Raw genomic sequence first — 57,671 nt, 5'->3', positions numbered from 1 at the left:
TGTTAAAAGCACAACTCCAGTGACGTTATCATACGCACTAATACCTGCTCCGCAAGACTGCGATTTTCTCTTTTTTTACGCTACAATCCTATAAATTTACCTGGTCAAAAGCGGGTAAGCAGCACTTACCATTCGCCATTGCAAGTTTGTTTTTTAAGCAATTGATTTCAATAATGAATAATTCCCAAGGTTTGATTTAATGGGGTATATCGTCGCATTAACAGGTGGCATAGGCAGTGGAAAAAGCACTGTTGCTGACGCCTTCTCTCGTCTGGGTATCACCATTGTTGATGCCGATGTCATTGCCCGTCAGGTGGTGGAGCCGAATACACCCGCGCTAAAGGCTATTGAAGCGCATTTCGGGAACGACATCATCAACGCCGATGGAACGCTGAACCGACGTCGACTACGTCAATGCATATTCACTACGCCAACTGAAAAAACCTGGCTTAACGCCCTTCTGCACCCCATTATCCACCAGCAAACTCAGCGTCAGATCGCGGATGCCACGTCGCCCTATGTATTGTGGGTGGTGCCGTTGCTCGTGGAGAACCAGCTTCAGCACAAGGCAAATCGGGTGCTGGTGGTCGATGTCTCACCCGACACACAGCTCCAGCGAACCATGTTGCGCGATAACGTCTCGCGTCAACACGCTGAACAAATTCTTGCCGCTCAGGCCACGCGTGAAGCACGCCTTGCCGTAGCGGATGATGTTATTGATAATGACGGCGCTCCAGATGCTATTGCATCGGATGTTGCCCGCCTGCACGCGCAATATCTCATATACGCCTCGCAGGCCGTAGCACAGGAAAAATCATGATGAATACCCAGATCCTTTTTGAGCATCCGCTCAATGAAAAAATGCGCACCTGGCTGCGTATTGAATTTCTCATTCAGCAGTGTTCACACCATCTGCCGGTTTGCGATCATGCGACCGCCCTGCCTTTACTAAGAAACCTGGGCGATCTGCTGGATGTCATTGAACGCGGCGAAGTTCGCACCGATTTGCTTAAAGAACTGGAACGTCAGCAGCGAAAATTACAAGGATGGGCCGAAGTTCCCGGTGTAGATCAAAGCCGAATTGATTCAATTCGCCAACAGCTAAAACAGAGCAGCAGCATTTTGATGGCGGCACCGCGCATCGGGCAGTTTCTGCGGGAAGATCGTTTGATTGGACTGGTTCGCCAAAGGCTGAGCATCCCTGGCGGTTGTTGTAGTTTTGACCTGCCAACATTGCACGTCTGGCTGCATCTGCCGCAGGAACAGCGGGATGCGCAGGTGAAGAGCTGGCTTGAAAGCCTTGAGCCAATGAATCAGGCCCTGTCCCTGATTTTGGATCTCATTCGTAACTCAGCGCAGTTCCGTAAGCAAACCAGTCTGAACGGCTTTTATCAGGATAACGGCGACGACGCCGACCTGCTGCGCCTTCATCTTTCCCTTGCTGTTCAGCTTTACCCACAAATATCGGGCTATAAAAGCCGCTTTGCCATTCGGTTTATGCCGCTGGATAGCGAAAATGGAACGGTGCCTGAACGCCTCGATTTTGAACTGGCTTGCTGCTAAGGAGTGCCAATGTCTGAAGTTATTACCGTCAATTGCCCAACGTGCGGCAAAGCTGTTATTTGGGGCGAAATCAGCCCATTTCGTCCTTTCTGCTCCAAGCGCTGCCAGATAATCGATCTGGGTGAATGGGCTGCTGAAGAGAAGCGTATTCCAAGCGAAGGCGATCTCTCCGATAGCGATGGCTGGAGCGAAGAGGAGAAATAATTCAGTGGCTGTGAGCCTGCTGGCGTTTCGCTTAGCAGGCCTTCAGTTTGGTAATAATCGGTTCATTCGCTGGCGGGAATTTATCCGCATCTAACGCCTCTCGTTCTACCCAGCTTCCTGGTTGCCCTTCTTTGCCCCACGGTTCGCCTTCCCAACTTTCGACCAACCAGAACCACAGAGTGATGTGGCGATCGGGAAATTGATACTCAAGCTTATCAAACAACGTGGCACCGAGCGGCGTGATCCCAACCTCTTCCTGAAGTTCGCGAACGAGTGCTTGCTCTGGTGTTTCATCTGATTCGATTTTGCCCCCAGGAAACTCCCATTTATTGGCCATATGGGCATCAGCCGCGCGTTGCGTTATGAAGATTTGTTGTTGCGGGTTGCGAATAATCCCGACTGAAATTTGTAGCATTTTCATACTATTACTCCCATAAAAAAGGCGCAGATATCTGCGCCTTTTCGATTCAGTACGTGCTTAGTTAAGACGGCCGTGGCACGCCTTATATTTCTTACCGGAACCGCATGGGCAAGGATCGTTACGACCAACTTTACGATCGCCAGTCTCTGCAGCAATCGCAGCGGCCGCCACACCTTCATCATCCTGGTGACTCAGCTGCTGCATTTGCGCCAGACGCTCGGCTTCTTCACGACGCTGTTGCTCCATCGCTTCAACTTCTTCCGGCATGCGAACCTGTACTTTACTCAGCGTGCTGATCACTTCGTATTTCAGTGACTCCAGCATAGACGCGAACATCGCAAAGGATTCACGCTTGTATTCCTGCTTCGGATCTTTCTGCGCGTAACCACGCAGGTGAATACCCTGACGCAGATAGTCCATTGCGGCCAGGTGTTCTTTCCACAGGGAATCCAGAGTTTGCAACATCACGCCTTTTTCGAAGTGACGCATCATCTCAATGCCAACCACTTCTTCTTTACGCTTGTAGACTTCCATAGCATTTTCAAGGATACGTTCGCGCAACGTCTCTTCGTGCAGCTCTGGCTCTTTATCCAGCCATTCTTTGATTGGCAGTTCCAGGTCGAAGTCATTTTTCAGACGTTCCTGAAGACCCTCGATGTCCCACATTTCTTCCAGCGACTGCGGTGGAATATGCGCATCGATAGTCACTTTGAACACATCTTCACGAATGCTGTTGATGGTTTCACTAACGTCGGATACGTCCAGCAGTTCGTTACGCTGAGTGTAGATCGCACGACGCTGGTCGTTAGCAACGTCATCGTATTCCAGCAGTTGCTTACGAATATCGAAGTTGCGGCTTTCTACTTTACGCTGCGCGTTAGCAATTGCCTTGGTGACCCACGGGTGCTCGATTGCTTCACCCGGCTTCATACCCAGTTTACGCATCATGCCTGAAACACGGTCAGATGCGAAAATACGCATCAGCGCATCTTCCATAGACAGGTAGAAGCGGGACGAACCTGCATCACCCTGACGACCCGCACGGCCACGCAGCTGGTTATCTATACGACGAGATTCATGGCGCTCGGTACCGATGATATGCAGACCACCGGAGGCCAGCACCGCGTCGTGACGCACCTGCCAGTCAGCTTTGATCTGTGCAATCTGTTCCGGGGTTGGATCTTCAAGCTCGGCCACTTCAGACTGCCAGCTACCGCCCAATACGATATCGGTACCACGACCCGCCATGTTGGTGGCAATGGTCACCGCAGAGGGATAGCCCGCCTGCGCAACGATATCCGCTTCTTTGGCGTGGAACTTAGCGTTCAGTACGTTGTGTACGATACCCGCTTTGGTCAGTTCATGTGAAACCACTTCGGATTTTTCAATGGAGATAGTCCCCACCAAAATCGGCTGACCCGCGGCGCTACGCTCACGGATATCTTCGATGATCGCCTGAATTTTTTCCGCTTCGGTCATGTAGACCAGATCCGGCATATCTTTACGGATCATTGGGCGGTTGGTTGGGACCACCACCGTATCCAGTTTGTAAATGGAGCTGAATTCAAAAGCTTCGGTATCAGCAGTACCGGTCATCCCAGCCAGTTTCTCGTACAGACGGAAATAGTTCTGGAAGGTAATGGATGCCAGCGTCTGGTTTTCGTTCTGAATATCAACGCCTTCTTTGGCTTCAACGGCCTGGTGCAAACCATCAGACCAGCGACGCCCCTGCATGGTACGACCGGTATGTTCATCAACGATGATCACTTCGCCATCTTTCACGATGTAATCCACATCGCGGGTAAACAGCACGTGGGCACGCAGCGCAGCGGTAACGTGATGCATCAGCATAATGTTGGTTGGGGAGTACAGAGACTCGCCTTCTTCCATAATGCCTTGCTCAACCAGCAGCTCTTCGATCTGAATCAGGCCACGTTCGGTCAGGTTAACCTGACGCGCTTTTTCGTCCACGGAGAAGTGACCTTCGCCCTGGAACGTATCGGAGTCTTCTTTATCCTGACGAATCAGGTGAGGGATAATTTTATCGACTTTGCGATACATCTCGGAGCTGTCTTCAGCCGGACCGGAGATGATCAGCGGCGTACGCGCTTCATCGATCAGGATTGAGTCAACTTCATCCACCAGCGCATAGTGCAGTTTACGCTGAACGCGCTCTTCCGGGCTGAATGCCATATTGTCGCGCAGGTAGTCAAAGCCGTATTCGTTGTTTGTTCCGTAGGTAATGTCCGCGCCGTAGGCTTCGCGTTTTGCAGGAGAAGGCAGACCCGACATGTTGATACCTACGCTCATGCCGAGGAACTCAAACAGTGGACGGTTGTTTTCGGCGTCACGCTGCGCCAGATAATCGTTGACGGTGACGACGTGTACGCCTTTTCCAGACAGTGCATTCAGATACGCTGGCAGAGTTGCCGTCAGCGTTTTACCTTCACCCGTACGCATTTCCGCGATGCAACGTTCGTTTAACACCATACCGCCGAGCAGCTGTACGTCAAAGTGACGCATGCCAAATACACGTTTACTCGCTTCGCGAACCACTGCGAAAGCTTCTGGAATCAGACTTTCTACCGTTGCGCCTTTTTCCAGACGCTCACGGAATTCGCCAGTTTTGGCTTTCAGTTCGTCGTCGGAGAGTTTTTCCATCTCCGGTTCCATGGCATTGATCACAGTGACCGCTTTGCGCATACGGCGCAGAGTACGATCGTTACGACTACCGAAAACTTTGGTCAATAATTTGATTAGCATAATAAATTCTCAAACGCCCCATAATGGGATTATAAATTAAGGTATTGAAAAACAATTAATTTAACTGAGGCGTTGGGGTCCGGCGCGGATACCCTGTACCTGGCTTACCCAGGCAAGTACCGAAAAGGCAGCAGGAGGAACAGAAGCGGTTGCCGTCATCTGACGAACAATAACCGGCGGCTTGCTTTCCTGCGTCAGCAGGGCATTAAGCGTATCGAGCAGGGCAAGATGGTGAGCCTGAACCGGTAGTGACTCTTCCACTGCAGGGATCGCCTGCGGAGCCATGGCAAAGGAGAGATGACGAATGACGGTACGTAGTGCGTGCTGATGCCAGTAATCGACCGTGAAGTTTGGTCGACGATTGGCTTCCAACAGCGCCAGATTCGAGAAATTTACCCGCGTAGTGATATCGTGTTTGGTGGTAGCCGTTCTTGCGGGGGATGCCGCTTCAGCGATGTTGCTAAGCGCAGGCAAGCCGAAGCTCGCCGCGACCATCCCCAAAAGGAGATGCGGCCAGAAGTAACGTCTGCCAAATTGTCGCCAGCGCGTTAGAATTCCGCTCACTTAATCCACCATCACAAGGTAAGCCCGAAAAGGCTTACATCAATTATTCTTTTTAGCGCCCAGATATTACCACTAAAGCTAAAGCACATCAGCAGGAATGACGAAATACAGCAGGTAAAAACGCTCAAGAATGCAGCAAACGCGCGCACATTCTGTGCTTTGACAGGATAAACTTCAGGCGGGAAACAGATTGCATAAGTGCAAAAACAAAAACGACTGGTTTCCCTGGCCGGAGAGAGTACCAGGTTAACCAGTCGATTTTACGAAACGGCTTTAACCGTTACGCCAGGACCGTGCTCGGTGCTTTGAATGCCAGTGGCAATTCAGCTTCGTCTTCGAAGGTCACATATTCCCAAGCTTCCTGTTTTGCCAGGACTGCCTGTAACAGTTTATTGTTCAATGCATGACCGGATTTAAACGCGGTAAATGCACCGATAATATTGTGACCACACATGAACAGGTCGCCAATCGCATCCAGCATCTTGTGACGAACGAATTCATCTTCAAAACGCAGGCCGTCTTCGTTCAATACGCGATAATCGTCAACAACGATGGCACAATCGAAGCTGCCGCCCAGGCACAAGCCACGGGACTGCAGATATTCAATATCACGCATAAAACCGAAAGTACGTGCACGACTGATCTGACGCATAAACGCATCAGCAGAGAAGTTCATCGCATAGCGCTGGGTGCTTGCATCAATCGCCGGATGGTTAAAGTCGATGGTAAAGTCCAACGAAAAACCATTAAACGGTTTGAATTCAGCCCACTTGTCGCCATCCTGGACGCGAACCGTCTCTTTGATGCGAACAAATTTTTTCGCACAGTTCAGTTCTTCGATGCCGGCATCCAGCAACAAATAAACGAACGGAGCAGCACTACCATCCATAATCGGGATTTCTGGCGCATCAACTTCAATAACGATGTTGTCGATACCCAGACCCGCGAGGGCGGCGTTAAGGTGCTCTACGGTAGAAATCCGCACGTCATGCTCGTTGACCAGGCAAGTACAGAGCATTGTATCACGCACAGATTTGGCATCGGCCGGGAAATCTACCGGTGGATTCAAGTCGGTGCGACGATAGATGACCCCGGTATTGGCCGACGCAGGGCGCAACGTCAGTGTGACCTTTTTGCCGGTATGTAAACCGACGCCAGTCGCCTGAACGATACGTTTAAGTGTCCTTTGTTTGATCATCGTATAATCTCGCCAAATTACTTATCCAACCGAAAGTGTATATCACTAACGGACGGCCAGTTTAGCACAAAGAGCGAAAATCCCCAAATTCCAGCCAATTCTTAGTCAGCTTGCTTGCGCAGGAACGCTGGGATGTCCAGATAATCCGGTTCTTTCGCCGTTTGCGGTGTATTGTCGTTAACCACTTTTGCAGCAGGTTTCTGCTCTTGGGTCAGCGGCGCCATACCGTGTTGCTGGTAACGATCCATAACCGGCTGCTGAGTCTGCTTGTTGGTCACCAGGGTAATCTCTGGACGTTTGTCCATGCCAATACCGGTTGCAACAACAGTCACACGCAGTTCATCGTTCATTTCCGGATCAAGGGAAGTCCCGATAACTACGGTTGCGTTATCAGAAGCGAATGCACGAATGGTGTTACCCACGGTTTCGAATTCATCCAGACGCAGGTCGAAGCCAGCCGTGATGTTGACCAGAACGCCACGTGCGCCAGACAGATCGATATCTTCCAGCAGCGGAGAAGAGATAGCCATTTCAGCGGCTTCTTCTGCACGGTCTTCACCGCTCGCGACACCAGAGCCCATCATCGCATAGCCCATTTCGGACATTACGGTGCGAACGTCTGCAAAGTCAACGTTCATCAGACCCGGACGAGTAATCAACTCTGCGATACCCTGTACGGCGCCTTTCAGCACGTCGTTCGCTGCGCCAAAAGCGTCCAGCAAGGAAATACCACGACCCAGAACTTTCAACAATTTGTCGTTCGGGATGGTGATGAGGGAGTCCACGTGTTTGGACAGCTCAGTAATACCCTGTTCCGCGAATGCCATACGCTTCTTGCCTTCAAAGTTGAAAGGCTTAGTCACGACAGCAACGGTCAGAATACCCAAATCTTTAGCGACTTCTGCAACAACTGGCGCTGCACCGGTTCCGGTACCACCACCCATACCTGCAGCGATAAACACCATGTCTGCACCATCGAGCGCAGCACGCAGTGCTTCACGGTCTTCTTCAGCAGCATTGCGGCCTACTTCTGGGTTAGCCCCAGCGCCCAGACCTTTGGTGATACCGCCACCAATTTGAATTGTCTGGCCTACAGCCGTTTTACGCAGTGCCTGAGCATCGGTGTTGACCGCAAAGAATTCAACGCCTTCGATACGTTCGCGCACCATATGCTCTACGGCGTTACCGCCGCCGCCACCGACGCCGATGACTTTAATCACCGCGTCGTTGGTTAATTCCATTGGTTCAAACATGGTTTCTCTCCGTTTTGTGCCTGTCGCCTGAGACCGCTAATTTTCCGGTCTCTTTAAAAAATCAGAATTCTTTTCGCAGCCAGGAATTGAGTCGTTTGACCCATGAACTGACCGATGTACGCTTTTCCACTTCCGCTTCACCACTCAAATGGGATTCTTTCCCGTAGTGAAGCAGGCCCACAGCCGTTGAATAATACGGCTCTTGGGCGTAATCCGTTAAACCGGTAATATTTAGCGGGGCACCAATACGAACCTGCGTATGGAACACGCGCTGTGCACAGGCAGCAAGACCTTCAATTTGCGCCGCTCCGCCGGTTAATACAATCCCCGCCGCCAGATGATGTTTCACACCCTGCTGGCGAAGCTGTTCCTGTAATTGCAAAATCTCTTCGTTGACCAAATTGAGCAGCTCGGTATAACGCGGCTCAATGACTTCAGCCAGCGTCTGGCGTTGCAGGCTACGCGGTGGACGACCACCTACGCTTGGCACTTCAACGCTCTCATCTTTGCCGACGATAGATCCTAATGCACAACCGTGGCGCACTTTAATCGCCTCTGCATCACTTGGGGGCGTACCAAAGGCGTAAGCAATGTCACTGGTCACTACATTCCCGGCATACGGGATCACTTTGGTGTGACGTAATGCACCACCGGTGTACACGGCGATATCCATTGTACCACCACCAATATCCACCACACAGACGCCCAGTTCACGTTCGTCTTCGGTCAGCACGGAATAACTTGCCGCCAGTCCTGCAAAGATAAGTTGGTCAACTTTCAAACCACAACGTTCAACGGCTTTAACGATGTTTTTCGCCATATCGTTGTGACAGGTAATCAAGTGCACTTTCGCCTGCATACGCACGCCGGACAGACCAACGGGGTTTTTAATCCCCTCCTGGTAGTCGATCGCGTATTCCTGCGGGATCACATGCAGCACGCGATGCTCATCGCGAACACGCACGGATTTCGCCGTATGCACCACGTTCTCAACGTCTTCTTGCGTCACTTCCTCTTCGGAAATCGGCACCATCCCGATTTCGTTCTGGCAGCTGATATGCTTACCAGAAAGCGCAAGATAGACGGAGGAGATCTGGCAATCTGCCATCAACTCAGCCTGATCGATGGCGCGCTGTACGCATTTCACCACCGATTCAAGATCGTTTACCCCACCTTTATCCATACCACGGGAAGGGCAACTGCCCACGCCAATGATATTGACCATACCGTCGGGCAGAACTTCCCCTACTAAAGCGGCGACCTTCGCGGTGCCAATCTCCAGTCCAACTACCAGTTTTCTGTCCGTCGCCTTGATCATTGTTGTTCTGCCTGTACCTGTGCCTGATTCTGTTGCTGATTAGGTTCCTCAACCGGAGCCGGCACCCAACCGACTGCTGCGCCTGAGTCATAGCGCAAATCAACGTAGCTTATCCGTTTGCCTTCGGTCTGCGCCTGCTGCTGTAAAACCGGGTAAAGTTCTACAAAACGCGCCAGACGCTTCATCGTATCGCCACGGCCAAGGTTGAGCTTAATCCCATTCGTCAACGTCAATTGCCATGAACGGCGAGCCGTCATTGCTGCATCTTTTAACGTAAACCGGTCCTTAGCCAGCACCTGCCCCATTTCCCGGAAAGCTTGTAATACTTCGTTTTCACTGCCTTCGGGGCCGGACAACATAGGTAAATCTTGCTTGCTGACACGATCGGCCGGGACGCTGAAGGAATTTCCGTCTACGTCTACCATGTGCTGATCATTCCAACGCGCAATGGGCACATATTCAACCAGATGAATCTTCAATTCATCAGGCCATTGCTTTCTGACGCTCGCCTGTTTGATCCAGGGCAGGCGTTCAATCTGACTCTGGATAATGTTGACGTCCTGAGTCATAAACGTACCAGGCGAACCCAGCGCCAGGATTGACTGGCGAATGTCATCGTTTCGCGTGTAATGACGCTCACCCGTAACCACCAGTTTGGACAGGGGTAAACGTTGCGCATCTTCCATCCAGCCCAACACCATCCAGCCGCTGATAAACACGGTACACAGCACACCCAGCAGGAAAATAATCCCTGCAAGACGCGTTCCATTACTCCGCCGTGAGGAATATTCTTCAACTTCCTCTTCGCGGTTGCGCGTGTTCAGTGCAGCCTGCGACATATCAGCCCGCCTGGTCCAGAATACGTACAACTAACTGAGAAAAGCTCATACCTGCCTGACGTGCTGCCATGGGTACCAGACTATGGCTGGTCATACCCGGCGAAGTGTTCGCTTCCAACAGATAAAATTCTCCATCGCGGTCCTGCATCACATCAATGCGTCCCCAGCCACGGCAACCCAGAACAGTCCAGGCTTTCAGCACCAGTTCCTGTAAATCGACTTCACGTTGTGCTTCCAGACCACTTGGGCAGAAATATTGCGTCTCATCAGAGAGATACTTCGCTTCATAATCATAGAAGGTTCCGGCTGGTTGTATGCGAATTGACGGTAAAATATCTTCACCGAGCATGGCGACGGTAAATTCCGGACCGCTGAGCCATTTTTCAATCAGTACTTCTTCATCGTGTTGAAATGCCAACGCTAATGCCGATGCTAAATTATCAGCTTCCTCGACTTTAGACATACCAACACTTGAGCCTTCGCGGCTGGGCTTTACAATAACCGGTAAACCCAGTTCCGCAATGCGCGTATTAACGCTGTCATCAAGCCCTATTTCAAACTCGCGGCGCGTTAATGCAACCCACGGGGCGACGGGTAAACCCGCGCCTTGCCACAACAATTTGCTGCGCAATTTATCCATGGAAATGGCGGATGCCATCACACCGCTTCCGGTATAGGGCATGCCAATCAAATCCAGCAGTCCCTGCAACGTTCCGTCTTCGCCACCGCGACCATGCAATGCGATAAAGACTTTATCGAAGCCCATCGCTTTCAAACGTGTGACATCAACCTCTTTCGGGTCGACCGGATGGGCATTCACTCCGCCTTCACGAAGGCCTGCCAACACGGCAGCGCCGGAGTTTAGCGAAACGTCACGCTCAGCAGATGTACCGCCAAAAAGGACCGCAATCTTATCAGCCATGACGCTCTTCCCCTGAGGTTTGCGGCTTCAGTTTGATTTCAGATAAGTTACGCGCAATTTTGCCGATATTTCCCGCGCCCTGAATCAGAATCAGGTCGTTGCCCGTCAAGACTTGAGCCAGCATTTCTGCGGCATGAGCGGGATCGGAGACCAAAATAGGATCAATTTTACCGCGCCCACGAATAGTGCGACACAAAGAACGGCTATCCGCTCCCGGAATCGGACTTTCGCCCGCTGGATAAACATCCAGCATCAGTAATGCATCGACCTGACACAGCACGTTGGCGAAATCATCATACAGATCGCGCGTACGGGTATAACGGTGTGGCTGGAACAGCATGACCAGATTTTTATCCGGCCAGCCAGCACGTGCAGCTTTAATCGTGGCGTCAACTTCGGTCGGATGATGACCGTAATCGTCGACCAACATGGCGGTCCCCGGTTTACCGTTAACGGGCTCAAGCGGATATTCGCCAAGGAAATCAAAGCGGCGGCCCGTTCCCTGGAAGCTCTCCAGCGCGCGTAAAATAGCGTCGTCTTCGATGCCTTCTTCGGTGGCGACAGCCACCGCCGCCGCCGCGTTCAGGGCGTTGTGACGACCTGGCGCATTAAGCGTGACGTGCAGCAATTCTTTGTCCTGACGTGCAAGGGTGAAATGCCCTTGCGCGCCCGTCTGGCTGTAACTTTCTACGCGAACGTCAGCATCTTCGCTAAAGCCATAGGTTGTTACCTGACGACCAACGCGCGGCAGCAGCTCGCGAATCACCGGATCGTCTACACACATCACCGCACGGCCATAAAACGGCAAATTGTGCAGGAAGTTAATAAATGTCTGTTTTAAGTTCTCGAAGTCGCCCTGGTAGGTGTCCATGTGGTCAGCTTCGATATTGGTGACGATTGACACCATAGGTTGCAGGTGCAAGAACGACGCGTCGCTCTCGTCCGCTTCTGCAATCAGATAGCGGCTGTGCCCCAAACGCGCATGCACGCCCGCGGCTTTCACCAGGCCACCGTTCACGAAGGTCGGATCAAGACCGGCCTCTGCGTAAATACTGGAAACCATCGCGGTCGTGGTTGTTTTACCGTGGGTACCTGCTACGGCGATACCGTGGCGAAAACGCATCAGCTCGGCCAGCATTTCCGCACGACGGATAACCGGGATACGTGCTTCGTGCGCCGCAACAATCTCTGGGTTATCCGCAGAGATCGCGCTGGATACCACCACCACACTGGCATCACGGACGTTTTCTGGACGATGGTTAAAATAAATCGTCGCCCCAAGCGACGCCAACTGTTGCGTAACAGGGTTCGGTGCCAAATCGGAACCGCTAATCTGATAACCTTCGTTCGCCAGTACCTCAGCAATACCCCCCATGCCAGCACCACCGATGCCAACAAAGTGGATGTGCCGGACGCGTCGCATCTCGGGCACTATTGAACGCAGTTTCGCCAGTTGTTGTGTATTCATTCTCTAAACGCCATCGACTACTTCAAAAAAATCGTGCAGCGCAACACGCGCTGCGAGGGTTAAGCCTTAGCGGCCAGGCTCACTTCTTTTGCCACCCGCTCAGTTGCATCTGGAATAGCGGTCGCACGTGCGCGTTCGGCCATCCCCAGTAATGTCTCTCTGTTCCAGCCTGCCAGGGTGGTGGCGACCGCATCAGCGGTAAATTGTGGCTGTTCAAAAATTTTGGCAGCACCGGCCTTCTCAAGCGGCAGGGCATTCCAGTACTGCTGTCTGTCTTTATGCTGGAAAGGTACAAACACAGCCGGTAGCCCCGCAGCGGCGATTTCGCTTACCGTCAGCGCGCCTGAGCGACATACCACAACGTCTGCCCAGGAATAGGCAGCGGCCATGTCGTCAATAAACTCGGTCACTTTGTGCTGCGGCTGTCCGGCTTCGGCATAGGCCTGCTCAACCGTCTGCTGAGCGCCCTTTCCGCTTTGATGCCAGATAGTCACAGCATCACCCAGTTTTGCGGCAACCTGCGGCAACGTTTGGTTCAAAATTCTTGCGCCCTGAGACCCGCCGACGACCAACACACGAACCGGACCTTCGCGCCCGATAAGGCGATCCTGCGGCAGCGGTAACGCCAGTACGTCTACCCGTACTGGATTTCCCACCACGTCTGCTTTCGGGAACGCGCCAGGAAATGCCTGCATCACTTTGGTCGCAATCTTCGAAAGCCATTTGTTCGTCAGCCCGGCAATACCGTTCTGCTCATGCAGGATGACAGGAATGCCCAACGACCATGCCGCCAGCCCACCAGGACCCGAAACATAGCCACCCATTCCCAGAACCGCATCAGGCTTGAAGCGTTTCATGATGGCGCGCGCCTGACGCCACGCATTAAAAATACGGACAGGGGCCAACAGTTGCGCCTTAATGCCTTTCCCGCGTAAGCCGGAAATACGAATAAAGTCGATCTCGATACCGTGTTTCGGCACTAAATCGGCTTCCATGCGGTCGGCGGTTCCCAGCCAGCGTATTTGCCAGCCTTGCTCCATTAAATGGTGCGCGACCGCGAGTCCCGGGAAGACATGCCCGCCGGTACCGCCCGCCATCACCATTAACCGCTTCGGTTGATTCATCGTGAACCTCGTGTAAACGCCTGGGCTTTTTCCAGACGCGTTTCATAATCTATGCGCAGCAAAAACATAATGGCGGTCGACATAATCAGTAAACTTGACCCGCCGTAACTGATTAACGGCAGCGTCAGGCCCTTGGTCGGCAGCATACCTGCTGCGGCCCCTACGTTGACTAATGCCTGGAAACTAAACCAAATACCGATTGAGCAGGCCAGAAAACCTGAGAAACGGTGGTCGATTTCCAGCGCTTTTCGGCCAATCGACATGGCGCGGAAAGCGACGAAGAATACCATTAAAAGTGCCAGTACCACACCGATATAACCCAGTTCTTCCCCAATAATGGAGAAGATGAAGTCGGTATGTGCTTCGGGTAAATACTCGAGTTTTTGGACTGAATTACCCAGTCCCTGCCCCCAGATCTCTCCACGGCCAAACGCCATCAGCGACTGAGTCAGCTGATAACCGCTACCAAAGGGATCTTCCCAAGGGTTCCAGAAAGAGGTTACACGGCGGATACGATATGGTTCGGCGAGGATCAGCAGGACAACCGCCGAAATCCCCATCCCAATGATGGCAATGAACTGCCAGAGCTTCGCCCCCGCCAGGAACAGCATGGCCAGCGTGGTGACAAACAACACCACCACGGTACCGAGGTCTGGCTGAGCCAGCAGTAACACGGCCAGCACCAGAATCACGCCCATCGGTTTTAAGAAGCCACGCAGGTTATTGCGCACTTCATCGACCTTACGCACCAGGTAGTTGGCGAGATAGCAGAACAGCGACAGCTTGGTGAATTCAGCAGGCTGAATACGCAGCGGACCAAATGCAATCCAGCGCGATGCCCCGTTAACCGAGCTCCCCACCACCAGCACGATCAACAGCATGATGATCGAGGCGATCAGCATCGCGGTACTGTGACGTTGCCAAAACTCCATCGGCAGACGAAGCGTGATCATCGCCAGGCACAATGCGAGAATAATGTACAAACCATCGCGCTTGGCAAACAGGAAAGGATCGTTCGCCAGACGTTGTCCGACCGGCATCGAAGCCGATGTCACCATAATAAACCCGATCGCCGCCAGACCCATGGTCAGCCAGAGCAGCATGCGGTCGTACATGACCAGGCTGTCGGAATCTTTATCCCGAGACGCCATGACCCAGCCTTTCAACGCCGCAAACAGCCATGCCAGGATCCCAAATCCAGGCAAGCGCGGCATTCTCAGGCGAGGGAAAGAAAAACGCATCAGCCTAACTCCTTCGCCAGGCGGGTGAAAAGATCGCCCCGCTGTTCGAAATTCTTAAACTGATCGAGGCTGGCACAGGCCGGAGACAGCAGCACCAAATCGCCAGGCTTCACCACGGGAGCGATAAGGCGTATGGCCTGCTCCATGGTGTCGGTTTGTTGAGCCACTTCAGGACGCAGCGCCGCCAGCTCAGCACCATCGCGGCCAAAGCAGTACAAGCGCACGTTATCGCCCATCAGATGCGGCGTGAGAGAGGAAAAATCAGCCGACTTACCATCGCCCCCCAGCAGAAGATGCAAAGTGCCATCAACATGTAAACCGTTTAAAGCGGCTTCAGTGCTGCCCACATTGGTCGCTTTTGAATCGTTGATCCAACGCACGCCGTTATGTTCCAGCGCCAGCTCAAAGCGATGCGCCAGACCGGTAAAGGTTGTCAGTGCTTTAAGGCTCGTCGCACGCGGTAATCCCGCAGCGTCAGCCAGTGCCAGCGCAGCCAGCGCATTCGTGTAATTGTGTTGACCGGAAAGCGTCATTTCCTTCACGTTCAACACCTTTTCACCCTTCACGCGCAGCCAGGTTTCACCCTGCTGACGATTCAGATGATAGTCACCCATGTTCACACCAAAGCTGACGCAGCGCTCATCTGCCCCGCGTACCGGCATGGTCAGCGCATCGTCTGCATTCACCACGCACACCTTAGCATTTTCATAGACCCGCAGTTTTGCGGCGCGATATTGTTGTAAACCAAATGGATAGCGATCCATATGATCTTCGGTCACGTTAAGGATCGTCGCAGCAACCGCCCGCAGACTGAGGGTGGTCTCAAGCTGGAAGCTGGAGAGTTCCAGCACATACAGCTCGCGTTCCTGATCCAACAGCATCAACGCCGGTAAGCCGATATTGCCGCCCACGCCCACGTTAACGCCTGCGGCTTTCGCCATTTCACCCACCAGCGTCGTAACGGTGCTTTTACCGTTGGAGCCGGTGATAGCAATAACCGGCGCTTGCGCTTCGCGACAGAACAGCTCGATATCGCCAACAATTTCAATACCTGCCTCTGCCGCAGCGCTCAGAGAAGGATGTGCGAGGGCCATGCCCGGGCTTGCAATAATCAGATCGGCAGCCAACAGCCAGTCGTTATTCAGACCACCAAGATGGCGCTCAACCTGTTCAGGGAGTTTGTCCAAGCCCGGCGGAGAAACCCGCGTATCCATCACACGCGGCGTCACACCTCGCCCGAGGAAAAAGTCCACGCAGGACAGGCCCGTGAGGCCTAACCCGATGATGACGACTTTTTTACCCTGGTAATCTGCCATGATTAACGTACCTTCAGCGTTGCGAGGCCAATCAGCACAAGCATCAGCGAAATAATCCAGAAGCGAACGATAACGCGCGGTTCTGGCCAGCCTTTCAGTTCATAGTGATGGTGAATCGGTGCCATCCGGAAGATGCGCTGACCGCGCAGCTTGAAGGAACCGACCTGCAAAATCACCGACAGCGTTTCAACGACGAACACACCGCCCATAATCACCAGCAGGAATTCCTGACGCAGCAGCACGGCGATAATGCCCAGCGCGCCGCCCAGGGCCAGCGAACCAACGTCGCCCATAAAGACCTGCGCCGGGTAGGTGTTGAACCACAGGAAACCAAGCCCTGCTCCAACAATGGCGGTACAGACAATCACCAGCTCGCCCGCGTGTCGCAGGTAAGGGATATGCAGGTAATTTGCAAAGTTCATGTTACCGGTTGCCCACGCCACCAGCGCGAAGCCACCTGCAACAAAGACGGTTGGCATAATTGCCAGACCATCAAGACCATCGGTCAGGTTAACAGCGTTACCGGTACCGACAATCACGAAGTACGCCAGCACGATGTAGAACAGACCCAGCTGCGGCATGACGTCTTTGAAGAAAGGCACCACCAGTTCAGTCGCCGGAGTGTCTTTGCCTGCCAGATACAGCGCAAACGCGACGCCCAGCGCAATCACCGACATCCAGAAGTATTTCCAGCGCGCAATCAGTCCCTTAGTGTCTTTACGTACCACTTTGCGGTAGTCGTCGACGAAACCAATAATGCCGTAGCCAATCAGAACCGTGAGTACGCACCAGACGTAAGGGTTAGACGGGTAGGCCCACAGCAAAACGGAGACGACAATGGCGGTGAGGATCATGATCCCGCCCATCGTTGGGGTACCACGCTTGCTAAAGTGTGATTCCGGGCCGTCGTTACGAACAACCTGACCAAAAGAGAGTTTTTGCAGGCGGGCAATCATGCGCGGGCCCATCCACAAAGAGATGAACAGCGCAGTCAGCAGGCTGACAATGGCGCGAAACGTCAGATAGGAAAAGACGTTAAAGCCTGAATAATATTTGACCAAATGTTCGGCCAGCCAAACTAACATGTTCCGTTCTCCTGTAATGCGTGCACAACCTCTTCCATGGCGGCACTACGTGAACCTTTCACTAAAACCGTCACAATTTGGTGTTCTTCAATCAATGTTTTAAGGCGCGAGATAAGCGCAGCTTTGGCGGCAAAATGCTCACCGGCACCACTCGACTGGCTTATCACCTGGCTAAGATGACCGACGCTTAACACACAGTCGATTCCAGAGGCTTTCGCCGCCTCGCCAACCTGGGCGTGGCATACTTCGCTTTCATCTCCAAGCTCAGCCATGTCGCCGACTACAAAAATGCGATAGCCTGGCATCTCAGACAAGACCTGAACAGCCGCCGTCATGGAGCCAACGTTCGCGTTATAGGAGTCATCGAGCAGCAGTTTATTTTCCGCCAGTTGGACAGGGAAAAGACGGCCCGGCACGGCTTCAAGATCGTTAAGCCCGGCTTTGATGGCCTCGTGCGTCGCACCCACCGCCATCGACAGTGCCGCTGCCGCCAGGGCATTTGCAATGTTATGGCGACCAGGCAAAGGCAACAGCACATCAACGCTTCCCGTTGGGGTTTGCAGCGTAAATTCAGTACCGTGTGAGGTCACATGGATATTGGTTGCCGTAAAGTCGCTGTTAGCGGCATTTGGCGAGAAGCGCCAGGTTTTACGATCCCCAATGATGCTTTGCCAGTTGAGCCAGTCGTTATTATCGGCATTCATAATGGCAATGCCGTCAGCAGGCAGGCCCTGATAAATCTCGCCTTTCGCTTTGGCCACACCTTCCAGCGAACCGAAGCCTTCAAGGTGCGCCGCCGCAAGATTATTCACTAACGCCGCTTCCGGACGCGTCAGGTCAACGGTCCAGGCAATTTCGCCCTGGTGATTGGCGCCAAGTTCAATAACGGCGTAGTCGTGTTCTTTGCTTAAACGCAGCAGCGTCATCGGTACGCCGATGTCGTTATTCAGATTGCCTGCGGTATACAGCGTATTGCCGCACTGACTCAGGATCGCAGCGGTCATCTCTTTGACAGAGGTTTTGCCAGAAGACCCGGTCAACGCCACCACGCGTGCAGGAACCTGCTGGCGAACCCAGGCCGCTAGTTCACCAAACGCCAGACGCGTGTCTTTAACAATCAGTTGCGGCAGGTCGATATCCAGCCTGCGGCTGACCAGCAGAGCACCCGCCCCCGCCGCTTTTGCCTGTTCAGCAAAGTCATGCGCGTCGAAACGCTCGCCTTTTAGCGCCACAAACAGGCAACCTGCCGTGATTTTACGGGTATCGGTTGTCACCGCATCGATAGTCAGATCTTGCCCCAACAATTCGCCGCTCAGGACGGTGGCAGCCTGGCCTAGCGTAATGCTAATCATGCCACCACTCCCAACAGGCGTGCTGCGGTTACGCGATCGGAATAATCCAGACGACGTGCACCGACAATTTGGTAATCTTCATGACCTTTACCTGCCAGCAGTACCACGTCATTTTCTTTGGCTTGCATTATAGCGTTGGTCACGGCTTCGGCGCGGCCTTCCACCACGCGAGCGCGGCCCGCATCCATCATTCCGGCGAGAATATCGTTGATAATCGCGCGCGGTTCTTCTGTACGAGGGTTGTCATCGGTGACAACCGGAACATCCGCGAACTGCTCAGCAATGGCCCCCATCAGTGGGCGCTTGCCTTTATCGCGATCGCCGCCGCAACCAAAGACGCACCACAGCTTGCCGGTACAGTGCAGACGCGCGGCTTGCAGTGCTTTTTCCAGCGCATCCGGCGTGTGAGCGTAATCGACAACGACAGTCGGTTTGCCCGGAGCGCTAAACACTTCCATACGCCCACAAACGGGTTGCAACCGCGCAGCGGTTTTCATCAGTTCATCCAGCGGATAACCTAGCGCCAGCAGCGTTGCCAACGCTAACAGCAGGTTGCTGACGTTAAATGCGCCCATCAGACGGCTTTCCATTTCGCCTTCACCCCACGTAGAGGCAAAGCGGATGGTCGCGCCGCTGTCGTGATAATTCACATCCAACGCCTTTAGCCAGCGGCCGTGGCAGTTTGGATTGATATGATCTTCCATCGATACTGCGACAGCGTCCGGCAGCTTAGCCAGCCAGCGACGGCCCACTTCGTCATCGGCATTGATAACCGCCTGTCCGCAGTGGTGTGTGGAATAGAGCAGCCATTTCGCGGCTTCATAATTTTCCATGTCACCGTGGTAATCGAGATGATCGCGACTCAGATTGGTAAACACCGATGCCGCGAACTTCAGCGCAGAGACACGATGCTGCACCAGTCCATGAGAAGACACTTCCATGGCGGCAAAGGTCGCGCCCTGTCCGGCCAGGCCTGCAAGTACATGCTGTACGTCCACAGCCGAACCGGTGGTATTTTCCGTCGGGTTAATTTTATCCAGCAGACCGTTACCCACGGTACCCATCACCGCGCTGGTTTCGCCCAGCAACTGTGCCCACTGAGCCATCAGCTGTGTGGTGGTGGTTTTACCGTTGGTGCCCGTCACGCCAACCAAACGCATTTGGTCGGAAGGTTCATCATAAAAACGCCCCGCCAACGCGGAGAGACGTTCATTTAACTGGCTGAGATAGATGACCGGCACGCCGTGCATTTCACGGATTTCACCATCGGTTGCGTCATCTTTTGCCTCAGCAATAATGGCAGCTACACCTTGCGCAATCGCCTGCGGGATATACCGACGCCCGTCCGCCTGATGACCGACTACCGCAACGAAAAGATCGCCCGACGCAGCCACACGGCTGTCGAGTACCATCTCTCGCAGTGCTCGCGCAGGTACGTTTTGTACCCACGGAGCAAGAAGGTCGCGCAAATTACGATCTGCCACCTGTTCCCTCGCCTTGATTAGTTACAAATTCACTTTTTTCGCCCGTCGACAACGCATCTGGTTCGATATTCATGGTACGCAGAACGCCGCCCATGATGGCACCAAACACCGGCGCGGAGACGGCGCCACCGTAGTATTTACCCGCTTGTGGATCGTTGATGACCACCACCAGCGCAAAACGCGGATTACTGGCAGGCGCGACGCCTGCGGTATAAGCAATGTATTTGTTGATATAGCGGCCATCTGGCCCCACTTTTTTCGCCGTACCGGTCTTGATCGCGATGCGATAGCCTTTGATGGCGGCTTTCACGCCACCGCCGCCCGGCAGGGCGACGCTTTCCATCATGTGAACAACGGTACGAACGGTCGATTCCGGGAAGATACGCTCGCCCGGAACCGGTGGATCAACCTTGGTAATGGAAAGCGGGCGATAGACGCCATAGCTGCCAATCGTTGCGTAGACTCGCGCTAACTGTAACGGCGTTACCATTAGCCCATAGCCGAAAGAGAAGGTGGCCCTCTCTATGTCAGACCACCGTTGTTTTTGAGGATATAAGCCACTGCGTTCTCCGACCAACCCCAAATTGGTCGCCTTTCCAAGCCCAAAACGTGAGTAAGTCTCTACTAACGCTGAGGACGGCATCGCTAACGCCAGCTTGGAAACACCGACGTTACTCGACTTCTGCAAAACCCCGGTCAGGGTCAATTCGCTGTAACGCGCCACGTCTTTGATTTCGTGACCGTTAATTCGGTAAGGGATGGTATTCAGAACGGTATTTTCGTTGACGATGCCGCGCTGGAGCGCCGTCATCACCACCATGGGTTTAACGGTTGAACCCGGCTCAAACACGTCGGTAATGGTGCGGTTACGCATGATATCTTTCTGCGTCCCCGCCAGGTTGTTTGGGTTGTAGGATGGGCTATTTGCCATCGCCAGCACTTCGCCGGTGCTGACGTCGACCAGCACGGCGCTACCTGATTCGGCTTTGTTAAAGGCCACGGCGTTATTCAGCTCGCGATAGACCAGCGCCTGGAGGCGTTCGTCAATGCTTAGCGCCAGGTTATGCGCAGCCTGACTGTCCGTTGAGGAGATATCCTCAATGACGCGGCCATAGCGGTCTTTACGCACAACGCGCTCACCCGGCTGTCCCGTTAACCACTTATCAAAGCTCTTTTCGACCCCTTCTATCCCCTGGCTATCCACGTTGGTGAAGCCAATGAGGTGAGCGGTCACTTCTCCTGAAGGATAATAACGTCGTGATTCTTCACGCAGATGGATACCCGGCAGTTTGAGTTTTTTGATGTAATCGGCCATGTCAGGATTCACCTGACGCGCCAGATAAATAAAGCGTCCTTTCGGGTTAGCATTGACGCGCTGGGCCATCTGGTCGAGCGGCATTTTCAGCGCATCAGCAAGTGCTTTCCAGCGGTTATCAAGCGTGATCCCCCCGGCATCATGCAGCTCTTTAGGATCGGCCCAAATCGCTTTTACCGGAACGCTCACCGCCAGCGGGCGTCCTGAGCGGTCAGTAATCAGACCGCGGGAAGTGGAGACCTCCTGCACGCGAAGAGAACGCATATCCCCCTGACGCACCAGCATATCTGGCGCAATAATCTGCAGCCAAGCCGCACGCGCCAGCAGGAGGCACAGCGCCAGTAAAATACAGCCACAAAGCAACGCAAAACGCCAACTCACAAAGTTGGCCTGTTCTTCCTGACGTTTCGGTTTTTGCGTTTTTGCCGCTGCTCTCATGCGTCGCGTGTTCCCTTATTTTTGTACTACGATATTTTCCTGAGAGGGATCAACATGCTGCAATTGCAGCTTTTCCGTTGCGATCCGCTCAACCCGGCTATGATCGCCGAGCGCGTTTTCTTCAAGAATCAAATTTCGCCATTCGATGTCCAGCGCATCGCGTTCAAGCACCAACTGCTCGCGTTGCGCCGTTAATAAACGGGTATGGTGCGCGGTAGTGACTACCGTCACTGCCGTCACAATAATGCATATGAACAGACAGAGTGGCAGTTTCCCAAACCGCAAAAGATCGTCGCCGATCACGCCAGGCAAGGCATGGCGCTCGTTGCTTCCTAACGATCCTCGTACTTTGCTTAGGGTCTCTGTCACTCTGCCGATCATGCGTTCGTCCTTTCTGCAATACGCAGCACTGAACTACGGGCACGTGGATTCTGCGCCACCTCTTCTTCGCCCGGCATCATCTTGCCTAATGCTCGCAACTCGCGGCCGCCCAGTTTGCTAAGCTGCGCTTCTGTCATCGGTAGCCCCGGCGGTACTTGTGGACCTCGGCTTTGCTCACGCATAAAGCGTTTCACAATACGGTCTTCCAGCGAGTGGAAACTGATGATAGATAAACGCCCACCTGGGGCCAGCACGCTGAGCGAGTTTTTTAGCGCCAGCTCTATTTCCTCCAGTTCACTGTTTACCCAAATGCGCACCGCCTGGAAGGTACGGGTCGCGGGATGTTTGAATTTGTCCTTCACCGGCGTTGCCGCCGTGATGACTTCTGCCAGCTCTTTAGTACGCGTCATTGGCTCAATGCGATTACGCTCGACAATGGCGCGCGCAATGCGCTTGCCAAAACGTTCTTCGCCGAAGGTTTTTATCACCCAGGCGATGTCGGCCTCATCTGCCGTTTGTAGCCATTCCGCAGCGGATTGCCCACGAGTGGGGTCCATACGCATGTCCAGAGGACCGTCGCGCATGAAGGAGAATCCGCGTTCAGCGTCATCAAGCTGCGGTGAAGAGACGCCAAGATCGAGAAGAATTCCGTCGATCTTGCCCATCAGGCCACGCTCAGCGACGTATTCGGCGAGCGCAGAGAAAGGCCCATGCACGAAGGAGAAACGAGGATCATCGATGGTCTTTGCAACGGCAATAGCCTGCGGATCGCGATCGATTGCCAGCAGACGTCCTTCTGCCCCCAGTTGGGAGAGGATCAGACGCGAGTGACCACCGCGACCAAATGTTCCATCAATATAGATGCCATCCGGACGAATATTCAGGCCATTGACAGCCTCGTCCAACAGCACCGAAGTATGTTTAAAATTTTCCATCATATTTATAGAGACAAGTCCTGCAATCGTTCCGATAACGAACCAGAATCCGATTGTTCAGCGTCGATATCTTCCCTGACCCGTTGATACCAGGTCGTTTCATCCCACAGCTCAAACTTGTTGAACTGCCCGACCAGCATCACTTCTTTTGTCAGACTGGCATGCTGTCGCAGCACAGGCGCGATCAGTAATCGCCCTGCACTGTCCATCTGACATTCACTGGCATGCCCCAATAACAGCCGTTGTACACGGCGTTCCTGCGGGTTCATGCTCGACAGTCGCGACAGCTTTTGCTCAATAATTTCCCATTCGGGCAAAGGGTAAAGCAGCAGGCAGGCGTGGTTAATGTCAATGGTGCAAACCATTTGACCTGAAGCACTCTCGAGCAGCCGATCGCGGTATCGGGTTGGTACCGATAAACGCCCTTTGCTGTCGAGATTGACTAACGTCGCCCCACGGAACATGCCAGCCTCACCCCTTCTCGCCACTTTAACCCACAAATTCCCACATAAAGGAGTTTACGGAGCGAAGGAAAAGCTTGTCAAGCCAGGACTACCGCGATAGGGATTCAAATGACCCATATTTACGGACGTAACCCAACTTGATTAATAACTGCGCAACTGGCGAGGAAAATTAACGTCATGAATATTTGTAAGAAAAAAACCGAATATGCATAGCTACGTAAAAAATCACTCAATGACATCGCCACTAAATATAAAGTGTCAGTTTGCGACGCGGGCGGCATTTTAAGACATATCGGGTAGGGATGACAGCGCCAGATTCGCATCATTGCTGCGTTTGCTAGCACCCCGGTGGGCTGGAAGGAGTACGGAAAGAAAAAACGGCTGATAATTCAGCGTCAGAATGACGTTTGTAACAAAATAATACAAAAAATAGGGTTTAAGGTTGGCGAAATTACGTCAAAAAACCATTTTAGCTGGCGAAAGGAATTAAGAAGAATAGCAGACTATGTTTCTTAAGGAATTATCTTAAACTTCGTCCGGTTATATTCATCGTAATAATTCATGAGAATTCAGAGCAGCTTTCACTGCTCTGATTGTGCCGCTATCGGCGACTTAAGACACCACGGCGATAAAGATTACGCTTAATACGGGTGAGGCCTGGCTTCGGCTTACGCGGTTCATCAAGGCTTGCCAGTACTATCTCAAGAACACGCTCGGCAACGTCACGATGGCGCTGAGCCACCGCCAGCACCGGACATTGCAGGAAGTCCAGCAGCTCATTATCGCCAAAGGTCGCGATAGCCAGCTCAGAAGGCAGCTTGCCTTCACGGCGAAGCGTAACGTCCATCACGCCCTGTAAGAGCGCAAAAGAGGTGGTGAAAAGCGCCTGTGGCATCGGATGGGTTTCAAGCCATTTTTCAAAAAGCTGGGCCGCCGCTTCTCGCTCATAGCTATTGGCATAAAGGTAGTGAACTTCACGCGGATCGTCTTTCCACGCAGTACGGAACCCCTGCTCGCGCAGGAAGCTGACGGACAGCTCCGGTAACGCCCCCAGATAGAGTACGGTTTCAGCTGGGAAAGTGCGCAACTCTGCGGCCAGCATCTCCGCATCATCCTGATCGGCACCGACAACGCTGGTGAAATGCTCGCGGTCCAGGGCGCGATCGAGCGCAACGATAGGGAACGGATCGTTTGCCCAACGCTGATAAAAAGGATGCTCCGGCGGCAGTGAAGTCGACACGATGATTGCATCGACCTGGCGCTGCAGCAGATGTTCAATACAGCGCATCTCGTTGTCAGGCTGGTCTTCTGAACAGGCGATCAGCAGCTGATAGCCACGCTGACGCGCCTGGCGTTCGAGATAATTCGCAATGCGGGTATAGCTGGTATTTTCCAGATCCGGGATCACCAGACCAATAGAGCGGGTACGTCCGGCACGTAAACCGGCCGCGACAGCATTCGGATGGTAGTTATGCTCACGAACCACCGCCATGACTTTTTCAACGGTCTTATCGCTAACACGGTACTGCTTCGCTTTGCCGTTGATCACATAGCTTGCCGTCGTTCGTGACACGCCCGCAAGCCGGGCGATTTCATCCAGTTTCACAATTGCCCCTTAAACAAATAAAAGAGTCCATGGCCTTGTCAGGTTTATGGTTATATCTTTTCACATCTAAACGCAGTTTAGGCCCCGCGGCAACCGCTTTTATCTGGGTTGGCTGTCGATTACGCAAAAAAAAGCCCGGCTTTGCAGGCCGGGCCGAAAGAGGCGAACTTTTTTTATTGCTAGCGCATAATTTTATCACCGCGGGACAAGCCCACGATGCCTGAGCGCGCGACTTCTACAATTTTTGCCACGTCCCGTACGGAGGCCAGAAACGCATCAAGTTTGTCGCTGGTTCCTGCAAGCTGCACGGTATAGATAGATGGCGTAACGTCGATGATTTGTCCACGGAAAATATCCGTGTTGCGTTTAACCTCTTCACGTCCGTAACCACTGGCCTGGATTTTGACCAGCATGACTTCACGTTCAACGTAAGCTCCCTGCCCCAGTTCGCTCACGCGCAGCACATCCACGAGCTTATGCAGCTGTTTCTCGATCTGCTCAATCACTTTGGCATCACCAACGGTCTGGATGGTCATGCGCGAAAGCGTCGGATCGTCAGTTGGCGCAACGGTCAGGCTTTCGATGTTGTAACCGCGCTGCGCGAAGAGGCCAATGACGCGTGACAGCGCACCGGACTCATTTTCCAGTAAGACAGATAATATCCGACGCATATCAGGTTCTCTCCGTTTTGCTGAGCCACATTTCATCCATACCGCCACCGCGAATATGCATCGGGTAGACGTGCTCGGTTCCATCTACGATGACATCAACAAACACCAGCCGGTTGTTATGGACGTGTTCAAGCGCTTCACTGAGCTTCGCTTCCAGCTCCGCAGGCTCGCTTATCCGAATCCCGACATGGCCATAGGATTCCGCGAGACGAACAAAATCAGGTAAAGACTTCATGTACGACTGCGAATGACGCCCGGAGTAGATCATGTCCTGCCACTGTTTTACCATTCCCAGATAACCGTTATTCAGGTTCAGCACCAGCACAGGAAGGTCGTATTGCAATGCCGTTGAAAGCTCCTGAATGTTCATTTGGATGCTGCCATCGCCAGTGACACAGACCACGGTTTCATCGGGCAGCGCCAGCTTGACGCCGAGCGCAGCAGGTAATCCAAAGCCCATGGTGCCCAGACCACCGGAGTTGATCCATCGACGTGGCTTATCAAACGGGTAGTACAGCGCCGCAAACATCTGATGCTGACCCACATCGGAGGTGACGTACGCTTCCCCCTTAGTCAAACGCCAGATCGTTTCAATAACAGCCTGTGGCTTAATGCTTTCGCTTTGAGTGTCATACTTCAGGCACTGACGGGAACGCCACTGCTCAATCTGCTGCCACCAGTCGCGAATATCATCCAGCGGCTGCACCGACGTTTCTTGCGCCAACAGTTCCAGCATCTGCTCAATAACCTGAAGCGCATCGCCCACGATCGGCACATCAGCAGGTACCGTTTTTGAAATAGACGTCGGATCGATATCAATATGCAATACCGTCGCATCAGGACAGTACTTCGCTAAATTATTGGTTGTACGATCGTCGAATCTCACGCCTACGGCGAAAATCACATCGGAATTATGCATCGTCATATTGGCTTCATACGTGCCATGCATACCTAGCATGCCGAGCGCCTGACGATGTGATGCCGGGAATGCCCCAAGCCCCATTAATGATGATGCGACAGGAAGATTTAATTTTTCGATAAGCTCGCGTAGCGGCTCATGACAATGCGCGTTCACCGCACCGCCGCCCACATAAACCACCGGTTTTTTGGCGGCAACTAAGGTTTGCAGCGCCCGTTTGATTTGGCCCTTGTGGCCCTGCGTGGTGGGATTGTAAGAACGCATGCTGACCGAATCAGGCCAGACGTATGGCAGTTTGTTGGCCGGGTTGAGGATATCCTTGGGTAGATCGACCACTACTGGACCAGGACGACCACTTGCCGCCAGCCAGAAGGCTTTTTTCAGCACACCGGGGATATCTTCCGTTTGTTTGACCAGGAAACTGTGTTTTACCACCGGGCGGGAGATCCCCACCATGTCGCATTCCTGAAACGCATCATAGCCAATCAGCGAGGTCGCAACCTGCCCGGACAAGATCACCAGCGGGATAGAGTCCATATAAGCGGTGGCGATACCGGTGATCGCATTGGTTGCACCCGGCCCGGAGGTCACGAGCACCACCCCCACTTCTCCGGTTGCGCGCGCCAGCCCGTCCGCCATGTGTACAGCGGCTTGTTCATGCCGCACCAGAACGTGATCGATCCCACCGACAGTGTGGAGGGCATCATAAATATCGAGGACCGCGCCTCCGGGATAACCGAATACTTGCTTCACGCCCTGATCGATAAGCGATCGAACGACCATTTCGGCGCCAGACAACATCTCCATGGTTTGCCCTTTTATATTTTTGCAGAGTGACATCCACCATAACCGCTCGCTATGAGGCAGGCAATTGGCAAACTACAGGGGATGGAAGGGCTAAAAAGCAGAAAACACAGGCATTAGCGCAGGATATGGTGGATTCATCTGGAATAAGCTAACACGATGAAAGTCGATAGCGGGAAAAGGCGTTGAATCAGTAATTCATCTATTTTTACACGGCAAAAAGGATAAATAAAAAATCGAGACAGGATAATATTTCACTATATTTTAAAATAACAGGATAAACCGAATGCGTAACATCGATTTATCCTGATGACGTTTAACGATGGCAAACGTTGATTAATAGCTCTTCCATCCACTGATGGCCTTTATCCCGACCCGCGGCTTCATGCCAGGAGAGATAACAGGTACGGCTATTTAATTTCAGCGGCAGCGGTAAAATTTGCAAATTAAGCTGCTCTGAGAATTCGTCCGCTAACCAGCGAGGAGCAATAGCAACGAGTTGAGTTTGTGAAACAACATTTAATACACTCACCATCGCCATGCCTTGATAAGCCACGCAGGATTGCTTGTCTTGTGTATCGTACCAGGGCTGGCTGAACGACGCATATCGATCAAGCGCAACAACCGCGTGTTGTTCGCTATAAACATCATTTTCGCGGAGGAGTCCATTCATACGCGGATGTTTTTTACTGGCAACGAGCACCATTTCATCTTTAAACAGCGGTACGCAAGAAAACTCAGGACGACGGAATTCCTCATAGCCAATGACAAATTCAGTTTCCTGATAACGCAGCTGGTGTTCGGTGTTCTGATTCAACGAAGATTTAAATACCATCTGAATATTTGGCGCTATCGCTTCGACTTTATTGTAAATGACAGAGGTCAAATAGTTATCCAGCGGACTGCATACACAGAGATGGAAAATACGCTCGCTGCTAATAGGTTCAAAACCTGAGCCAGGGAGTTCATTTTGTACCAGTTGCAGCGCCTGGCGAACAGAACCAAAGAGTTGATAGGCACGCGCCGTAGGTTGAATCCCGCGACCATAGCGAACGAATAACTCGTCATTAAACATCACCTTAAGCCTGGACACGGCGTTACTCACCGCAGGTTGAGACATCCCCAACGTCTGGGCCGCTCGGGTGATGTTCTGCTCTTGCATAACAGCATCAAAAACGGTTAAGAGGTTAAGATCCACGGTGCGTAACTGCGGTTTAGTGCCATCAAAGGCATGAGTTTGTTTAATTTTATTTTCTAGCATTTCCAACTCCACTGTCACGCTAAACTCCCTTTTCCATAGTGCTGTAATAACTTCTGACAATATGATTTACCATGCATATAAAACCAGCAAAAGAGAAAAGTTTAAAATTCGGAATATATAAAGATTTCGGCGATAAAAGCTAAGGCCAACATACGTTGATTGAAGCGCCTGAAATCAATACAAATTGATAAATGAACATTATGAGCGAAATGAAACCATAAATCAGACCAATAGACAACAAGGTGTTTAGTTAAAGAATATTTAAGTTTTATTAAACTATGGAAGTTAAACACTACCTGACAGTTAACAATCCATTATCATTACTCTCTCCTCAGAGTCGGTTATTATATTCACCAGATTGATTATTTAATAAAATCCATAGAGTTATGAGCATCATTGCTGACGCTGCTCTCACACCGTTAATTGAAACGAATTATATTTAAATGATTCCAAAAATTTTTATCGAGTCCAAAATTAGACAAATGAAATAGCCTTACACTCAAAAACCAGCACAATACGCTAAAGTAAAAGTCTCCTCTCTCTTACCGAATGGTACCGTTTTACAGCATAGGGGTTGACATGGATCGGCATATCCAGTACCACTAAAAGCATAACGTATTTATCTGGAGCATGATTCATGATTCGCACCGTTCGTTCACTCAGCCTACTACTACTAAACGCATCCACTGTGCGCGGTAGGCTGGCGAACGAAATTCAACGTTGAATCGTCTCCAGTTAACAAAAACCCGCGCCACTGCGCGGGTTTTTTTATGCTCGCAGCAAGGCGCCCCAAGACAGACAAGGACACACCCATGAGCCAGCAAGTCGTAATTTTCGATACAACCTTACGTGACGGTGAACAAGCGTTACAGGCCAGCCTGAGCGTGAAAGAAAAGCTGCAAATTGCGCTGGCCCTTGAACGAATGGGTGTTGACGTGATGGAAGTCGGTTTCCCCGTTTCGTCTCCCGGCGACTTTGAATCCGTCCAGACGATTGCACGCAATATTAGGAACAGCCGGGTTTGCGCGCTGGCACGTTGCGTTGAGAAAGATATCGACGTTGCCGCTGAGTCATTAAAAGTGGCGGAAGCCTTCCGTATTCATACTTTTATTGCCACTTCACCTATGCATATCGCCACCAAGCTGCGTAGCACGCTGGATGAGGTTATCGAACGCGCGATATATATGGTCAAGCGCGCCCGCAACTATACCGACGACGTAGAATTCTCCTGTGAAGATGCAGGACGCACCCCAATTGCGGATCTGGCTCGCGTCGTTGAAGCAGCGATCAATGCCGGTGCTACCACCATCAACATCCCGGACACCGTCGGCTATACCATGCCGTTTGAGTTCTCCAACATCATTACCGGCCTGTACGAACGCGTGCCGAATATCGATAAAGCCATTATTTCCGTTCACACCCACGATGATTTGGGTCTGGCAGTCGGCAACGCCATTGCGGCCGTCCATGCTGGGGCTCGTCAGGTTGAAGGCGCGATGAACGGCATCGGTGAGCGTGCGGGCAACTGTTCGCTGGAAGAAGTGATCATGGCGATTAAGGTCCGCAAAGACATCCTGAATTTGCAGACCCGCATTAATCACAACGAAATCTGGCGCACCAGCCAGACGGTCAGCCAGATTTGCAACATGCCGATCCCGGCAAACAAAGCGATTGTTGGCACCGGCGCGTTCGCACACTCCTCCGGTATCCACCAGGATGGCGTGCTGAAAAACCGCGAAAACTACGAAATCATGACCCCGGAATCCATCGGTCTGAACCAGGTACAGTTAAACCTGACGTCCCGTTCCGGACGTGCAGCCGTAAAACATCGTATGCAGGAAATGGGTTATCAGGATAGCGACTACAACATGGATCATTTGTACGACGCCTTCCTGAAACTGGCCGATAAAAAAGGTCAGGTTTTCGACTATGACCTGGAAGCCCTGGCCTTTATCAACAAACAGCAAGAAGAGCCGGAACATTTCCGTCTGGATTATTTCAGCGTGCAGTCAGGCTCCAGCGACATCGCCACTGCCTCCGTCAAGTTAGCCTGCGGTGAAGAAGTGAAAGCCGAAGCGGCAAACGGCAACGGCCCGGTAGATGCCATTTATCAAGCCATCAACCGCGTCACACAATATGACATCGAACTGGTCAAATACGACCTGACGGCAAAAGGCCACGGCAAAGACGCATTGGGTCAGGTTGATATCGTCGCCACCTATAACGGCCGTCGTTTCCACGGCGTGGGTCTGGCAACGGATATCGTGGAATCCTCTGCCAAAGCAATGGTGCACGTTTTGAATAACATCTGGCGCGCCGCCGAAGTCGAAAAAGAATTGCAACGCAAAGCTCAGAATAAAGAGAACAATAAGGAAACCGTGTAATGTCGAAGAATTACCATATTGCTGTGTTGCCGGGCGACGGTATTGGTCCGGAAGTGATGGCACAGGCCTTGAAAGTACTGGAAGCCGTTCGCGCACGTTTCGCGATGAAAATCACCACCAGCCACCACGATGTCGGTGGTATCGCTATCGACAATCACGGTACGCCGCTGCCAAAGGCCACGGTCGAAGGCTGTGAGAATGCGGATGCGGTGTTGTTTGGTTCCGTCGGCGGTCCAAAATGGGAGCATTTCCCCCCTGCTGAACAGCCTGAGCGCGGCGCGTTGTTGCCGCTGCGTAAACATTTTAAATTGTTCAGCAACCTGCGCCCGGCGAAGCTGTATCAAGGCCTGGAAGCGTTTTGCCCGCTGCGTGCCGATATCGCCGCGAACGGCTTCGATATTCTGTGCGTCCGTGAGTTAACCGGCGGCATTTACTTTGGCCAGCCAAAAGGACGCGAAGGCAGCGGCCAGCATGAAAAAGCCTTCGACACCGAGGTCTATCACCGTTTTGAGATCGAACGCATCGCGCGTATCGCGTTTGAATCGGCACGTAAACGTCGCCATAAAGTGACTTCCATCGATAAAGCCAACGTCCTGCAGTCATCAATCCTCTGGCGTGAAATCGTGAATGAAATTGCCAAAGAGTACCCTGACGTTGAGCTGGCACATATGTATATCGACAACGCCACCATGCAGCTGATCAAAGATCCTTCACAGTTCGACGTGCTGCTGTGCTCCAACCTGTTCGGCGATATTCTGTCAGACGAATGTGCAATGATCACAGGCTCTATGGGCATGTTACCGTCTGCCAGTCTGAACGAAGAAGGGTTTGGCTTGTACGAGCCTGCGGGTGGTTCTGCACCGGATATCGCGGGTAAAAACATCGCTAACCCCATTGCGCAGATCCTGTCTCTGGCATTGTTGCTGCGTTACAGCCTGGGGGCTAACGATGCGGCTGACGCAATCGAAAAAGCAATCAATCGCGCATTAGAAGAAGGTATCCGTACCGGTGATTTAGCGCATGGCGCGGCGGCAGTCAGTACCGATGAAATGGGCGATATCATTGCCCGCTATGTTGCGGAAGGGGTGTAATCATGGCAAAGACGTTGTACGAAAAGTTGTTTGATGCTCACGTGGTTTACGAAGCGGAAAACGAAACCCCACTGCTGTACATTGACCGCCATCTGGTGCACGAAGTGACCTCTCCGCAGGCGTTTGATGGCCTGCGTGCGCATCACCGCCCTGTTCGTCAGCCGGGTAAAACGTTTGCCACCATGGATCATAACGTGTCGACCCAGACCAAAGATATTAATGCGTCTGGCGAAATGGCACGTATTCAGATGCAGGAACTGATTAAAAACTGCAACGAATTTGGCGTGGAGCTGTATGACCTGAATCACCCGTATCAGGGCATCGTTCACGTAATGGGCCCGGAACAAGGGATTACCCTGCCGGGAATGACCATCGTCTGTGGCGATTCCCATACCGCCACTCACGGCGCGTTTGGCGCACTGGCTTTTGGTATTGGTACCTCTGAAGTAGAGCATGTTCTGGCGACGCAAACGCTGAAACAGGGCCGTGCCAAAACCATGAAAATCGAAGTGAAAGGCACCGCATCAGCGGGGATCACCGCTAAAGACATCGTACTGGCAATTATTGGTAAAACCGGCAGCGCGGGCGGTACTGGCCATGTCGTGGAGTTCTGCGGGGACGCTATCCAGGCATTGAGCATGGAAGGTCGTATGACGCTGTGCAACATGGCTATCGAGATGGGTGCAAAAGCCGGTCTGGTCGCGCCAGATGAAACAACCTTCAACTATGTGAAAGGGCGTTTACACGCGCCAAAAGGCCAGAATTTTGACGATGCGGTTAATTACTGGAAAACCTTCCAAACGGACGCTGGTGCAACGTTCGATACCATCGTCACGCTGCAGGCTGAAGACATTGCACCTCAGGTCACCTGGGGTACTAACCCAGGCCAGGTTATCTCCGTTAACGATAACATTCCCGATCCTGCCTCGTTTGCCGATCCGGTAGAACGTGCCAGTGCAGAAAAAGCGCTGGCTTATATGGGACTGAAACCGGGGATTCCGTTGACCGAAGTGGCGATCGATAAAGTCTTTATCGGCTCCTGTACCAACTCGCGTATCGAAGATTTACGCGCGGCGGCAGAAATTGCCAAAGGCCGCAAAGTGGCCCCAGGCGTTCAGGCTTTAGTCGTGCCAGGTTCTGGTCCGGTCAAAGCCCAGGCAGAAGCAGAAGGTCTGGATAAAATCTTTATCGAAGCGGGCTTTGAGTGGCGCTTACCGGGTTGTTCCATGTGCCTGGCGATGAACAATGACCGCCTGAATCCGGGCGAACGCTGCGCGTCTACCAGCAATCGTAACTTTGAAGGCCGTCAGGGCCGTGGCGGACGTACCCATCTGGTAAGCCCGGCGATGGCTGCGGCAGCAGCAGTGACCGGCCATTTTGCCGATATTCGCGGGATGAAATAAGGAGACCATCATGGCAGAGAAATTTACCCAACATACAGGCCTGGTTGTCCCACTGGACGCGGCAAACGTCGATACCGACGCCATTATTCCAAAGCAGTTTTTGCAGAAGGTGACGCGTACCGGCTTTGGCGCGCATCTCTTTAATGACTGGCGTTTCCTCGACGATGCGGGTCAGGAACCTAATCCTGATTTCGTATTGAACTTCCCCGAATTCAAAGGGGCGTCGATACTTCTTGCGCGCGAAAACTTTGGCTGCGGTTCATCACGCGAACACGCACCGTGGGCACTGACCGATTACGGCTTTAAGGTTGTGATTGCTCCAAGCTTCGCCGATATCTTCTACGGTAACAGCTTTAACAACCAGCTGTTACCGGTGAAGCTCAGCGACGAGCAGGTTGATGAGATGTTCCAACTGGTGCAAAGCCATCCAGGGATCGCCTTCGAAGTGGATCTGGAGGCCGAGGTCGTGAAAGCTGGGGATAAATCTTACCGCTTCAGCATTGATGCCTTCCGTCGTCACTGCATGATCAACGGGCTGGACAGCATTGGTTTGACGCTGCAGCACGAAGGTGCCATCTCGACTTACGAGAACAAGCAGCCTGCGTTTATGCGTTAAGTAAATGGCCCGCAGAATGCGGGCTATTTTTTTGATGACAGGATAAAATTAGTCTAAATCTTTTCCATCTGACTCGATACATTTCTTGTACCAGTAGAACGAATCTTTCCTCACCCTGTGAAGATCACCTTCACCTTCGTCATTCATATCGACATAAATGAAGCCATATCTCTTATCCATTTGACCCGTTGTAAAGGAAACCAAATCAATGGGTGCCCAGGAGGTATATCCAAAGATATCTACTCCTTCCTCTCTTGCCTTCATTAGGCTTTTAATATGACTTCTGTGATAATCAATACGGTAAGTATCATGAATTAACCCATCCGCATCGATTTTATCATGAGCGCCTAATCCATTTTCCACATCAAATAGTGGAATTTGGTAACGGTCATAAATAAAATGCAAGAAATATTCATAGCCAGTTGGGTCAATTTGCCAACCCCAATCACTTGCTTTTAAGTATGGATTTACGATGGAATGTTGTACACCTGCTCCACCTAATGTCTCTCCTTCATTTTTATGCGTTGTGAACACATTAGACATATAATAAGAGTAAGCTAAGAAATCAGATTTACCTTCTAACAGATCTTTTTTATCTTGATCACTGTTAGCTAAACTGACGCCATTTTCTTTCCAGATACGCGTTGCGTAGGAAGGATAATAGCCTCTTACCATGGTATCCGCACAATAGCCAAAGAGATTTTGGAATATTTTATAGTTTTCTATTACGTCTTCTGGATCACACGTATAAGGATATGAACAATATCCTGCGACCATGCATCCTACTTTGATATTTGGATCTATTTCATGGGCAACGATTGTCGCTCTTGCAGACGCTACCATTTGATTATGTAATTCTGTATAGGCAACTTGCTTCCCTTCTTTGACATCGAAGTGTAAAAGAATATTGATCTCATTGAAAGTTAACCATTTATTCACCAGGTCTTTATATTCAGTAAAGCAAACCCTGGTAAATTCGACAAATTGGTTAATCATCTCCCTATTTGTCCAATCTTTATATGTTTCTTCTAGATAAGTCGGTTCATCATACTTATACAAAGTAATAACGGGATCCATCCCATATTTACGACACTCCTTAAACACATCACGATAGAACTCTACACCCGCTTGATTCACGCCACCTTCAACACCCTTTGGGTAGATTCTGGCCCAGGAGATTGTTGTATTAAAGGTTGTAAAGCCCATTTCTGCCAGCAAGGCGATATCTTCTTTATATCTATGATAGAAATCGATCCCCACATGGTTTGTATATCTAATATCATCAAATAAATGATACTTAGCGCCTTCGGGTAAATGATCAAACTGCCTCATTTTACCCCTTGTTCCATCTTTATTAAGATAATGGATATAACGTCGGTCTTCCGTTGACCCTGGATCACCAAAATCTACCTGTACTGGGCTTTTCCCATCTTCATCCCAGGCACCTTCACATTGAGCCGCTGATAATGAGCCACCCCATAGAAATTTTTCTGAAAAACGCATTCTTTCTCCTTAAAAGCATTTTGGTTCACAGAGAGGGGGAAGCTGATAACTCAATCTGTTCGCGCAGAACGGTCATCGCCTGTGAGTAGGACATGTCTTTGCGGAATAAACCCGCTGTTCCTAAAATAAACATGTCAACATCGGTTCCCAACGTTCTTACGACATCAGGAGAGATAGCCCCATCAATAGCGATTTGGGCGTTGCTTTGATGTTGCTGTAACATCGCTTTCAATCGACGAATTTTACTCACAGAAGCAGCAATAAAAGGCTGACCAGCAAAACCCGGGTTGACCGACATAACCATCACCACATCCACAACATCCAGCACTTCCTCCAGTATACTCAGAGACGTTCCAGGGTTGATCGCCACCCCCGCCTTAATCCCCTTACTGCGTATATTGCTCAAAGTACGATGCAAATGGATCGGTGATTCAGCATGAACATAAATAATGCTACAGCCCAGTTCAGCGAAGCGATCGATATAAGGATCAGGGTTCGTCACCATCAAATGTACGTCGTATGGAACCGTAGCCAGTTTAGATACGGCTTTAATGTCTTCCGGACCAAGAGCAAAATTTGGCACAAAATGACCATCCATGACATCGATATGGAACAGGGCTGCACCCGCTGATTCAAGATTTGCCAGTTCTTCGCCAAGGCGTGAAAAATCAACACACATTAACGATGGACAAAACTGCGTTTTCATTTTTGTTCCTTTTCAACGTCAGCAATCATTTCCACTCGTTTCTGATGGCGTTCACCTTCAAAGCTAGAATCCAGCCAGGCATCCACGATCATTTTTGCAAGCTCAGAGCCAATCACACGAGAACCGAAAGCGAGCACGTTGGTATTATTGTGAGAGCGTGATAATTTTGCTGAATAAGGTTCGCTACAAACTACAGCCCGAATTCCGTGAACTTTATTAGCAGTAATAGAGATTCCAATTCCTGAACCACAAATTAAAATCCCCAGATCGGCCTCCCCTGAAACAACGGCCTCTGCAACGGCTTTACCATAAATTGGGTAATCGGTACGTGTTTCAGAGTGAGCACCTTTATCAATAACGGTAATCCCACGCTGCATAAGATGTTCAATAATCGCAGGTTTCAAAATAATGCCAACGTGATCACAGCCAATTGCAATTTTCATCTATTTCTTCCTATCTTTTATAAAATATCATGGGGTGCTGTGTACCGGGTATTTACGCGGTACTATCCAGGCACTCTTCCAGACCTGACTTAATGAGTGTGACGTGGGGTCCGTAAATAACTTGAACGCCCTTACCTTTTCGTACTACGCCTTTGGCGCCGGAGGCTTTCAGTTGGGCATCATCAACCAGACTTTCGTCCAGCACCGTGATGCGTAAACGTGTGGCACAACAGTCCAGGTCGGCAATATTGGTCGCGCCTCCCAAACCGGAAATAATCAGGGCGGAAACCTCGTCACTCTGAGTGGTATGACGGTTGTCAGTACCCGTTTGTTTACGCGCTTCCAGGTCTTTGCGGGTATACAATTTGGTTTCCTGGTCGTCATCTTCACGCCCAGGTGTTTTAAAATTGAAATGGGTAATACAGAAACGAAAACTAAAGTAATAAATGGGGAACAATGGGATCCCTATCAGAATCGCATTTATCCAATGTGTTTTGGCATTGCCCTGCATAATGCCAAAGAGTACGAAATCAATCAGGCTTCCTGAAAAGGCCTGCCCTACTCCGACATTAAAAATATGGCAGAGCATGAAGGACAATCCCGCCAGCACACAATGGATGACATACAATAACGGTGCAGCGAACAGGAAAGAGAATTCAATCGGTTCGGTGATCCCTGTCAGCACGGCCGTCAGCGTAGCCGACAGCAGCAGACCTAAAACCAATTTGCGTTTTTCTGGTCGGGCGGTGTGATAGATAGCCAGCGCCGCAGCAGGAATACCAAACAGGTAGAAAGGGAATTTACCGGCCATAAACCGTGTGGCATCAACGGAAAATAGCTGTGTATTGGGGCTCGCCAGTTCGGCAAAGAAAATATTGGTCGCGCCAGACACTGCCACACCGTCGATCAGATGCGTCCCGCCCAGCCCAGTCTGTAAGAATGGCATCGCAAACACGTGATGCAGACCGAAGGGGATCAACGCGCGCTCAGTCAGCCCATAGATAAATGTCCCGGCATATCCCGCATTGTTGACCAGATTGCCCAGATGCAGAATCCCATTTTGTACCACCGGCCAGATATAGAACATCAGGATGCCAACAGCGACAAAGACAAGGGCAGAGATGATGGGAATAAATCGCGTCCCCCCAAAAAATGCAAACGTCGCAGGCAGTTTAATACGGTAATAACGGTTATGCAGCGCGGCAACACCGAGTCCAGCGATCACTCCGCCAAACACCCCCATTTGCAGGGAGTTAACACCCAGCGTCATCCCTAGCGCCCCTTCCGGGAGTGCACCAGGTGCAAGCAAACCGTGAAGTTCAAGCATTGCATTGATGGTGGCATGCATGATTAAAAATCCGATGGCGCCAGAAATCGCCGCGACTTCTTTTTCTTTTTTAGCCATTCCCAGTGCAACGCCAATAGCGAAGAGGACAGGTAAATTGGCAAAAACCACACTCCCTGCACTTTTCATTACGGTGAGCAATATATGAAGTACCGTACCTTCACCGAGTAATGACTGAAGACCATAGGTGTCAATAGTGGTCTGATTAGTAAATGATGCGCCAATCCCCAACAGTAAACCCGCTACGGGCAAAAGCGCTATCGGCAGCATGAATGAGCGGCCCGTTCTCTGAAGTATTCCGAATATCTCTGTTTTCATAATGTTTTTCGACCGTATCAGGTACAACAAGAAATGAAATATGAACACTGAATTGAAGTTTTCCGTTTCTTCATCACGAGGCAACTTCACGAAATCAATTATTATCGTGAAGTTATTGCCAGTCAATGGCTTTTACAATGGAATTCACAGCAACTTCAAGAAGTGTGAAGTTGGTAACTTTGCCGATATACATGCTTACCAGTCTCAAAATGCCACTGGAGGGAAAGGGAGGGTTTCATGAATGCACTCGCTCACATAAATTCACAACAACTAATGATTTTGTGAACAAAATGAGGTACGCATCCAACCTTAACAAAATCTTGTGATAGTATTATCGCTTCCTCATTTCACCACAGAAACGGCGCTGAGAATGACTGATAACCAAGATGCATTACAGGAAATGGAGAGCCCACTGGCGATAGGTGCGCGGATTAAAATGTCGCTGTCCCAGTTGAATCCAACGGAACGAAAAATCGTAGAATGGCTCATCATTAAAGGAAACATTTGCCAGACAACCAGTCTGCGTGAAGTCGCTACGACGCTCAATGTTTCAGAGCCTCTGCTGGTCAAGGTGGCCAAAAAGATAGGATTTTCTGGTTTTCGAGAACTGCGAAGCTCTCTCATCAGCTATTTTGAGTCATTGCCCTATGAGAAAGAGGAAGAAGTCACGGAGCATGACAGCCTGGATACCGTGCTGGATAAGGTTTTTTCAAACAGCATTCAGGCACTGAAAGAAGCACGTTCCGTAGCCGACCCTGTGACTATAGGCCGGGCAGCTCATCTGATTTTCAACGCCAAAAGAGTCATCATTTATGGTGTCGGGGGATCGGCTTCGGTCGGAATTGATTTTGAACATAAGCTGTTGCGTCTTGGCATCATCAGTCATGCCTATAGCGATGTTCATTTGATGTTAATGGCCGCCAGCCAGCTTAACGAAAATGATGTTGTCATTGCGATTTCACAGACTGGGGTCACCAGGGAAACGCTAAATGCAGTAACGACTGCCCGGGCGCATAAGGCAAAAATCATCTGCATCACCAATGATAACGGCTCTTCTCTTTCGCAATCGTCCGATTTATCTATCTTCAGCCCCGCGATGAGCGGCCCCCTGCTTGGACAAAATGCGGTGGCCAGAATTGTTCAATTAAATCTGCTGGACAGTTTATTTATTGCCATTCTTATGCAGGATTTTCAGGGAAATAAGGAAAAACTCGCCAGGGGTATCAATATTGTGAGTCCACTACATGGCAGGGGCATTGTTTAATGATGGATGCGTTTTCTCATGATATTCCCTGCGCCCGTTGTCGAGCGGGTCCTGCACATCTTTCAGTGACAGAACCCTTTGAATATTCAAACATCTTTCACGCGACAGGTCAGCGCCAGCGTGAGTACCGATATCGCTGCAATCACCCAGTACACCGTATGATGGCCGTAGCTCTGGACCAGCGCACCCTGAATCACTCCCGCCAGGATCACGCCGGTTGAGATACTGTTGGTAAAGAGCGTGGTCGCAGAGCCTGCCCTTCCAGGCATCAGATCCTGGAACCACAGCATGCCGATCCCGGCGACAATCCCGATGAAGATGGCGTTGAAGAACTGCAGTGCAAGCAGCGCCTCGCGGCTGTGAAAAAAGATAAGCCCAAGGTAAAACAGGACGCCTGCTGCTACCGCAGTCACCATCATCCGGCGTTTACCGAAGCGTTTCACGTAATAACCCGCCAGAATCATTGCCGGGATTTCCAGCCCTGCGGCGGTGCCCATTAAGATCCCCGCGAGCTTGTCCGGCAAGCCCAGGTCATTACTGATCCACAGCGGCATGTCGATGATGTACATGGTATTGCAGGTCCACATCAGTGTTGATGCGATAAACAACATGCGGACGTTTTTATTGTGCCAGCCGCTCACCTGGGTGACGGGTTTATCGGTGGCCTGCTCAATACGCGTGACCGACGGCAGCACAAACGCAATCAATGCCAGGCTGATGACAAAAATCCCTGCCGCGATGGAGAACATCATCGTGAAGCCGTAATTGAGCGCCAGCATAAAGGCCAGCGGCGGCCCGATAACCCACGCCAGCGAAAGCTGAGCACGCATAACCGAGCTGAACATCACCACTTCTCGCGCCGAGCTATCGGCATACTCACGCGCCAGCGCAAAGAGCTGCGGCATGGCGGCATTCGCCAGCGATGCCAGCAACACACCACAGGTGATAAGTGTCAGATAATGACGGCTAAAGGCGAACAGCAGCGCGTTGCCAACAGCCATTGCGCAGCAAAACAAAATGAGCTTACGCCTGTCGCCCTGGCTGTCCGAACGCTTAGCCAGCCACAAGCTCACTAAAATCCCGGCAATGGCGTTAACGGTGTAAAAAAGCCCCACCCAAAACGGCTGCGCGCCGACTTCCCGGCTTAGGAACAGACTTAGCGTCGGAGCCTGCAACGCCCCCGCGATGCCCATCATAAAAGCCACCAGCATAAAAGCGGCATACACGCCGTTCAGGCGGCGGCCCATTGTCATCAGCCAGAGCATGCGCAGTTCCTTGTCAAAGAAGAGTCAAAATTGGATGGAATGATAAACGAAAAAAGCCAGCAAAAACATTTTGCTGGCGGGTGATAAGCACCAATACTCAGTCACACATGATCGAGGCAAGTCAGCGTTCAGAGGTCACTTGCGTCACTTCCCACTGCATCAATTCCTCAAGCATTTTCAGCCGCACCTCTGGGCGCTGGCGGGCCAGCCAGGACACTCCTTTGATCGCTGAAAAGTACCGCTGATAAAATTGACACGTAGTAGACCTCTTCATATTCGCCTCCTCACTTCATCGAAAGTGATTATTGGCTTAATATAGGGATTAATAAATTGCTGGTTTTTTGTCAGGAGTTCCCCTTTTATGCCTTCTGGTCGTCTGCAACAACAATTTATCCGCCTGTGGCAATGCTGCGAGGGCCAGTCACAGGAGACAACCCTCAACGAGCTGGCCGAGCTGTTAAGCTGCTCGCGCCGTCATATGCGCACGCTACTCAACACCATGCAGCAGCAGGGCTGGCTCAGTTGGGAAGCCGAAGCAGGACGCGGCAAACGCTCACGCCTGTCCTTTCTGTATACCGGGCTGGCCTTACAGCAGCAGCGCGCCGAAGATTTGCTGGAACAGGATAAAATCGATCAGCTGGTACAACTGGTGGGCGACAAGGCCGCGGTGCGCCAAATGCTGGTGTCGCATCTTGGGCGAAGTTTTCGTCAGGGACGCCATATCCTGCGCGTCCTCTACTATCGCCCGATGAAAAATCTTTTACCCGGCAGCGCGTTGCGTCGTTCAGAAACCCATATGGCGCGGCAAATATTTAGCGGTCTGACACGTATAAATGAGGAAAATGGGGAACTAGAAGCAGACATTGCGCACCACTGGCAACAGCTTTCGCCGCTGCACTGGCGATTTTTCCTGCGGCCCGGCATTCATTTTCATCATGGCCGAGAACTGGAAATGAGTGATGTCATTGCCTCTCTCCAGCGCGCCCGCGAATTGCCGCTCTTTTCTCATATCGCAAAAATTCACTCGCCTACAGCCTGGACGCTGGATATTGAACTTGCCGAACCAGACAGATGGCTACCGTGGCTCATGGGCTATGTCCCGTCGATGATTCTGCCGCACGAGTGGCAATCAATGTCCAGCTTCGCCAGCCAGCCTATTGGAACCGGGCCGTATGCGGTGACGCGAAACAATAATAACCAGCTAAAAATCCGCGCTTTCGACGACTATTTTGGCTATCGCGCGCTAATTGATGAAGTCAACGTCTGGGTCCTGCCCGAGATCAGTGAAGAGTTTAGCCCCGGTCTGACGCTGGAAGGCCCAACCGAAGGCGAAAAAGCCGTTGAAAGCCGCCTTGAGGAAGGCTGCTATTATCTGCTATTCGATGCCCGTACCCACCGGGGCGCCAGTCATGAAGTACGTCAATGGATAAGCCGTATTCTGGCACCCGCTAATCTGATCTATCAGGCAGAAGATCGGCATCAAACCTACTGGTTCCCGGCATACGGCCTGCTCCCACGCTGGCATCATGCCCGTCCGGGATGCGGAGAAAAACCGGCAGGGCTTGAGACCATCACCCTGACCTATTATCGCGAACATGTTGAACACCGGTTTATCGCCAGAATTATGAGCAAGCTGCTGGCGGCAGAAAACGTCAAGCTGGAGATCCAGGAAGTTGATTACGACGAGTGGCATCGTGGCGATGCGGTGAGTGATATCTGGCTTAACAGCGCCAACTTCACCCTTCCGTTAGACTTCTCCTTGTTCTCGCACCTGTATGAGATCCCACTCATCCAGCACTGCATTCCCCGCGACTGGCAACAGGACGCTGCGCAGTGGCGATCGGGCGACATGAACCTGGCCGTCTGGTGTCAGCAGCTTCTGGCACAGCAGGCGATAGTACCGCTCATTCACCACTGGTTGATGATTCAGGGACAGCGCAGCATGCGCGGGTTACGCATGAACACTTTAGGCTGGTTCGACTTTAAATCCGCCTGGTTTGCGCCACCAGAACCATAATCCTTTCGTAATATTCACCAAATCATTACAATGCAAACGTTCTCAACGGGGTGCGGCATCGATGATGTGCGCTGAGATAATACCCGTCGAACCTGATCCGGATAATGCCGGCGAAGGGATTTGAGGCTGTCTCTCAAAATCCTTTGCCACTCAACTATGAGGTGCAAAGTGTTAAAAAAAGTTCTTCCTCTGCTGGCGCTGTTTGCGCTGCCTGCTTTTGCTAAACCTGTACTGACGGTTTACACCTATGACTCTTTCGCCGCCGACTGGGGCCCAGGCCCGGTGGTCAAAAAATCCTTCGAGGCCGACTGCGGCTGCGAACTGAAATTCGTGGCGCTGGAAGATGGCGTATCGCTGCTGAACCGTCTGCGTATGGAAGGTAAAAACAGCAAAGCCGACGTGGTGCTCGGTCTCGACAACAACCTGCTTGAAGCGGCCTCGCAAACGAAGCTATTTGCAAAGAGCGGTATCGCCCCTGACGCGGCCACCGTGCCGGGTGGCTGGAAAAACGACACGTTCGTGCCTTTCGACTATGGTTACTTCGCGTTTGTGTATGACAAAAACAAGCTCAAAAACCCACCAAAAAGCCTGAAAGAGTTAGTTGAGAGCGATCAGAAATGGCGCGTGATTTATCAAGACCCGCGCACCAGTACGCCGGGCCTTGGCCTGCTGCTGTGGATGCAGAAAGTGTACGGCGACAACGCTCCAGAAGCCTGGCAAAAACTGGCGACGAAAACCGTCACCGTCACCAAAGGCTGGAGTGAGGCCTATGGTCTGTTTCTGAAAGGTGAAAGCGATTTAGTACTGAGCTACACCACCTCTCCGGCCTATCACATTATCGAAGAGAAAAAAGATAACTACGCGGCGGCTAACTTTAGCGAAGGCCACTATTTGCAGGTTGAAGTCGCCGCTCGAACCGCCGCCAGCAAACAGCCGGAGCTTGCCGAGAAATTCCTGAAATTTATGATCTCTCCGGCATTCCAGAATGCGATCCCCACCGGCAACTGGATGTATCCGGTCACCGACGTGACGCTGCCTGCGGGCTTTGACTCACTCACCAAACCGCAAACGACGCTGGAATTTACACCTCAGCAGGTCTCTTCCCAACGCGCAGCATGGATCGGTGAATGGCAACGCGCCGTCAGCCGCTAATTCCCGGCTGGCTCATCCCTGGGCTGATTGCTGCCACGCTAATGGTCGTGGTCAGCGCAGGGGCGTTCCTCGCGCTAGGGTTAAACGCACCGGAGAGTGACTTTCTCGCTCTCTGGCACGATAGCTATCTTTGGCACGTCGTTCGTTTCTCTTTCTGGCAGGCGTTTCTCTCCGCCCTGCTTTCCGTCGTGCCCGCCATTTTTCTGGCTCGCGCCCTGTATCGTCGCCGTTTTCCTGGCAGGAACGCGTTGATACGCCTGTGTGCAATGACGCTAATCTTGCCCGTGCTGGTGGCCGTTTTTGGCATCCTCAGCGTGTACGGACGCCAGGGTTGGATTGCCGCGCTCCTGAACGCTTTTGGCATCGAATGGACGTTTTCACCCTACGGCCTTCAGGGAATCCTGCTGGCGCACGTCTTTTTCAATATGCCGATGGCCACACGATTATTTTTGCAGGCGCTCGAGAACATACCCGGTGAGCAACGCCAGCTCGCCGCGCAGCTTGGCATGCGCGGCTGGTCGTTCTTCCGCTTTGTCGAATGGCCGTGGCTTCGTCGTCAAATCCCGCCGGTTGCCGCGCTGATCTTCATGCTCTGCTTTGCCAGTTTTGCCACCGTGCTTTCGCTCGGCGGCGGCCCGCAGGCCACGACCATCGAGCTCGCCATTTATCAGGCGCTTAGCTACGACTACGATCCGGGCCGTGCAGCGCTGCTGGCGATGATTCAAATGTTCTGCTGTCTTGGGCTGGTGCTGCTGAGCCAGCGTCTAAGCAAAGCCATTGCCGTCGGCAGCCATCAGATAAGCGGCTGGCGCGACCCGCAGGATTGCCTGCGCAGTCGCCTGTCCGATATCACCCTGATCGCGCTGGCGCTGTTGCTTTTACTGCCGCCGCTGCTGGCGGTGGTCGTTGATGGTCTGAACCTGAATCTGATTTCCGTGCTGCAACAGCCGGTGCTGTGGCAAGCGTTGTGGACGTCTCTGCGCATTGCGCTGGGGGCAGGATTATTGTGCGTACTGCTGACCACCATGTTGCTGTGGAGCAGCCGCGAACTTTACGCTCGCGGTGCAAACACCGCCGGTCAGGCGCTGGAATTGAGCGGTATGCTGATTCTGGCAATGCCCGGCATCGTGCTGGCGACCGGTTTCTTTTTACTGTTCAACAGCACCGTTGGGCTGCCAGAGAACGCCGATGGCATCGTCATTTTCACCAATGCACTAATGGCTATCCCTTACGCGCTCAAGGTATTAGAAAACCCGATGCGCGACATTAGCGCCCGATACACCTTACTCTGTCAGTCGCTGGGAATGCAGGGCTGGCAAAGGCTGAAGGTGATTGAGCTGCGTGCGCTCAAACGCCCTCTCGCACAGGCACTGGCTTTTGCCTGCGTGCTGTCGATTGGGGATTTCGGCGTCGTCGCGCTGTTTGGGAATGAAGATTTCCGCACTCTGCCTTACTGGCTTTACCAGCAAATTGGCTCTTATCGCAGCCAGGACGGTGCCGTCACGGCCCTGTTACTCTTGCTGCTGTGCTTTACCTTATTTACCGTTATCGAAAAACTTCCGGGGCGTGATGTTAAAACTGACTGATGTAACCTGGCTTTATCAGCACCTGCCGATGCGCTTTTCACTGTCCGTTGGTCAGGGCGAAACCCTCGCTATCCTCGGCCCCAGCGGGGCGGGAAAAAGCACGCTGCTCAGCCTGATTGCAGGCTTTCTGCCGCCAGCAAGTGGGTCCATCGTCATTGATGCTAAAGATCATACCCATACGCCGCCGTCGCAACGCCCGGTCTCGATGCTTTTTCAGGAAAATAACCTTTTCACCCATCTGACGGTGCGCCAGAACATTGCACTAGGGATGAATCCGGGCCTTAAGCTAACAGAAGCCCAGCGTCAGAAACTGGACGTTATCGCCCAGCAGATGGGGCTTACGGAATTTATCGAGCGGCTGCCAGGAGAGCTCTCCGGCGGCCAGCGTCAGCGGGTAGCGCTGGCACGCTGTCTGGTGCGCGAGCAGCCGATTCTGTTGCTCGATGAGCCCTTCTCTGCCCTCGATCCCGCCCTAAGGCAAGAGATGTTGCAGTTGGTGAAGGACGTGTGTCAGCAAAAGCAGCTCACCCTGTTGATGGTGTCACATAGCGTGGAAGATGCCGCCAGCATAGCGGCGCGATCGGTGGTCATTGCTGACGGGCGTATCGCCTGGGATGGCGATACGCAAGAACTGGTTAGCGGAAGAGCCAGCGCATCGACGCTGTTAGGGATCGCGTCGGCCCCTTAACGACTCACGACCTTCAGCAGAATTTCGCCATATACTGGCATCAGCGGATGTCGGATGAGCGTCACCAGCGCCATCACGGCGACCCCGAGCATTAAGGGTGCCAGCCAGAAAAGACGGTGACGCGGCAGATAATGCGTCAGGCGATCCGTTCCCGCTTTTGCACTGCGCCACAAGCGCCAGCACAGCCAGACCGCCAGCCACAGCAGCAGCGCGGTCGCTAACAGCAACCATTTGAAATTCCCGCTCTGTACATCGGCAGGAATATCGATCGCCGCCCCCGCGAGAATACCGGGCAGGAAATAGAACGGAGGCCAAAACACGCAGCCAATAATATTGGGCAGGATAAATTTTGCGACCGGAAGATCCAGCATCCCTGCCACCATCGGCACAAGCGGACGCGTTGGCCCAACAAATCGGCCGACCAGAATGGTAAACATGCTGTGCTGATGCAGCGCATGTTCCGTTTTATCGAGCAGCGCCTTGTTCTTTTTCATGAACGACCAACGGTGCAGCGGCTTTTTAAAGCGCCAGCCCAGCCAGAAAGAGAGCCAGTCGCCCAGCAAACAGCCGACAATACCGGCCATCCACGCCTGCCAGAAATTCACCTCGCCGCTGCCGATCAGCGCGCCAAGGCCCGCCATCATAACCGTGCCGGGTAAAATCAGTCCGACCAGCGCCAGCGATTCAAGAAAAGCCACCAGCGCGACGGCGATCAGTGAATAGATGACGGACTGAGTAATAAAATGTTCCAGCAATTCCTGCATAACGGTTCCGGTCAGATAACAAAGCAGGGATTCTGCGAAGCCACACCTGCTGCGTCAAGATATCAATTGTCTGAATAGTTTACCGGGAGCTGCCAGACTTCACCTGGTTGTTTCGTTTTTTTTACTTTTTATTCACAGCCAGCGCGGAATTCGCTCGGGCTGGCGCCGGTACATTTTTTAAATACGCGGGAGAAATAAAGCTGATCTTCAAAGCCGACGTTACGACCTACCGTGGCGATTGGCATTCGCGTGGTACTGAGCAACAGTTTTGCCTGACTGATACGCTGATCCTCACGCCAGCTCAGCACGCTCACGCCAAGCTGCTGGCGAAAAAGATGCGACAGGCGCGACGGCGACAGGCAAACGTGCTGAGCCACGCCCGCGATATCAAACTGGCTGTCAGCCAAATGATCGCTAATGTACTGGCAGGCCTCTCGTACGCGGTTATCCAGCGGCGGATTGAGCGATTCATTTATCGCCTCCATACGTCGTAATAACAGTTGCTCCAGCAGGTTGATCGCCAGCAGCTCGGCATAGCGCCCCCCGACCTGGGCATCAATAATTTGGGCAAAGAGTTCACGGAACTGCGCCTGATGCGCTTCATCGGGACGATAAAAACCGGTATGCGCGAACATTGCGGGCCACGATAGCCACTCCTGCCAGTACGCGCGAGGGCGGAAATAGACCCACTGGTGATACCACTCTTTCGCATCCGGATGGCGTCCGTAATGATGAATCTCGCCCGGCGGAAACAGCAGGATATCCCCAGGGCGACAGACAAACTGCTGGTCGCCATTTTTGATGACCCCCTCGCCGCGCACGGTGAGATTCAGGATATAGCCTTTCATTCCCAACGGTCGATCAACAAAAAAGTCGAGATACCCTTCCGATTCAATGGGGGTCAATCCCGCCACCAGATGGGCATTAAACGAATAGCCCGGCAGCAGGGGATCGCTTTGTGTTTCGGCCATAAATGCAGTACTCCCGGCGGTCAAGAAGGAAACAAATTGTCCATATCGATAAAAGCCGGGGGAAAATAGCACCAAAAAGGTCTCGAACGATATACGCTCTCTTTTCGGCCCGCCATATTTCAGCCTTTACCCCTGATTTATCCGCTACATCGTGTGAATGAGCAGTAACAAAAGTGTCTATAACTACGGCAGAAATGTCCACATTGATTATTTGCACGGCGTCACACTTTCCACCGTAACAGCCATTTAATCCATAAGATTAGCGAATCCTGCCTGACGACTTTCTCCTTCAATCTCTAATGTTCATGGATACCCGTTTTTTTGATGGAGCAACACAATGGCAATTGCGATTGGCCTCGATTTTGGCAGTGACTCGGTACGCGCCCTGGCAGTGGAGTGCCGTACGGGTCAAGAAATAGCAACCAGCGTTGAGTGGTACCCGCGCTGGCAAGAGGGGCGCTACTGTGACGCGCCAAACAACCAGTTCCGTCATCATCCGCGCGATTACATCGAATCGATGGAAGCGGCGATCAAAAGCGTGCTGGCGGCGTTAAGTGAAGATCAGCGGGAGCAAATCGTCGGCATTGGCGTAGACAGCACCGGTTCAACGCCTGCGCCAGTGGATGCCGAAGGCCGCGTGCTGGCCCTGCGCCCAGAGTTTGCCGATAACCCGAACGCCATGTTCGTCCTGTGGAAAGACCACACCGCGGTGGAAGAAGCCGAAGCCATCACCCGCCTGTGTCATCAGCCAGGCAAGGCGGATTACTCCCGCTATATCGGTGGCATTTATTCCAGCGAATGGTTCTGGGCGAAGATTTTACACGTCACCCGCGCTGACCGCGCCGTGGCGCAGGCCGCCGTCTCCTGGATTGAATTGTGCGACTGGGTTCCTGCCCTGCTTTCTGGCACCACCCGTCCGCAGGATATCCGTCGTGGCCGCTGTAGCGCCGGGCATAAATCGTTGTGGCACGAGAGCTGGGGCGGTCTGCCGCCAGCAGCGTTCTTTGATGAACTCGACCCGCTCATCAACCAACATCTGCACTATCCCCTGTTTACCGACACCTGGACCGCTGATATCCCGGTAGGCACGCTGAATGAAGAGTGGGCCAAACGCCTGGGACTGGCGCAAAGCGTGACGATTTCCGGCGGCGCGTTCGATTGCCATATGGGCGCAGTCGGTGCGGGTGCGCAGCCGAACACGCTGGTCAAAGTGATCGGCACGTCTACCTGCGACATTCTGACTGCCGATAAAGCCAGCGTGGGAGACCGCGCGGTAAAAGGTATTTGTGGCCAAGTCGACGGAAGCGTCGTACCTGATTTTATCGGCCTCGAAGCGGGCCAATCGGCCTTTGGTGATATCTACGCCTGGTTTGGCCGCGTGCTGGGCTGGCCGCTGGATCAGCTGGCCGCCACGCATCCTGAACTGAAATCGCAGATTGAAGCCAGCAAAAAACAGCTGCTGCCTCAGCTCACCGAAGCATGGGCAAAAAATCCGTCTCTCGACCATCTTCCGGTGGTGCTCGACTGGTTTAACGGTCGTCGTACGCCGGTCGCCAACCAGCGCCTGAAAGGAGTGATTACCGATCTCAATCTGGCCACCGACGCGCCAGCCCTGTTTGGCGGTCTGATTGCGGCTACCGCCTTTGGTGCTCGCGCCATTATGGAGTGCTTCACCGAACAAGGCATCGCCGTCAATGAAGTCATGGCCCTTGGCGGTATCGCCCGTAAAAATCCGGTGATCATGCAGACCTGCTGCGACGTGTTAAATCGTCCACTCCAGATTGTCGCCTCCGATCAGTGCTGCGCGCTGGGTGCCGCGATTTTTGCCGCCGTCGCCGCAGGCGTTCACGCCGATATCCCTGCCGCGCAGGCACAGATGGCGAGCGCCGTCGAAAGCACGCTTCACCCGCGCGCGCAGCAAGCACAACGCTTTGAACAACTCTATCAGCGCTACCTGCAATGGTCGAAAAGCGCCGAGCAACATTATCTCCCTGTCGCCGCCCCGGCCAAGAACACCGCGGACACTACGGCAACCCTGACACATTAAGGACTCAATAATGACCATTTTTAATAATTATGAAGTGTGGTTTGTCATTGGCAGCCAGCATCTGTACGGGCCGGAAGCGCTGAGCCAGGTCACGAAACACGCTGAACATGTTGTCAATGCGCTGAACGCTGAAGCTAAGCTGCCATGCAAACTGGTACTCAAGCCGCTTGGCACAACCCCGGACGAAATCACCCATATTTGCCGTGACGCTAACTATGACGATAAATGCGCAGGCATGGTGGTGTGGCTGCACACCTTCTCTCCGGCCAAAATGTGGATCAACGGCCTGACCATCCTGAACAAGCCGCTGTTGCAGTTCCATACCCAGTTCAACGCGTCCCTGCCGTGGGACAGCATCGACATGGACTTTATGAACCTGAACCAGACCGCACACGGCGGCCGCGAGTTCGGCTTTATTGGCGCGCGCATGCGTCAGCAGCACGGCGTGGTCACAGGCCACTGGCAGGATCAGCACGCGCAGCAGCGCATCGGTTCATGGATGCGCCAGGCCGTGTCAAAACAAGATACCCGCCATCTGAAAGTGGCGCGTTTTGGCGACAACATGCGTGAAGTGGCGGTCACTGACGGCGATAAAGTCGCCGCGCAGATTAAATTCGGTTTCTCCGTCAATACCTGGGCCGTAGGCGATCTGGTGCAGGTTGTGGACGGAATCAGCCAGGGCGATATCAGCGCGCTGGTCGATGAATATGAAAGCAGCTACCGCCTGACCCCTGCGGGGCAAATCAACGGCGATAAGCGCCAGAACGTGCTGGATGCCGCGCGCATTGAGCTGGGCATGAAACGCTTCCTGGAACAGGGTGGCTTCCACGCCTTTACCACCACTTTTGAAGATCTCCACGGCCTGAAACAGCTTCCGGGCCTGGCGGTTCAACGTCTGATGCAGCAGGGCTACGGCTTTGCGGGCGAAGGCGACTGGAAAACCGCCGCTCTGCTTCGCATCATGAAGGTGATGTCGACCGGTCTACAGGGCGGCACCTCGTTTATGGAGGACTACACCTATCACTTTGAGAACGGCAACGATCTGGTGCTGGGCTCGCACATGCTGGAAGTGTGTCCTTCGATCGCCGTAGAAGAAAAACCGATCCTCGACGTGCAGTACCTGGGCATTGGCGGCAAAGCCGATCCGGCACGTCTGATCTTCAACACCCGCACCGGCCCGGCGATTAACGCCAGCCTTATCGATCTGGGCGATCGTTTCCGTCTGCTGGTGAACTGTGTCGATGCCGTCGAAACCCCGCATTCTTTGCCGAAACTACCAGTCGCCAACGCGCTGTGGAAAGCCCAGCCGGATCTGCCAACGGCCTCCGAAGCCTGGATCCTGGCCGGTGGTGCGCACCATACCGTGTTCAGCCACTCGCTGGATCTGAACGATATGCGCCAGTTCGCCGAAATACACGACATTGAGCTGGCCGTGATCGACAACGATACGCGTTTGCCGGCGTTCAAAGACGCGCTGCGCTGGAACGAAGTGTATTACGGTTCAAAACGTTAACAGGGAATCTGGGGCCTGCCGCAAGGTGGGCCACTACCTGGAGGATGCATGCTAGAAGATCTTAAACGTCAGGTACTTGAAGCCAATCTGGCCCTGCCAAAACATAACCTGGTCACGCTGACCTGGGGCAACGTGAGCGCCGTCGATCGCGATCAAGGGGTGTTCGTGATTAAGCCTTCAGGCGTCGATTACACGGTGATGACCGCGGACGATATGGTGGTGGTCAGCCTTGCCACTGGCGAAGTGGTCGACGGGAAGAAAAAGCCCTCATCCGATACGCCTACGCATCGCCTGCTTTATCAGTCATTCCCATCCATTGGCGGCATTGTGCATACTCATTCTCGCCACGCCACCATCTGGGCGCAGGCCGGGCAGTCGATCCCCGCCACCGGGACCACTCATGCGGATTATTTCTACGGCACTATTCCCTGCACGCGTAAAATGACCGACGCCGAAATCAACGGCGAATACGAGTGGGAAACGGGCAACGTGATCGTCGAAACCTTCGAAAAACAGGGTATCGATGCCGCACAAATGCCGGGTGTGCTGGTTCACTCCCACGGACCATTCGCATGGGGTAAAAACGCCGAAGACGCGGTACATAACGCTATCGTGCTGGAAGAGATCGCTTACATGGGGATTTTCTGTCGCCAGCTATCGCCGCAACTGCCGGATATGCAGCAAACGTTGCTGGATAAACATTATCTGCGCAAGCACGGTGCGAAGGCCTATTACGGGCAGTAAGGCTGTATATAAACCCAGCATAAAAAACGAAACCAGGCTATAATCAGGCCTGGTTTTGTTTTATGGGATAACGGCGTGGCGCAGACGCAAGAAGGCTTTTTACTGACCCGACACTGGCGGGATACGCCTCAGGGAACTGAGGTGGAGTTCTGGCTTGCGACGGACAACGGCCCGCTGAACGTAACGCTGCCACCGCAGGAGTCCGTCACATTTATCCCTGAGCAGTATCGTGAACAAACCCAGCAGGTCCTGAGCGGCGAAAAAGGCTGGCGTATCGCATCGCTTCAGCTCAAAGATTTTCAGCGCCAAGCCGTATTTGGGCTTTACTGTCGCGCCCACCGCCAGCTTATGCGCTACGAAAAGCAGCTGCGAGAAGCGGGCATTAAGCTGTATGAAGCCGACATCCGCCCGCCAGAACGTTTTTTGATGGAGCGCTTTATCACTGCGCCCGTCTGGGTCGACGGCACGCCGCAGGGCAATAAACTCATTAACGCCCGACTTAAGCCTAACCCTCATTATCGCCCGCCGTTGAAGTGGGTTTCTCTGGATATTGAAACCACGCGTCACGGCGAGCTGTACTGCATCGGCCTTGAAGGCTGCGGGCAGCGCGTGGTTTACATGCTTGGGCCACCTAATGGCGATGCCTCTGGGCTTAACTTCCAGCTTGAATACGTCAACAGCCGTCCGCAGTTGCTCGAAAAGTTAAATCAGTGGTTTGCCGATCACGATCCGGACGTCTTAATCGGCTGGAACGTGGTGCAATTCGATTTGCGCGTATTGCAAAAACACGCCGAACGCTATCGTATTCCCCTGATGCTCGGGCGCGGCAACAGCGAGCTGGAATGGCGTGAACACGGTTTTAAAAACGGGGTATTCTTTGCTCAGGCGAACGGGCGAGTGATTATCGACGGTATCGACGCGTTAAAATCTGCCTTCTGGAGTTTCTCCTCGTTTTCACTGGAGTCGGTCTCGCAGGAACTGCTTGGCGAAGGTAAATCCATCGACAATCCCTGGGATCGTATGGATGAAATCGACAGGCGCTTCAATGAAGATAAACCGGCGCTGGCGACCTATAACCTCAAAGACTGCGAACTGGTCACCCGCATATTTCATAAAACAGAGATCATGCCCTTCCTGCTTGAGCGCGCCACCGTTAACGGCCTTGCCGTCGATCGGCACGGCGGTTCCGTGGCGGCGTTTGGGCACCTCTACATTCCGCGCATGCATCGCGCGGGATATGTCGCGCCCAATCTTGGCGAAGTGCCGCCACAAGCCAGTCCTGGCGGGTATGTCATGGACTCGCGTCCAGGTCTGTATGACTCGGTACTGGTGCTGGATTACAAAAGTCTGTATCCGTCGATTATCCGCACGTTTCTTATCGATCCCGTAGGATTGGTTGAAGGCATGGCGCAGCCGGACGACGCGCATAGCACCGAAGGTTTCCTGGGCGCGCGGTTCTCTCGCGATAAAAATTGCCTGCCGGACATTGTCACGCAAATCTGGCACGGTCGCGAAGAGGCGAAGCGTCACGGCAACAAACCGCTTTCTCAGGCGCTAAAAATTATCATGAACGCCTTTTACGGGGTGCTTGGCACCAGCGCCTGCCGCTTCTTCGACCCGCGTCTGGCATCGTCGATTACCATGCGTGGACACGAAATCATGCGCCAGACCAAAGCGCTGGTGGAGTCTCAGGGCTATGACGTCATTTACGGCGATACGGACTCCACCTTCGTCTGGCTTAAAGGCGCGCACAGCGAAGCAGACGCCACGGAAATCGGCAAAAAACTCATCGCCTTTGTGAACGACTGGTGGCAAAACCATTTGCAAAAAGAGCGGTTAACCAGCGCGTTAGAGCTGGAATTTGAGACTCATTTCAGCCGTTTTTTAATGCCCACCATCCGCGGGACCGAGCAGGGCAGCAAGAAACGTTACGCTGGATTAATCCAGGAAGGCGAAGCTCAGCGCATGGTATTCAAAGGCCTGGAGACCGTGCGCACCGACTGGACACCGCTGGCACAGCAGTTCCAGCAAACGCTGTATTTGAAAATTTTTCGCCGCGAGCCGTATCAGGACTATGTTCGTGAAACCATTGCCAGCCTGATGGCGGGTGAGCTTGATAGCCAGCTCATTTATCGCAAACGCCTGCGCCGCCCGCTGGCAGAATACCAGCGCAATATTCCACCTCATGTCCGCGCCGCAAGACTCGCCGATGAAGAAAATGTGCGTCTGGGCCGCGCTCAGCAATATCAAAATCGTGGAACGATCAAATACGTCTGGACCACGAGCGGACCGGAGCCGATGGATTATCAGCGTTCACCGCTGGACTATGAACACTATCTGACGCGCCAGCTCCAGCCCGTGGCGGATGGAATTTTACCCTTCATGGACGATGATTTTGCTACACTAGTGACAGGTCAACTTGGGCTATTTTGACGCGTGACGAAAGCGTCTCCATCCAGTACCATAGCGCCCTTTCCATTCCCGGACCCTTTTTCGATGGCCGTCATTCTGCGACGGCGGTCGAACTATTGCCTGCAATTAAAGATTAGAGCCGAACAACTATGCCTTTTACACTTGGTCAACGCTGGATCAGCGATACGGAAAGCGAACTCGGATTAGGAACAGTAGTGGCGCTGGATGCGCGAATGGTCACTATTATGTTCACTGCAACCGGCGAAAATCGTCTGTACGCACGCAATGACTCCCCTGTTACCCGCGTGATGTTCAACCCAGGCGACATCGTTACCAGCCACGAGGGCTGGCAGCTGAAGATTGAAGACGTAAAAGAAGAGAATGGATTGCTCGCTTATACCGGTACGCGCCTCGATACCGATGAGACCAACGTCATGCTGCGTGAAGTGCTGCTTGATAGTCGTCTGGTATTCAGCAAGCCACAGGATCGCCTGTTCGCCGGTCAAATTGACCGTATGGACCGCTTCTCGCTGCGCTACCGCGCGCGTAAATTCCAGAGCGAACAGTATCGTATGCCGTGGAGCGGCCTGCGCGGTCAACGCGCTAGCCTGATCCCGCACCAGCTGAATATTGCTCACGACGTGGGCCGTCGTCATGCGCCTCGCGTGCTGCTCGCCGATGAAGTTGGCTTAGGTAAAACCATTGAAGCAGGCATGATCCTGCATCAACAGCTGCTCTCCGGTGCCGCCGAGCGCGTGTTGATCGTCGTCCCGGAAACGCTGCAACACCAGTGGCTGGTTGAGATGCTGCGTCGTTTCAATCTGCGTTTCTCTCTGTTTGATGATGAACGCTATGCAGAAGCCCAGCACGACGCCGACAACCCGTTCGAAACCGAACAGTTGGTGATTTGCTCTCTGGACTTCGTGCGTCGCAGCAAGCAGCGTCTTGAGCATCTTTGCGATGCCGAGTGGGACATCCTCGTCGTCGATGAAGCGCACCACCTGGTCTGGAGCGAAGACGCCCCAAGCCGTGAATATATGGCGATTGAACAGCTGGCAGAGCGCGTACCGGGCATCCTGCTGTTGACCGCAACGCCTGAGCAGTTGGGTCTGGAAAGCCACTTTGCGCGTCTGCGTCTGCTCGATCCAAATCGTTTCCACGATTTTGAACACTTCGTTGAAGAACAGCAGAACTATCGTCCTGTGGCCGATGCCGTTGCCCTGCTTCTGGTAGGCAAACATCTTTCGAATGATGAACTCAACACCCTGAGCGATTTGATCGGCGAACAAGATATCGAGCCGTTGCTGCAAACCGCAAACAGCGACCGTGATGGCGCAGACGCTGCCCGTCAGGAGCTGGTCTCGATGCTAATGGACCGTCACGGCACCAGCCGCGTGCTGTTCCGTAACACCCGTAACGGCGTGAAAGGTTTCCCGAAACGCGAGCTGCATACCATCAAGCTGCCGCTGCCGACTCAGTATCAGACGGCAATTAAGGTTTCCGGGATTATGGGCGCGCGTAAAAGTGCCGAAGAACGTGCGCGCGACATGCTCTATCCGGAACAGATTTATCAAGAATTTGAAGGCGATAGCGGAACCTGGTGGAACTTCGATCCGCGCGTTGAGTGGCTGATGGGTTACCTGACCGCTCACCGCTCCCAAAAAGTACTGGTGATCTGCGCCAAAGCAGCGACCGCCCTCCAACTGGAGCAGGTGCTGCGCGAGCGTGAAGGTATTCGCGCTGCCGTGTTCCACGAAGGTATGTCGATCATTGAACGCGACCGCGCTGCGGCATGGTTCGGTGAAGAAGACAGCGGCGCGCAGGTGCTTCTGTGTTCCGAAATCGGTTCTGAAGGTCGCAACTTCCAGTTTGCCAGCAACCTGGTGATGTTCGACCTGCCGTTTAACCCGGATCTGCTTGAGCAGCGTATTGGTCGTCTGGACCGTATTGGTCAGGCGCACGATATTCAGATCCACGTTCCGTTTTTGGAGAGAACCGCCCAGTCCGTACTGGTGCGCTGGTTCCACGAAGGGCTGGACGCATTTGAACATACCTGCCCGACCGGACGCACGATTTACGATCAAGTACATAGCGATTTGATTGGCTACCTGGCCTCGCCAGAAAACACCGACGGTTTTGACGACTTGATCAAAACCTGTCGTGAGAAGCACGATGCGCTGAAAATTCAGCTGGAACAAGGTCGCGACCGTCTTCTGGAAATCCACTCTAACGGCGGCGAAAAAGCGCAGGCGCTGGCAACGTGTATCGAAGAGCAAGATGACGATACCAGCCTTATTAGCTTTGCGATGAACCTGTTCGATATCGTTGGGATCAACCAGGACGACCGTGGGGAAAACATGATCGTCCTGACGCCGTCCGATCATATGATGGTACCTGATTTCCCTGGTCTGCCGGAGGATGGTTGCACCATTACCTTCGAGCGTGAGGTGGCGCTTTCTCGCGAAGACGCTCAGTTCATTACCTGGGAACATCCGCTGATTCGTAACGGTCTGGATCTGATTCTTTCTGG

49 protein-coding genes and 1 riboswitch (1 of these 50 running past the window's edge) are annotated in these 57,671 nt (G+C 52.7%); of the genes, 18 read left to right on the top strand and 31 right to left on the bottom strand.

Features of this window, described 5'->3' with window-relative positions:
* Positions 1–199 precede the first annotated feature (199 nt).
* The 3 genes from coaE to yacG are packed head-to-tail and all read left to right on the top strand — an operon-like array spanning position 200 to position 1,767.
* Entirely contained in the window at positions 200–820 is a 621-nt protein-coding gene (gene coaE / locus AC6EMZ_RS14130; protein WP_498403157.1) for a dephospho-CoA kinase, read from the top strand.
* Entirely contained in the window at positions 820–1,563 is a 744-nt protein-coding gene (gene zapD, locus AC6EMZ_RS14125; RefSeq protein ID WP_498403282.1) for a cell division protein ZapD, read from the top strand. The genes coaE and zapD overlap by 1 nt, the downstream gene beginning before the upstream one ends.
* Before the next feature lie 9 nt (positions 1,564–1,572).
* Positions 1,573–1,767: a DNA gyrase inhibitor YacG gene (yacG, locus tag AC6EMZ_RS14120; RefSeq protein WP_498403156.1), complete on the top strand. Its 195-nt coding sequence runs from the start codon at positions 1,573–1,575 to the stop codon at positions 1,765–1,767.
* A gap of 31 nt (positions 1,768–1,798) precedes the next feature.
* Here yacG and mutT read toward each other — a convergent pair whose 3' ends face one another.
* From mutT to leuO, 23 genes are all read right to left on the bottom strand, one after another.
* Positions 1,799–2,188: an 8-oxo-dGTP diphosphatase MutT gene (mutT, locus tag AC6EMZ_RS14115; protein WP_498403155.1), complete on the bottom strand. Its 390-nt coding sequence runs from the start codon at positions 2,186–2,188 to the stop codon at positions 1,799–1,801.
* A gap of 57 nt (positions 2,189–2,245) precedes the next feature.
* Positions 2,246–4,951, bottom strand: a complete 2,706-nt coding sequence (gene secA / locus AC6EMZ_RS14110) for a preprotein translocase subunit SecA (RefSeq protein WP_498403154.1) — start codon at positions 4,949–4,951, stop codon at positions 2,246–2,248.
* A gap of 60 nt (positions 4,952–5,011) precedes the next feature.
* Positions 5,012–5,515 carry a secA translation cis-regulator SecM gene (gene secM, locus AC6EMZ_RS14105; protein ID WP_498403153.1) on the bottom strand — a complete coding sequence of 168 codons (504 nt, stop codon included), beginning with the start codon at positions 5,513–5,515 and terminating at the stop codon, positions 5,012–5,014.
* A gap of 280 nt (positions 5,516–5,795) precedes the next feature.
* Positions 5,796–6,713 carry a UDP-3-O-acyl-N-acetylglucosamine deacetylase gene (gene lpxC / locus AC6EMZ_RS14100; protein WP_498403151.1) on the bottom strand — a complete coding sequence of 306 codons (918 nt, stop codon included), beginning with the start codon at positions 6,711–6,713 and terminating at the stop codon, positions 5,796–5,798.
* A 101-nt stretch (positions 6,714–6,814) separates the two neighbouring features.
* Positions 6,815–7,966 (bottom strand): cell division protein FtsZ, encoded by a 1,152-nt coding sequence (ftsZ, locus tag AC6EMZ_RS14095; protein WP_006173842.1) that lies wholly within the window; start codon positions 7,964–7,966, stop codon positions 6,815–6,817.
* Between the two features lie 61 nt (positions 7,967–8,027).
* Positions 8,028–9,284 (bottom strand): cell division protein FtsA, encoded by a 1,257-nt coding sequence (gene ftsA / locus AC6EMZ_RS14090; RefSeq protein ID WP_498403150.1) that lies wholly within the window; start codon positions 9,282–9,284, stop codon positions 8,028–8,030.
* Positions 9,281–10,123 carry a cell division protein FtsQ gene (gene ftsQ / locus AC6EMZ_RS14085; protein ID WP_498403149.1) on the bottom strand — a complete coding sequence of 281 codons (843 nt, stop codon included), beginning with the start codon at positions 10,121–10,123 and terminating at the stop codon, positions 9,281–9,283. The genes ftsA and ftsQ overlap by 4 nt, the downstream gene beginning before the upstream one ends.
* 1 nt (position 10,124) lies before the next feature.
* Entirely contained in the window at positions 10,125–11,045 is a 921-nt protein-coding gene (locus AC6EMZ_RS14080; RefSeq protein ID WP_498403147.1) for a D-alanine--D-alanine ligase, read from the bottom strand.
* On the bottom strand, positions 11,038–12,513 hold the full coding sequence (gene murC / locus AC6EMZ_RS14075) for a UDP-N-acetylmuramate--L-alanine ligase (protein ID WP_498403146.1): 1,476 nt from the start codon (positions 12,511–12,513) through the stop codon (positions 11,038–11,040). Before murC ends, AC6EMZ_RS14080 begins: the two co-directional genes overlap by 8 nt.
* Before the next feature lie 59 nt (positions 12,514–12,572).
* Entirely contained in the window at positions 12,573–13,637 is a 1,065-nt protein-coding gene (gene murG / locus AC6EMZ_RS14070) for an undecaprenyldiphospho-muramoylpentapeptide beta-N-acetylglucosaminyltransferase (RefSeq protein WP_498403145.1), read from the bottom strand.
* A complete protein-coding gene (ftsW, locus tag AC6EMZ_RS14065; RefSeq protein WP_498403144.1) occupies positions 13,634–14,878 on the bottom strand; it encodes a cell division protein FtsW in 1,245 nt (414 codons plus the stop codon). The genes murG and ftsW overlap by 4 nt, the downstream gene beginning before the upstream one ends.
* A complete protein-coding gene (murD, locus tag AC6EMZ_RS14060; protein ID WP_498403142.1) occupies positions 14,878–16,194 on the bottom strand; it encodes a UDP-N-acetylmuramoyl-L-alanine--D-glutamate ligase in 1,317 nt (438 codons plus the stop codon). Before murD ends, ftsW begins: the two co-directional genes overlap by 1 nt.
* A gap of 2 nt (positions 16,195–16,196) precedes the next feature.
* Positions 16,197–17,279, bottom strand: coding sequence for a phospho-N-acetylmuramoyl-pentapeptide-transferase (gene mraY / locus AC6EMZ_RS14055; RefSeq protein WP_498403141.1), 1,083 nt, complete (start codon positions 17,277–17,279; stop codon positions 16,197–16,199).
* On the bottom strand, positions 17,273–18,631 hold the full coding sequence (gene murF / locus AC6EMZ_RS14050; protein WP_498403139.1) for a UDP-N-acetylmuramoyl-tripeptide--D-alanyl-D-alanine ligase: 1,359 nt from the start codon (positions 18,629–18,631) through the stop codon (positions 17,273–17,275). The genes mraY and murF overlap by 7 nt, the downstream gene beginning before the upstream one ends.
* On the bottom strand, positions 18,628–20,115 hold the full coding sequence (murE, locus tag AC6EMZ_RS14045) for a UDP-N-acetylmuramoyl-L-alanyl-D-glutamate--2,6-diaminopimelate ligase (RefSeq protein ID WP_498403138.1): 1,488 nt from the start codon (positions 20,113–20,115) through the stop codon (positions 18,628–18,630). Before murE ends, murF begins: the two co-directional genes overlap by 4 nt.
* Complete coding sequence (locus AC6EMZ_RS14040; protein WP_498403137.1) at positions 20,102–21,868, bottom strand: peptidoglycan glycosyltransferase FtsI; 1,767 nt, start codon at positions 21,866–21,868, stop codon at positions 20,102–20,104. Before AC6EMZ_RS14040 ends, murE begins: the two co-directional genes overlap by 14 nt.
* Positions 21,869–21,883: 15 nt before the next feature.
* Positions 21,884–22,249, bottom strand: coding sequence for a cell division protein FtsL (ftsL, locus tag AC6EMZ_RS14035; RefSeq protein ID WP_498403136.1), 366 nt, complete (start codon positions 22,247–22,249; stop codon positions 21,884–21,886).
* A complete protein-coding gene (rsmH, locus tag AC6EMZ_RS14030; RefSeq protein ID WP_498403135.1) occupies positions 22,246–23,187 on the bottom strand; it encodes a 16S rRNA (cytosine(1402)-N(4))-methyltransferase RsmH in 942 nt (313 codons plus the stop codon). The genes ftsL and rsmH overlap by 4 nt, the downstream gene beginning before the upstream one ends.
* 2 nt (positions 23,188–23,189) lie before the next feature.
* Positions 23,190–23,648 carry a division/cell wall cluster transcriptional repressor MraZ gene (mraZ, locus tag AC6EMZ_RS14025; RefSeq protein ID WP_498403134.1) on the bottom strand — a complete coding sequence of 153 codons (459 nt, stop codon included), beginning with the start codon at positions 23,646–23,648 and terminating at the stop codon, positions 23,190–23,192.
* A 601-nt stretch (positions 23,649–24,249) separates the two neighbouring features.
* Positions 24,250–25,254 carry a catabolite repressor/activator gene (gene cra, locus AC6EMZ_RS14020; protein WP_498403133.1) on the bottom strand — a complete coding sequence of 335 codons (1,005 nt, stop codon included), beginning with the start codon at positions 25,252–25,254 and terminating at the stop codon, positions 24,250–24,252.
* A 179-nt stretch (positions 25,255–25,433) separates the two neighbouring features.
* Positions 25,434–25,925 carry an acetolactate synthase small subunit gene (ilvN, locus tag AC6EMZ_RS14015; RefSeq protein ID WP_498403132.1) on the bottom strand — a complete coding sequence of 164 codons (492 nt, stop codon included), beginning with the start codon at positions 25,923–25,925 and terminating at the stop codon, positions 25,434–25,436.
* Position 25,926: 1 nt separating this feature from the next.
* Positions 25,927–27,651 (bottom strand): acetolactate synthase 3 large subunit, encoded by a 1,725-nt coding sequence (ilvI, locus tag AC6EMZ_RS14010; RefSeq protein ID WP_498403131.1) that lies wholly within the window; start codon positions 27,649–27,651, stop codon positions 25,927–25,929.
* A 313-nt stretch (positions 27,652–27,964) separates the two neighbouring features.
* Entirely contained in the window at positions 27,965–28,909 is a 945-nt protein-coding gene (leuO, locus tag AC6EMZ_RS14005; protein ID WP_498403281.1) for a transcriptional regulator LeuO, read from the bottom strand.
* 637 nt (positions 28,910–29,546) lie between these two features.
* Here leuO and leuL point away from each other — a divergent pair.
* The 5 genes from leuL to leuD all read left to right on the top strand — a co-directional run bounded on the left by leuL (position 29,547) and on the right by leuD (position 34,403).
* Positions 29,547–29,633 carry a leu operon leader peptide gene (leuL, locus tag AC6EMZ_RS14000; protein ID WP_498403280.1) on the top strand — a complete coding sequence of 29 codons (87 nt, stop codon included), beginning with the start codon at positions 29,547–29,549 and terminating at the stop codon, positions 29,631–29,633.
* Positions 29,634–29,721: 88 nt separating this feature from the next.
* Complete coding sequence (gene leuA, locus AC6EMZ_RS13995; protein ID WP_498403130.1) at positions 29,722–31,293, top strand: 2-isopropylmalate synthase; 1,572 nt, start codon at positions 29,722–29,724, stop codon at positions 31,291–31,293.
* The gene (leuB, locus tag AC6EMZ_RS13990; protein WP_498403129.1) at positions 31,293–32,384 is read left to right on the top strand and encodes a 3-isopropylmalate dehydrogenase; all 1,092 of its coding nucleotides are present in this window, start codon (positions 31,293–31,295) and stop codon (positions 32,382–32,384) included. Before leuA ends, leuB begins: the two co-directional genes overlap by 1 nt.
* 2 nt (positions 32,385–32,386) lie before the next feature.
* A complete protein-coding gene (gene leuC / locus AC6EMZ_RS13985) occupies positions 32,387–33,787 on the top strand; it encodes a 3-isopropylmalate dehydratase large subunit (protein ID WP_498403128.1) in 1,401 nt (466 codons plus the stop codon).
* 10 nt (positions 33,788–33,797) lie between these two features.
* Positions 33,798–34,403 (top strand): 3-isopropylmalate dehydratase small subunit, encoded by a 606-nt coding sequence (leuD, locus tag AC6EMZ_RS13980; protein ID WP_498403127.1) that lies wholly within the window; start codon positions 33,798–33,800, stop codon positions 34,401–34,403.
* Between the two features lie 48 nt (positions 34,404–34,451).
* On the opposite strand, the gene AC6EMZ_RS13975 is transcribed toward leuD, so the two are convergent.
* From AC6EMZ_RS13975 to AC6EMZ_RS13960, 4 genes are read right to left on the bottom strand one after another with little or no spacing between them, the layout of a single operon-like run.
* Complete coding sequence (locus AC6EMZ_RS13975; protein ID WP_498403126.1) at positions 34,452–35,906, bottom strand: family 1 glycosylhydrolase; 1,455 nt, start codon at positions 35,904–35,906, stop codon at positions 34,452–34,454.
* Positions 35,907–35,931: 25 nt separating this feature from the next.
* Complete coding sequence (gene rpe, locus AC6EMZ_RS13970; RefSeq protein WP_498403125.1) at positions 35,932–36,612, bottom strand: ribulose-phosphate 3-epimerase; 681 nt, start codon at positions 36,610–36,612, stop codon at positions 35,932–35,934.
* Positions 36,609–37,055 (bottom strand): ribose 5-phosphate isomerase B, encoded by a 447-nt coding sequence (gene rpiB, locus AC6EMZ_RS13965; RefSeq protein ID WP_498403124.1) that lies wholly within the window; start codon positions 37,053–37,055, stop codon positions 36,609–36,611. Before rpiB ends, rpe begins: the two co-directional genes overlap by 4 nt.
* A 52-nt stretch (positions 37,056–37,107) precedes the next feature.
* A complete protein-coding gene (locus tag AC6EMZ_RS13960) occupies positions 37,108–38,718 on the bottom strand; it encodes a PTS transporter subunit EIIC (RefSeq protein WP_498403123.1) in 1,611 nt (536 codons plus the stop codon).
* Between the two features lie 370 nt (positions 38,719–39,088).
* On the opposite strand from AC6EMZ_RS13960, the gene AC6EMZ_RS13955 reads away from it, so the two are divergent.
* Positions 39,089–39,982: an SIS domain-containing protein gene (locus tag AC6EMZ_RS13955; RefSeq protein ID WP_498403122.1), complete on the top strand. Its 894-nt coding sequence runs from the start codon at positions 39,089–39,091 to the stop codon at positions 39,980–39,982.
* Positions 39,983–40,068: 86 nt separating this feature from the next.
* Here AC6EMZ_RS13955 and AC6EMZ_RS13950 read toward each other — a convergent pair whose 3' ends face one another.
* Complete coding sequence (locus AC6EMZ_RS13950) at positions 40,069–41,247, bottom strand: sugar efflux transporter (RefSeq protein WP_498403121.1); 1,179 nt, start codon at positions 41,245–41,247, stop codon at positions 40,069–40,071.
* 121 nt (positions 41,248–41,368) lie between these two features.
* Complete coding sequence (gene sgrT / locus AC6EMZ_RS13945; protein WP_498403120.1) at positions 41,369–41,521, bottom strand: glucose uptake inhibitor SgrT; 153 nt, start codon at positions 41,519–41,521, stop codon at positions 41,369–41,371.
* An 87-nt stretch (positions 41,522–41,608) separates the two neighbouring features.
* Between sgrT and sgrR the strand changes: the two genes are divergently transcribed.
* The 4 genes from sgrR (at position 41,609) to thiQ (ending at position 46,690) form a co-directional block, all read left to right on the top strand.
* Positions 41,609–43,264, top strand: coding sequence for an HTH-type transcriptional regulator SgrR (gene sgrR / locus AC6EMZ_RS13940; protein ID WP_498403119.1), 1,656 nt, complete (start codon positions 41,609–41,611; stop codon positions 43,262–43,264).
* A 36-nt stretch (positions 43,265–43,300) separates the two neighbouring features.
* Positions 43,301–43,401: riboswitch (TPP riboswitch) on the top strand.
* 31 nt (positions 43,402–43,432) lie between these two features.
* Positions 43,433–44,416 (top strand): thiamine ABC transporter substrate binding subunit, encoded by a 984-nt coding sequence (thiB, locus tag AC6EMZ_RS13935; protein WP_498403117.1) that lies wholly within the window; start codon positions 43,433–43,435, stop codon positions 44,414–44,416.
* On the top strand, positions 44,392–46,002 hold the full coding sequence (gene thiP / locus AC6EMZ_RS13930; RefSeq protein WP_498403116.1) for a thiamine/thiamine pyrophosphate ABC transporter permease ThiP: 1,611 nt from the start codon (positions 44,392–44,394) through the stop codon (positions 46,000–46,002). The genes thiB and thiP overlap by 25 nt, the downstream gene beginning before the upstream one ends.
* Positions 45,986–46,690, top strand: a complete 705-nt coding sequence (gene thiQ, locus AC6EMZ_RS13925; protein ID WP_498403115.1) for a thiamine ABC transporter ATP-binding protein ThiQ — start codon at positions 45,986–45,988, stop codon at positions 46,688–46,690. Before thiP ends, thiQ begins: the two co-directional genes overlap by 17 nt.
* On the opposite strand, the gene AC6EMZ_RS13920 is transcribed toward thiQ, so the two are convergent.
* Positions 46,687–47,454: a DedA family protein gene (locus tag AC6EMZ_RS13920; protein ID WP_498403114.1), complete on the bottom strand. Its 768-nt coding sequence runs from the start codon at positions 47,452–47,454 to the stop codon at positions 46,687–46,689. The two genes, thiQ and AC6EMZ_RS13920, sit on opposite strands and share 4 nt — an antisense overlap.
* A 128-nt stretch (positions 47,455–47,582) precedes the next feature.
* A complete protein-coding gene (gene araC, locus AC6EMZ_RS13915; protein ID WP_498403113.1) occupies positions 47,583–48,425 on the bottom strand; it encodes an arabinose operon transcriptional regulator AraC in 843 nt (280 codons plus the stop codon).
* Positions 48,426–48,762: 337 nt separating this feature from the next.
* Between araC and araB the strand changes: the two genes are divergently transcribed.
* The 5 genes from araB to rapA form a co-directional block, all read left to right on the top strand.
* Complete coding sequence (araB, locus tag AC6EMZ_RS13910) at positions 48,763–50,472, top strand: ribulokinase (RefSeq protein WP_498403111.1); 1,710 nt, start codon at positions 48,763–48,765, stop codon at positions 50,470–50,472.
* Positions 50,473–50,482: 10 nt separating this feature from the next.
* A complete protein-coding gene (araA, locus tag AC6EMZ_RS13905) occupies positions 50,483–51,985 on the top strand; it encodes an L-arabinose isomerase (protein ID WP_498403110.1) in 1,503 nt (500 codons plus the stop codon).
* Positions 51,986–52,033: 48 nt separating this feature from the next.
* Positions 52,034–52,729 (top strand): L-ribulose-5-phosphate 4-epimerase, encoded by a 696-nt coding sequence (araD, locus tag AC6EMZ_RS13900; protein WP_498403109.1) that lies wholly within the window; start codon positions 52,034–52,036, stop codon positions 52,727–52,729.
* Between the two features lie 75 nt (positions 52,730–52,804).
* Positions 52,805–55,162, top strand: coding sequence for a DNA polymerase II (polB, locus tag AC6EMZ_RS13895; protein WP_498403108.1), 2,358 nt, complete (start codon positions 52,805–52,807; stop codon positions 55,160–55,162).
* 128 nt (positions 55,163–55,290) lie between these two features.
* Positions 55,291–57,671, top strand: partial view of an RNA polymerase-associated protein RapA gene (gene rapA, locus AC6EMZ_RS13890; protein ID WP_498403107.1) — the 5' portion only. 526 nt of this gene lie beyond the right edge of the window; only the first 2,381 of its 2,907 coding nucleotides appear in the window; its start codon is at positions 55,291–55,293; the stop codon falls past the right edge of the window.

It is taken from the genome of Enterobacter sp. SCRI0065, from assembly GCF_059766475.1.
Note: the sequence above shows the minus strand (reverse complement) of the source record. Positions and strands in the feature narration are given on the sequence as shown.

Bases quoted from the DNA above. Each gene is read 5' to 3' on its own strand.
- sgrT (WP_498403120.1), bottom strand. From the start codon at position 41,521: ATGAAGAGGTCTACTACGTGTCAATTTTATCAGCGGTACTTTTCAGCG.
- murG (WP_498403145.1), bottom strand. From the start codon at position 13,637: ATGAATCAACCGAAGCGGTTAATGGTGATGGCGGGCGGTACCGGCGGG.
- ftsL (WP_498403136.1), bottom strand. From the start codon at position 22,249: ATGATCGGCAGAGTGACAGAGACCCTAAGCAAAGTACGAGGATCGTTA.
- mutT (WP_498403155.1), bottom strand. From the start codon at position 2,188: ATGAAAATGCTACAAATTTCAGTCGGGATTATTCGCAACCCGCAACAA.
- secA (WP_498403154.1), bottom strand. From the start codon at position 4,951: ATGCTAATCAAATTATTGACCAAAGTTTTCGGTAGTCGTAACGATCGT.
- murF (WP_498403139.1), bottom strand. From the start codon at position 18,631: ATGATTAGCATTACGCTAGGCCAGGCTGCCACCGTCCTGAGCGGCGAA.
- ftsA (WP_498403150.1), bottom strand. From the start codon at position 9,284: ATGATCAAGGCGACGGACAGAAAACTGGTAGTTGGACTGGAGATTGGC.
- rpe (WP_498403125.1), bottom strand. From the start codon at position 36,612: ATGAAAACGCAGTTTTGTCCATCGTTAATGTGTGTTGATTTTTCACGC.
- AC6EMZ_RS13950 (WP_498403121.1), bottom strand. From the start codon at position 41,247: ATGCTCTGGCTGATGACAATGGGCCGCCGCCTGAACGGCGTGTATGCC.
- araC (WP_498403113.1), bottom strand. From the start codon at position 48,425: ATGGCCGAAACACAAAGCGATCCCCTGCTGCCGGGCTATTCGTTTAAT.
- leuB (WP_498403129.1), top strand. From the start codon at position 31,293: ATGTCGAAGAATTACCATATTGCTGTGTTGCCGGGCGACGGTATTGGT.
- leuD (WP_498403127.1), top strand. From the start codon at position 33,798: ATGGCAGAGAAATTTACCCAACATACAGGCCTGGTTGTCCCACTGGAC.
- AC6EMZ_RS13955 (WP_498403122.1), top strand. From the start codon at position 39,089: ATGACTGATAACCAAGATGCATTACAGGAAATGGAGAGCCCACTGGCG.
- leuC (WP_498403128.1), top strand. From the start codon at position 32,387: ATGGCAAAGACGTTGTACGAAAAGTTGTTTGATGCTCACGTGGTTTAC.
- thiQ (WP_498403115.1), top strand. From the start codon at position 45,986: ATGTTAAAACTGACTGATGTAACCTGGCTTTATCAGCACCTGCCGATG.
- AC6EMZ_RS14040 (WP_498403137.1), bottom strand. From the start codon at position 21,868: ATGAGAGCAGCGGCAAAAACGCAAAAACCGAAACGTCAGGAAGAACAG.
- rpiB (WP_498403124.1), bottom strand. From the start codon at position 37,055: ATGAAAATTGCAATTGGCTGTGATCACGTTGGCATTATTTTGAAACCT.
- leuA (WP_498403130.1), top strand. From the start codon at position 29,722: ATGAGCCAGCAAGTCGTAATTTTCGATACAACCTTACGTGACGGTGAA.
- araA (WP_498403110.1), top strand. From the start codon at position 50,483: ATGACCATTTTTAATAATTATGAAGTGTGGTTTGTCATTGGCAGCCAG.
- murD (WP_498403142.1), bottom strand. From the start codon at position 16,194: ATGGCAGATTACCAGGGTAAAAAAGTCGTCATCATCGGGTTAGGCCTC.
- AC6EMZ_RS13960 (WP_498403123.1), bottom strand. From the start codon at position 38,718: ATGAAAACAGAGATATTCGGAATACTTCAGAGAACGGGCCGCTCATTC.
- AC6EMZ_RS13920 (WP_498403114.1), bottom strand. From the start codon at position 47,454: ATGCAGGAATTGCTGGAACATTTTATTACTCAGTCCGTCATCTATTCA.
- leuO (WP_498403281.1), bottom strand. From the start codon at position 28,909: ATGCTAGAAAATAAAATTAAACAAACTCATGCCTTTGATGGCACTAAA.
- AC6EMZ_RS13975 (WP_498403126.1), bottom strand. From the start codon at position 35,906: ATGCGTTTTTCAGAAAAATTTCTATGGGGTGGCTCATTATCAGCGGCT.
- rsmH (WP_498403135.1), bottom strand. From the start codon at position 23,187: ATGATGGAAAATTTTAAACATACTTCGGTGCTGTTGGACGAGGCTGTC.
- yacG (WP_498403156.1), top strand. From the start codon at position 1,573: ATGTCTGAAGTTATTACCGTCAATTGCCCAACGTGCGGCAAAGCTGTT.
- sgrR (WP_498403119.1), top strand. From the start codon at position 41,609: ATGCCTTCTGGTCGTCTGCAACAACAATTTATCCGCCTGTGGCAATGC.
- lpxC (WP_498403151.1), bottom strand. From the start codon at position 6,713: ATGATCAAACAAAGGACACTTAAACGTATCGTTCAGGCGACTGGCGTC.
- ftsQ (WP_498403149.1), bottom strand. From the start codon at position 10,123: ATGTCGCAGGCTGCACTGAACACGCGCAACCGCGAAGAGGAAGTTGAA.
- coaE (WP_498403157.1), top strand. From the start codon at position 200: ATGGGGTATATCGTCGCATTAACAGGTGGCATAGGCAGTGGAAAAAGC.
- araB (WP_498403111.1), top strand. From the start codon at position 48,763: ATGGCAATTGCGATTGGCCTCGATTTTGGCAGTGACTCGGTACGCGCC.
- leuL (WP_498403280.1), top strand. From the start codon at position 29,547: ATGATTCGCACCGTTCGTTCACTCAGCCTACTACTACTAAACGCATCC.
- mraZ (WP_498403134.1), bottom strand. From the start codon at position 23,648: ATGTTCCGTGGGGCGACGTTAGTCAATCTCGACAGCAAAGGGCGTTTA.
- ilvI (WP_498403131.1), bottom strand. From the start codon at position 27,651: ATGGAGATGTTGTCTGGCGCCGAAATGGTCGTTCGATCGCTTATCGAT.
- araD (WP_498403109.1), top strand. From the start codon at position 52,034: ATGCTAGAAGATCTTAAACGTCAGGTACTTGAAGCCAATCTGGCCCTG.
- ilvN (WP_498403132.1), bottom strand. From the start codon at position 25,925: ATGCGTCGGATATTATCTGTCTTACTGGAAAATGAGTCCGGTGCGCTG.
- mraY (WP_498403141.1), bottom strand. From the start codon at position 17,279: ATGTTAGTTTGGCTGGCCGAACATTTGGTCAAATATTATTCAGGCTTT.
- murC (WP_498403146.1), bottom strand. From the start codon at position 12,513: ATGAATACACAACAACTGGCGAAACTGCGTTCAATAGTGCCCGAGATG.
- ftsZ (WP_006173842.1), bottom strand. From the start codon at position 7,966: ATGTTTGAACCAATGGAATTAACCAACGACGCGGTGATTAAAGTCATC.
- AC6EMZ_RS14080 (WP_498403147.1), bottom strand. From the start codon at position 11,045: ATGGCTGATAAGATTGCGGTCCTTTTTGGCGGTACATCTGCTGAGCGT.
- thiP (WP_498403116.1), top strand. From the start codon at position 44,392: ATGGCAACGCGCCGTCAGCCGCTAATTCCCGGCTGGCTCATCCCTGGG.
- ftsW (WP_498403144.1), bottom strand. From the start codon at position 14,878: ATGCGTTTTTCTTTCCCTCGCCTGAGAATGCCGCGCTTGCCTGGATTT.
- zapD (WP_498403282.1), top strand. From the start codon at position 820: ATGAATACCCAGATCCTTTTTGAGCATCCGCTCAATGAAAAAATGCGC.